The sequence below is a fragment of the Glutamicibacter ardleyensis genome (assembly GCF_014644555.1).
In the GTDB taxonomy this organism is placed as follows: Bacteria; Actinomycetota; Actinomycetes; order Actinomycetales; family Micrococcaceae; genus Glutamicibacter; species Glutamicibacter bergerei.
Map to the genome: position 1 here is coordinate 173015 of NZ_BMKX01000006.1, position 57503 is coordinate 230517.

The 57503-nt window shown below is 57.0% G+C and carries 54 protein-coding genes (2 of these 54 running past the window's edge); 19 read left to right on the forward strand and 35 right to left on the reverse strand.

Annotated elements, in window-relative coordinates; translation table 11 throughout:
- The 3 genes from IEX04_RS12545 to IEX04_RS12555 form a co-directional block, all read right to left on the reverse strand.
- Positions 1 to 315: the 5' portion of a DUF948 domain-containing protein gene (locus tag IEX04_RS12545; RefSeq protein WP_188686059.1), read on the reverse strand. It extends 57 nt beyond the left edge of the window; 315 of the gene's 372 nt are visible here — the first part of the coding sequence; it begins with the start codon at positions 313 to 315; the stop codon falls past the left edge of the window.
- 124 nt (positions 316 to 439) lie between these two features.
- Entirely contained in the window at positions 440 to 1063 is a 624-nt protein-coding gene (gene rpsD, locus IEX04_RS12550; RefSeq protein WP_096257772.1) for a 30S ribosomal protein S4, read from the reverse strand.
- A 190-nt stretch (positions 1064 to 1253) separates the two neighbouring features.
- Positions 1254 to 2627: a replication-associated recombination protein A gene (locus IEX04_RS12555; protein ID WP_229677132.1), complete on the reverse strand. Its 1374-nt coding sequence runs from the start codon at positions 2625 to 2627 to the stop codon at positions 1254 to 1256.
- Between the two features lie 90 nt (positions 2628 to 2717).
- Here IEX04_RS12555 and dtd point away from each other — a divergent pair, with 90 nt between their 5' ends.
- Entirely contained in the window at positions 2718 to 3155 is a 438-nt protein-coding gene (dtd, locus tag IEX04_RS12560) for a D-aminoacyl-tRNA deacylase (RefSeq protein ID WP_188686060.1), read from the forward strand.
- On the opposite strand, the gene IEX04_RS12565 is transcribed toward dtd, so the two are convergent.
- The 4 genes from IEX04_RS12565 to hisS all read right to left on the reverse strand — a co-directional run bounded on the left by IEX04_RS12565 (position 3152) and on the right by hisS (position 7933).
- On the reverse strand, positions 3152 to 3481 hold the full coding sequence (locus IEX04_RS12565; RefSeq protein ID WP_188686062.1) for a PadR family transcriptional regulator: 330 nt from the start codon (positions 3479 to 3481) through the stop codon (positions 3152 to 3154). The two genes, dtd and IEX04_RS12565, sit on opposite strands and share 4 nt — an antisense overlap.
- A complete protein-coding gene (locus IEX04_RS12570; RefSeq protein WP_188686064.1) occupies positions 3474 to 4592 on the reverse strand; it encodes a hypothetical protein in 1119 nt (372 codons plus the stop codon). Before IEX04_RS12570 ends, IEX04_RS12565 begins: the two co-directional genes overlap by 8 nt.
- Before the next feature lie 149 nt (positions 4593 to 4741).
- On the reverse strand, positions 4742 to 6535 hold the full coding sequence (gene aspS, locus IEX04_RS12575; RefSeq protein WP_096257776.1) for an aspartate--tRNA ligase: 1794 nt from the start codon (positions 6533 to 6535) through the stop codon (positions 4742 to 4744).
- 72 nt (positions 6536 to 6607) lie between these two features.
- Positions 6608 to 7933: a histidine--tRNA ligase gene (gene hisS / locus IEX04_RS12580; RefSeq protein WP_188686066.1), complete on the reverse strand. Its 1326-nt coding sequence runs from the start codon at positions 7931 to 7933 to the stop codon at positions 6608 to 6610.
- Positions 7934 to 8076: 143 nt separating this feature from the next.
- Between hisS and IEX04_RS12585 the strand changes: the two genes are divergently transcribed.
- Both IEX04_RS12585 and IEX04_RS12590 read left to right on the forward strand, forming a co-directional pair.
- Positions 8077 to 9435, forward strand: a complete 1359-nt coding sequence (locus tag IEX04_RS12585; protein WP_096257779.1) for a DUF349 domain-containing protein — start codon at positions 8077 to 8079, stop codon at positions 9433 to 9435.
- A gap of 58 nt (positions 9436 to 9493) precedes the next feature.
- Entirely contained in the window at positions 9494 to 10099 is a 606-nt protein-coding gene (locus tag IEX04_RS12590; protein WP_096257783.1) for a hypothetical protein, read from the forward strand.
- A gap of 18 nt (positions 10100 to 10117) precedes the next feature.
- Here the strand turns inward: IEX04_RS12590 and IEX04_RS12595 are convergent, their stop codons facing one another.
- From IEX04_RS12595 to pdxT, 9 genes are all read right to left on the reverse strand, one after another.
- Positions 10118 to 12385 carry a RelA/SpoT family protein gene (locus IEX04_RS12595; protein ID WP_096257785.1) on the reverse strand — a complete coding sequence of 756 codons (2268 nt, stop codon included), beginning with the start codon at positions 12383 to 12385 and terminating at the stop codon, positions 10118 to 10120.
- Positions 12386 to 12594: 209 nt separating this feature from the next.
- Complete coding sequence (gene secF / locus IEX04_RS12600; RefSeq protein WP_096257786.1) at positions 12595 to 13569, reverse strand: protein translocase subunit SecF; 975 nt, start codon at positions 13567 to 13569, stop codon at positions 12595 to 12597.
- The gene (gene secD, locus IEX04_RS12605) at positions 13562 to 15259 is read right to left on the reverse strand and encodes a protein translocase subunit SecD (protein WP_096257787.1); all 1698 of its coding nucleotides are present in this window, start codon (positions 15257 to 15259) and stop codon (positions 13562 to 13564) included. Before secD ends, secF begins: the two co-directional genes overlap by 8 nt.
- Positions 15260 to 15316: 57 nt before the next feature.
- A complete protein-coding gene (yajC, locus tag IEX04_RS12610) occupies positions 15317 to 15724 on the reverse strand; it encodes a preprotein translocase subunit YajC (RefSeq protein ID WP_096257788.1) in 408 nt (135 codons plus the stop codon).
- 140 nt (positions 15725 to 15864) lie between these two features.
- Positions 15865 to 16914 (reverse strand): Holliday junction branch migration DNA helicase RuvB, encoded by a 1050-nt coding sequence (gene ruvB, locus IEX04_RS12615; protein WP_096257789.1) that lies wholly within the window; start codon positions 16912 to 16914, stop codon positions 15865 to 15867.
- A 9-nt stretch (positions 16915 to 16923) separates the two neighbouring features.
- Positions 16924 to 17541 (reverse strand): Holliday junction branch migration protein RuvA, encoded by a 618-nt coding sequence (gene ruvA, locus IEX04_RS12620; RefSeq protein WP_188686068.1) that lies wholly within the window; start codon positions 17539 to 17541, stop codon positions 16924 to 16926.
- A 61-nt stretch (positions 17542 to 17602) separates the two neighbouring features.
- The gene (ruvC, locus tag IEX04_RS12625; protein ID WP_188686069.1) at positions 17603 to 18205 is read right to left on the reverse strand and encodes a crossover junction endodeoxyribonuclease RuvC; all 603 of its coding nucleotides are present in this window, start codon (positions 18203 to 18205) and stop codon (positions 17603 to 17605) included.
- A 3-nt stretch (positions 18206 to 18208) separates the two neighbouring features.
- Positions 18209 to 18967 (reverse strand): YebC/PmpR family DNA-binding transcriptional regulator, encoded by a 759-nt coding sequence (locus tag IEX04_RS12630; RefSeq protein WP_096257792.1) that lies wholly within the window; start codon positions 18965 to 18967, stop codon positions 18209 to 18211.
- A 3-nt stretch (positions 18968 to 18970) separates the two neighbouring features.
- On the reverse strand, positions 18971 to 19582 hold the full coding sequence (gene pdxT, locus IEX04_RS12635; protein WP_188686070.1) for a pyridoxal 5'-phosphate synthase glutaminase subunit PdxT: 612 nt from the start codon (positions 19580 to 19582) through the stop codon (positions 18971 to 18973).
- 133 nt (positions 19583 to 19715) lie between these two features.
- On the opposite strand from pdxT, the gene IEX04_RS12640 reads away from it, so the two are divergent.
- Positions 19716 to 20549: an aldo/keto reductase gene (locus IEX04_RS12640; protein ID WP_188686071.1), complete on the forward strand. Its 834-nt coding sequence runs from the start codon at positions 19716 to 19718 to the stop codon at positions 20547 to 20549.
- A gap of 35 nt (positions 20550 to 20584) precedes the next feature.
- A complete protein-coding gene (locus IEX04_RS12645; RefSeq protein ID WP_188686072.1) occupies positions 20585 to 21232 on the forward strand; it encodes a DUF6226 family protein in 648 nt (215 codons plus the stop codon).
- On the opposite strand, the gene IEX04_RS12650 is transcribed toward IEX04_RS12645, so the two are convergent.
- Positions 21229 to 22377, reverse strand: a complete 1149-nt coding sequence (locus IEX04_RS12650; protein WP_188686073.1) for a CapA family protein — start codon at positions 22375 to 22377, stop codon at positions 21229 to 21231. The genes IEX04_RS12645 and IEX04_RS12650 overlap by 4 nt on opposite strands.
- A gap of 72 nt (positions 22378 to 22449) precedes the next feature.
- Between IEX04_RS12650 and IEX04_RS12655 the strand changes: the two genes are divergently transcribed.
- Both IEX04_RS12655 and IEX04_RS12660 read left to right on the forward strand, forming a co-directional pair.
- Positions 22450 to 24462 (forward strand): M3 family metallopeptidase, encoded by a 2013-nt coding sequence (locus tag IEX04_RS12655; RefSeq protein ID WP_188686075.1) that lies wholly within the window; start codon positions 22450 to 22452, stop codon positions 24460 to 24462.
- Positions 24462 to 25226 (forward strand): GNAT family N-acetyltransferase, encoded by a 765-nt coding sequence (locus tag IEX04_RS12660; protein WP_096257798.1) that lies wholly within the window; start codon positions 24462 to 24464, stop codon positions 25224 to 25226. Before IEX04_RS12655 ends, IEX04_RS12660 begins: the two co-directional genes overlap by 1 nt.
- Positions 25227 to 25302: 76 nt before the next feature.
- On the opposite strand, the gene IEX04_RS12665 is transcribed toward IEX04_RS12660, so the two are convergent.
- The 8 genes from IEX04_RS12665 to IEX04_RS12700 form a co-directional block, all read right to left on the reverse strand.
- On the reverse strand, positions 25303 to 25863 hold the full coding sequence (locus IEX04_RS12665) for a dihydrofolate reductase family protein (RefSeq protein WP_096257799.1): 561 nt from the start codon (positions 25861 to 25863) through the stop codon (positions 25303 to 25305).
- 302 nt (positions 25864 to 26165) lie between these two features.
- Positions 26166 to 27047, reverse strand: a complete 882-nt coding sequence (locus IEX04_RS12670) for a class II glutamine amidotransferase (RefSeq protein WP_188686077.1) — start codon at positions 27045 to 27047, stop codon at positions 26166 to 26168.
- Positions 27048 to 27221: 174 nt separating this feature from the next.
- Entirely contained in the window at positions 27222 to 28130 is a 909-nt protein-coding gene (gene pdxS / locus IEX04_RS12675; RefSeq protein WP_096257802.1) for a pyridoxal 5'-phosphate synthase lyase subunit PdxS, read from the reverse strand.
- Between the two features lie 166 nt (positions 28131 to 28296).
- Positions 28297 to 28893, reverse strand: coding sequence for a hypothetical protein (locus IEX04_RS12680; protein WP_096257803.1), 597 nt, complete (start codon positions 28891 to 28893; stop codon positions 28297 to 28299).
- Positions 28890 to 29291 (reverse strand): LppP/LprE family lipoprotein, encoded by a 402-nt coding sequence (locus IEX04_RS12685; RefSeq protein WP_205738306.1) that lies wholly within the window; start codon positions 29289 to 29291, stop codon positions 28890 to 28892. Before IEX04_RS12685 ends, IEX04_RS12680 begins: the two co-directional genes overlap by 4 nt.
- Positions 29292 to 29735: 444 nt before the next feature.
- On the reverse strand, positions 29736 to 30302 hold the full coding sequence (locus IEX04_RS12690) for an HIT family protein (protein ID WP_188686080.1): 567 nt from the start codon (positions 30300 to 30302) through the stop codon (positions 29736 to 29738).
- Positions 30303 to 30330: 28 nt separating this feature from the next.
- On the reverse strand, positions 30331 to 32343 hold the full coding sequence (gene thrS / locus IEX04_RS12695; RefSeq protein WP_188686082.1) for a threonine--tRNA ligase: 2013 nt from the start codon (positions 32341 to 32343) through the stop codon (positions 30331 to 30333).
- A 120-nt stretch (positions 32344 to 32463) separates the two neighbouring features.
- A complete protein-coding gene (locus IEX04_RS12700; RefSeq protein ID WP_096257807.1) occupies positions 32464 to 33099 on the reverse strand; it encodes a winged helix-turn-helix domain-containing protein in 636 nt (211 codons plus the stop codon).
- Between the two features lie 80 nt (positions 33100 to 33179).
- Here IEX04_RS12700 and IEX04_RS12705 point away from each other — a divergent pair, with 80 nt between their 5' ends.
- Entirely contained in the window at positions 33180 to 34574 is a 1395-nt protein-coding gene (locus IEX04_RS12705; protein WP_188686084.1) for an MFS transporter, read from the forward strand.
- Between the two features lie 205 nt (positions 34575 to 34779).
- On the forward strand, positions 34780 to 35220 hold the full coding sequence (locus IEX04_RS12715) for a VOC family protein (RefSeq protein ID WP_096257809.1): 441 nt from the start codon (positions 34780 to 34782) through the stop codon (positions 35218 to 35220).
- Here the strand turns inward: IEX04_RS12715 and IEX04_RS12720 are convergent, their stop codons facing one another.
- Positions 35221 to 38664: a DNA polymerase III subunit alpha gene (locus IEX04_RS12720; RefSeq protein ID WP_188686085.1), complete on the reverse strand. Its 3444-nt coding sequence runs from the start codon at positions 38662 to 38664 to the stop codon at positions 35221 to 35223.
- A 71-nt stretch (positions 38665 to 38735) separates the two neighbouring features.
- A complete protein-coding gene (locus tag IEX04_RS12725; protein ID WP_188686087.1) occupies positions 38736 to 39050 on the reverse strand; it encodes a DUF6504 family protein in 315 nt (104 codons plus the stop codon).
- Positions 39051 to 39416: 366 nt separating this feature from the next.
- Between IEX04_RS12725 and IEX04_RS12730 the strand changes: the two genes are divergently transcribed.
- The 5 genes from IEX04_RS12730 to IEX04_RS12750 all read left to right on the forward strand — a co-directional run bounded on the left by IEX04_RS12730 (position 39417) and on the right by IEX04_RS12750 (position 43333).
- Positions 39417 to 39635, forward strand: coding sequence for a type II toxin-antitoxin system HicA family toxin (locus tag IEX04_RS12730; RefSeq protein WP_229677133.1), 219 nt, complete (start codon positions 39417 to 39419; stop codon positions 39633 to 39635).
- A gap of 25 nt (positions 39636 to 39660) precedes the next feature.
- A complete protein-coding gene (locus tag IEX04_RS12735; RefSeq protein WP_188686088.1) occupies positions 39661 to 40128 on the forward strand; it encodes a hypothetical protein in 468 nt (155 codons plus the stop codon).
- Positions 40129 to 40973: 845 nt separating this feature from the next.
- Entirely contained in the window at positions 40974 to 42059 is a 1086-nt protein-coding gene (locus tag IEX04_RS12740; protein ID WP_096257813.1) for an S-(hydroxymethyl)mycothiol dehydrogenase, read from the forward strand.
- Entirely contained in the window at positions 42059 to 42688 is a 630-nt protein-coding gene (locus tag IEX04_RS12745; protein ID WP_170947948.1) for an MBL fold metallo-hydrolase, read from the forward strand. Before IEX04_RS12740 ends, IEX04_RS12745 begins: the two co-directional genes overlap by 1 nt.
- A 105-nt stretch (positions 42689 to 42793) precedes the next feature.
- The gene (locus tag IEX04_RS12750; protein ID WP_188686090.1) at positions 42794 to 43333 is read left to right on the forward strand and encodes a hypothetical protein; all 540 of its coding nucleotides are present in this window, start codon (positions 42794 to 42796) and stop codon (positions 43331 to 43333) included.
- Here the strand turns inward: IEX04_RS12750 and IEX04_RS12755 are convergent.
- Positions 43330 to 44058, reverse strand: a complete 729-nt coding sequence (locus IEX04_RS12755) for an SOS response-associated peptidase (protein ID WP_188686092.1) — start codon at positions 44056 to 44058, stop codon at positions 43330 to 43332. The two genes, IEX04_RS12750 and IEX04_RS12755, sit on opposite strands and share 4 nt — an antisense overlap.
- Before the next feature lie 147 nt (positions 44059 to 44205).
- On the opposite strand from IEX04_RS12755, the gene IEX04_RS12760 reads away from it, so the two are divergent.
- On the forward strand, positions 44206 to 44484 hold the full coding sequence (locus IEX04_RS12760; RefSeq protein ID WP_188686094.1) for a mycoredoxin: 279 nt from the start codon (positions 44206 to 44208) through the stop codon (positions 44482 to 44484).
- A gap of 88 nt (positions 44485 to 44572) precedes the next feature.
- On the opposite strand, the gene IEX04_RS12765 is transcribed toward IEX04_RS12760, so the two are convergent.
- Complete coding sequence (locus IEX04_RS12765; RefSeq protein WP_229677134.1) at positions 44573 to 45310, reverse strand: lipoate--protein ligase family protein; 738 nt, start codon at positions 45308 to 45310, stop codon at positions 44573 to 44575.
- 122 nt (positions 45311 to 45432) lie between these two features.
- Here IEX04_RS12765 and IEX04_RS12770 point away from each other — a divergent pair, with 122 nt between their 5' ends.
- The gene (locus IEX04_RS12770) at positions 45433 to 46044 is read left to right on the forward strand and encodes a uridine kinase family protein (RefSeq protein ID WP_188686096.1); all 612 of its coding nucleotides are present in this window, start codon (positions 45433 to 45435) and stop codon (positions 46042 to 46044) included.
- On the opposite strand, the gene IEX04_RS12775 is transcribed toward IEX04_RS12770, so the two are convergent.
- Positions 46041 to 46859, reverse strand: coding sequence for a thioesterase family protein (locus IEX04_RS12775; RefSeq protein ID WP_188686098.1), 819 nt, complete (start codon positions 46857 to 46859; stop codon positions 46041 to 46043). The genes IEX04_RS12770 and IEX04_RS12775 overlap by 4 nt on opposite strands.
- Positions 46860 to 46931: 72 nt before the next feature.
- Positions 46932 to 47513, reverse strand: a complete 582-nt coding sequence (locus IEX04_RS12780) for a helix-turn-helix domain-containing protein (RefSeq protein WP_188686100.1) — start codon at positions 47511 to 47513, stop codon at positions 46932 to 46934.
- 79 nt (positions 47514 to 47592) lie between these two features.
- Between IEX04_RS12780 and IEX04_RS12785 the strand changes: the two genes are divergently transcribed.
- The 3 genes from IEX04_RS12785 to IEX04_RS12795 all read left to right on the forward strand — a co-directional run bounded on the left by IEX04_RS12785 (position 47593) and on the right by IEX04_RS12795 (position 50310).
- Positions 47593 to 48522, forward strand: coding sequence for an NAD(P)/FAD-dependent oxidoreductase (locus tag IEX04_RS12785; RefSeq protein ID WP_188686102.1), 930 nt, complete (start codon positions 47593 to 47595; stop codon positions 48520 to 48522).
- Between the two features lie 46 nt (positions 48523 to 48568).
- Entirely contained in the window at positions 48569 to 49570 is a 1002-nt protein-coding gene (locus IEX04_RS12790; RefSeq protein ID WP_188686103.1) for a MerR family transcriptional regulator, read from the forward strand.
- A gap of 536 nt (positions 49571 to 50106) precedes the next feature.
- Positions 50107 to 50310, forward strand: coding sequence for a cold-shock protein (locus tag IEX04_RS12795; RefSeq protein WP_096254701.1), 204 nt, complete (start codon positions 50107 to 50109; stop codon positions 50308 to 50310).
- 78 nt (positions 50311 to 50388) lie between these two features.
- Here IEX04_RS12795 and IEX04_RS12800 read toward each other — a convergent pair whose 3' ends face one another.
- The 4 genes from IEX04_RS12800 to IEX04_RS12815 form a co-directional block, all read right to left on the reverse strand.
- Positions 50389 to 51618, reverse strand: coding sequence for an FAD-dependent oxidoreductase (locus IEX04_RS12800; RefSeq protein ID WP_188686105.1), 1230 nt, complete (start codon positions 51616 to 51618; stop codon positions 50389 to 50391).
- 51 nt (positions 51619 to 51669) lie between these two features.
- Positions 51670 to 52941: an MFS transporter gene (locus tag IEX04_RS12805; protein ID WP_188686107.1), complete on the reverse strand. Its 1272-nt coding sequence runs from the start codon at positions 52939 to 52941 to the stop codon at positions 51670 to 51672.
- Between the two features lie 286 nt (positions 52942 to 53227).
- Positions 53228 to 55669 carry a hypothetical protein gene (locus IEX04_RS12810; protein ID WP_229677135.1) on the reverse strand — a complete coding sequence of 814 codons (2442 nt, stop codon included), beginning with the start codon at positions 55667 to 55669 and terminating at the stop codon, positions 53228 to 53230.
- A gap of 23 nt (positions 55670 to 55692) precedes the next feature.
- On the reverse strand, positions 55693 to 57503 hold the 3' end of the coding sequence (locus tag IEX04_RS12815; RefSeq protein ID WP_188686111.1) for a helix-turn-helix domain-containing protein. 2233 nt of this gene lie beyond the right edge of the window; 1811 of the gene's 4044 nt are visible here — the last part of the coding sequence; its start codon lies off the right edge, out of view; its stop codon occupies positions 55693 to 55695.

Genomic DNA, 57503 nt, shown 5'->3' on the forward strand with positions numbered 1-57503 from the left:
CGAGGTGAAAGCTGCGACCTTGATCAGTGGCTTGCCCACCGTGGCTGCCACCAAGGAGGACAGCGCGGAGACGTTGGCGCTCGCATCGGAGACGTTTGAGGTGATCGCGTCGACCTTCTTGAGCTGGTCATTGGTCGTGGCCACCGTGTTAACAACCTCGCCGATCAGCGGAGTGGTCCCGTCGGAGAGGTCCTTGATCGAGTTGCGAAGCTCATCAAACACCTTGCCCAACTTGATAATTGGTACGGCCAACAGTGCCACCAAGATGGCAAAGACGCCGGCCGCGATGAGCCCTGCAATATCCGAACCCGACATGTGCTTCCTCTTCTGCTTTGGGTGCTTGCTGCCAGTCCACCTTATCGAACCGGAGGCGATTAAAGGTAGTTAAGCCAGTGGCCCGCAACCGAGTCGGTTGCGGGCCACCAAACACACACTAAGTTTAGCGTGCGTAGTACTCGACCACGAGGTTCTCTTCGCAGGTCACTGGGATCTCTGCACGCTCAGGAGCGCGCAGGTAGGTAGCCTGCAAGGCTTCCAGCTTCACGTCCAGGTAAGCAGGAGCTGCTGGAAGCACGGTAGCGTGCTCTCCGGCTGCTGCCATCTGGAAAGGAACCATCTTCTCGCTCTTTTCGTGCACGTGGATCAGCTGACCCGGCTGCACCTTGAACGATGGGCGGTCCACGCGCTGGCCGTTAACTAGGATGTGGCGGTGCACAACTAGCTGACGAGCCTGCTGGATGGTGCGGGCGAAGCCTGCACGCAGAACCAGAGCGTCTAGACGGGACTCGAGCAGTGCCAACAGGTTGTCACCGGTCTGGCCGCCGAGGCGCTTTGCTTCCTTAAAAGCGTTAAGCATCTGAACTTCGCGGATGCCGTACTGGGCACGAAGACGCTGCTTTTCGCGCAGACGTACCGCGTAATCGCTGTCCTGCTTCTTGCGGGCGCGACCATGCTGGCCGGGACCGTAGGGACGACGCTCCATGTACTTTTCAGCTTTTGGAGTCAGGGCAAGGCCGAGTGCGCGCGAGAGGCGCACGGTACGGCGGGCACGGGCGTTAGCCATAAGTGTGTCCTTTTCGTTTTAGCGACGGGATCTACTGGCCTCCGGGACGGAGAGTGTTGGGGCGTCGCGCCCCTGAACCACTGCAACCTTGTTACCCCTGCGATTACTCGCGGGCGCAACTTAGCTTGCCAGCCAAAGATCAAGTCTACACGAATGCAGGGGCCAGCCAGGCCCGTTGTAACGTAGCTCGCTATCGTTTCTTCTTGTCTTTACGGCGAATGATCTCCCGTAGCTTTGCCAGTCGATCACTCAACGTGCGTTCGGTGCCGTTGGCCGTGGGACGGTAGTAGTTGGTGCCGAGCAGATCGTCGGGCAGATACTGCTGGCTGGCGATCGAATGCGGGGCATCGTGCGAATAAATGTAGCCGACCCCGTGGCCCAACTGCTTAGCTCCCGGATAGTGGGCGTCGCGCAGGTGGTCTGGGACCAGCGAGCCCTTGCCTGCGTTCACGTCGGCGATGGCCTCGTTGATCGCGGTGTAGGCGGCGTTTGATTTCGGCGCGGTGGCCAGGTGCACGGTGGCGTGCCCAAGGATCAGCCGCGCCTCGGGCATGCCGATCAGCGCTACCGATTGGGCGGCGGCTACGGCCAGCGGCAGTGCGCTGGAGTCGGCCATGCCGATGTCCTCGCTGGCACTGATCATCAGCCGGCGGGCGATAAACCGCGGGTCCTCCCCCGCGGAGAGCATGCGCGCCAAATAGTGCAGGGCGGCATCTACGTCGGAGCCGCGAATGGATTTGATGAACGCGGAGATGATGTCGTAGTGCTGGTCCCCGTCCTTGTCATAACGTTGCACCGCTTGATCCATGGCGAGCTGGACGTGTTCGTCTTGGATTTCGATCGGCGGTTCCGGCTTTGTCCCGGACGCGTTCCAGGCCACCGCCCCGGCGGCTTCCAGCACCGTCAAGGAACGCCGGGCGTCGCCTTGGGCCAGCCGAACGATCGCGTCTCGCTGCGTTTCGGGAAGGATTACCTGCGCGTCAAAACCTCGCTCGTCCGCCACCGCACGGTCAAGGAGCTGCGCGAGATCCGCATCGGTCAGCGGTCGCAGAGTCAGCAGTAAGGAGCGCGAGAGTAGCGGAGAAATCACCGAAAAGGAGGGGTTTTCGGTGGTGGCAGCGACCAGCACCACCACCCGATTTTCGACCCCGGGAAGCAATGCGTCCTGCTGGGCCTTGTTAAAGCGGTGAATCTCATCGAGGAAAAGCACCGTGGTCACCCCGCGTAGATCGCGGTCATCCTTGGCCTGCTCGATCACTCGGCGGACATCTTTCACCCCGGCGGTAATTGCCGAAAGCTCCACAAATTTACGGTCCGTGGCACGCGCAATCACGTGGGCGATGGTGGTCTTGCCGATACCTGGCGGGCCGTACAAGATCACACTGGCAGGCCCGGCCAAACCGGTTTCGGGATGTTCGGCGAGTTGCCGCAACGGCGAGCCGGGGCCCAGCAGGTGGCCTTGGCCGACCAGTTCATCTAGCGTCTTGGGGCGCATACGTACCGCAAGGGGTGGGCGCGGCCGCTTGATCGAACCGTCATCCAGGGCATCCAGCAAATCGTTCACAGACCCAGCCTACCGATATTCTGATAGTTGCGCGGTGCAGCTCAACACTTCACCGCCACCACCCACCACCTTTTGAAAGGACCCTGCCCTATGCGCGCCGTCATCCAGGTTGCCAGCAACGCCCACGTCGAGGTCGAAGGGGAAGTTGTCGGCAAATTAGATGCCCCGGGGCTGGTTATTCTTTTGGGCGTGACGCACGACGATGACCAGGACACCGCGCGCAAGGTTGCGGAGAAAATCTGGCAGTTGCGCATTTTAGAAGATGAAACCTCGGCGGCCGGAACTGATTCACCGTTGCTGGTGATCAGCCAATTCACGCTCTACGGTTCGGTGCGCAAGGGGCGGCGGCCCTCATGGTCAAATGCGGCACCCGGCCCGATCAGCGAGCCGCTCTACGAGTACTTCGTGCGCTACCTGCGTGAGTTGGGAGCCACGGTTGCGACCGGAAAATTTGGCGCGATGATGAACGTGTCGCTGACAAACACCGGCCCGTTCACCGTGATCGTTGATTCGGCGGAGCTGGCTTAGCGTCCGGTAGTTCTCACCAGCTGCGCGAGCATATCGAAGTTTGCGCGATGGCTTTCTAGCTCGGCATAGCCGGAATCCGAGAGTTCGTAGACCTTCCGCCCCGGCCCGCCTTGCCCTTCTTCCCATCGGGTTTCCACGAGTCCCGATGCTTCCAACTTCGCTAATGCGGGATAGAGCGTTGCGCCCTTGATCGGCCCAAAACCGCGGTCCTGCAGGGATTTGGACAGGGCGTAACCGTGGGCGTGCCCCGTAGATAATTCAGCCAACAAAAGCATCGGTAGCATGGCTCGTTGCCAGCTGCCGGGAAATGGTGAATCCTTACTCATCGCGGCCTTCTTCCAGACCGCGGGCGTGGGCGCGCCTTTCGGCAAGTTTCGATTGCACGTATTCCGCGCGATTTGCGGAGCGTAACTCGTAGAGCGTAATTACTGCATAAATCAGAATGCAAACTCCGAAGAAAATATCCCAGCCACTGCGGTCCGGGGCAAGCACCTCCGGCAGGAGGCTTGTGCCGTATAAAACTACTAATGCCAGTGGCAGCAAGCGGCGCATCAACCAGCGTCGCTTCAGCGCATTTGCGGTGTTGACTCCGAGTCCTATGGTGAATTCGCCCGGCGTACCGAATTCTTCGACAATTGTTGCCTCACCGCCTTCCACGCTCATATTCGACCAGTGCTCGCGGGCAGGCTCCAATGCAGATGCCGCTTCTTTACCCCGCATTCCGTAGCGTCCGCGCAACAAACGTGTGGATTCGGCAAACCAGGTCTCTGGATCGGTGAAAGCTGAGGCGCAGTTACGCGGTGCTGCAGGTTCTTTATTGAATGGTAGCCAAAAGACACCGACGGCCAGTGCGATCCCGAGGATCGGCGCTAGCCAGTTGGGCAGTTGCATGGCTTCTTCACCGCCGAGTACTGCGATGATCGCAGCCGCTGCGATGGAAACCACTATTCCTGCCAAACCCAGCGTCCATGATCGGGCGAACCTGCCTTTCAACCGGTAGAGCCACCACAGGTGCCCGGATAATGCGATTCCTGTGCCTGCGCTCAAGGCGGCTAGCTGCCAATAGTGCCACGAATTCGAAGCCCATCCATCACGGAATCCGACCCAAGTTCCAAAACCGGCGCACAGTAGGCCAACCACAAGGCCAAAACCAGCCAGTAGCAACACACTGCTGTTGATCGACATCTCCGAATCCGCGAGCTGTTGCGGCGTCAATCGCGCGTAGGACCGGACTTCGCCGTATTCGCTTGGATCGCCAAAGAGATCTTCTGCACCTTGGCCGCTATCTCGGATGGCAGCCAACGCATTTTCCAGTTCTTGATCGCTCTGCGAATCAGTCAGGTCATTCAGCCACATGGCCAGGCCGAAGTCCTGCGCCCATGCGCGGTCGCTTTCCGGGTATCGCTCGATGATGCCGTCCGGTTCTGCCGAGGCCAAACGGTCTCCTTGGATCGAAATATCTAGGTTGAAAAATAACCTAGTATTAAAATCATCATTAATCCATCTCTTGACCGACTTTGATGCAAAAAAGAAGCCGGATGGAACGCGAAAGTGCGTTCCATCCGGCTTCTTGAAGCGACCGAAGGCTACTTAGCTTCGGCCTTGACGGTCTCTTCGACCTTCTTCTCTGGCTTGAAGTCGATGCCGGCTTCCTTGCGCTGTGCCGGGGTGATCGGCGCAGGAGCAGCGGTCAGCGGATCAAAACCGCCGCCGGTCTTCGGGAAGGCGATGACGTCGCGGATCGACTCGGAACCGGTAAGCAACTGCAGTACGCGGTCCCAGCCCAGGGCAATGCCGCCGTGTGGAGGGGCGCCGAACTTGAAGCCCTCCAGCAGGAAGCCGAACTGGGTCTGCGCCTGCTCGTCGGACACGCCCATCAGCTTGAAGACACGTTCCTGTACGTCACGCTGGTGGATACGGATCGAACCGCCACCGATTTCATTACCGTTGCAGACGATGTCATACGCGTAGGACAGGGCCGAACCCGGATCGGTGTCGAAGGTGTCCATGAACTCGGGCTTCGGGCTGGTGAACGCGTGGTGCACGGCGGTCCATGCGCCGGCACCCACTGCCACGTCGCCGGAGGCTACGGCGGCGGAAGCTGGCTCGAACATTGGTGCGTCAACGATCCAGACGAAAGCCCAGTCGCCGTCCTTGATCAGACCGGTGCGGTGACCGATTTCCACGCGGACCGCGCCAAGCAGTGCACGCGATTCGGTTTTGTCTCCCGCGGAGAAGAAGATGCAGTCGCCGGGCTTCGCGCCGGTCGCCTCGGCCAAGCCGGCCTTCTCCTCGTCGGACAGGTTCTTCGCCACTGGACCAGCCAGCTCGCCATCTTCCTTGAGTAGGACGTAGGCAAGACCCTTGGCACCGCGCTGCTTAGCAAATTCCTGCCAAGCATCTAGGGTGCGTCGTGGCTGGGATGCGCCACCTGGCATGACCACGGAACCGACATACGCGGACTGGAACACCTTGAAGGAAGTGTTCGAGAAGTATTCGGTCATTTCGGTCAATTCCAGACCGAAGCGCAGATCTGGCTTGTCGCTGCCGTACTTGGCCATCGCCTCGGAGTACGCCATGCGGCGGATCGGGGTGGGGACCTGCACGTCGATCAACGACCAGATTTCCTTGACCAGCTTCTCACCGAGCTCGATGATGTCGTCTTCCTCAACGAACGAGGCTTCGATATCCAGCTGGGTGAATTCTGGCTGGCGGTCCGCGCGGAAGTCCTCATCGCGGTAGCAACGAGCGATCTGGTAGTACTTTTCAAAGCCACCGACCTGCAACAGCTGCTTGAACAGCTGTGGGGACTGTGGCAAGGCGTACCAGGAGCCCGGGGAAAGGCGTGCCGGCACGACGAAGTCGCGGGCGCCTTCCGGGGTGGAACGGGTCAGCGTTGGGGTTTCGATTTCGACGAAGCCCTCATCGTGCAGCAGGTTACGCGCGGCACGGTTGACCTCGGAGCGCAAACGCAGGTTGCGGGTCGGGGTCGGACGGCGCAGGTCAAGGTAGCGGTGACGCAGACGCGCCTCCTCGCCGACCTCAACGTGCTCATCGATCTGGAAAGGAAGCGGGGCTGCGGTGTTCAGCACGATCACCTCATCGGCGATCACCTCGATCTCGCCGGTCGGCAGGTTCGGGTTTTCGTTGCCCGCCGGGCGACGCTCAACGGTGCCCTTAATCTGCAACACGAATTCATTGCGCAGCGGGTGGAAGTCCTCTTCATCACGTACGACTACCTGGGCGAACCCAGAGGCATCGCGCAGATCGAGGAACGCCACGCCACCGTGGTCGCGGCGACGCGCAACCCAACCGGTGAGGGTGACCTGCTGTGAAATGTGCTCGGCGCGAAGTTCGCCCAGCTGATGAGTGCGTAGCACTACGATCCTTTCGGTCGGTTGAGACTAGAAATCTCTTCAGTTCTTCTCGTTGACGAGTTTAGTGCACCGCAACTAGTTGACGGTGTTGTACAGATCTTCTGCCGGTGGGGTCCAGCTGCTTGGATCGGCGGTGATTTGCTCACCGGTGCGGATATCTTTCACCTCGTGGGTGCCGTCTTCCTGGGTGAACCAAACGAACGGAATCCCGCGTCGGTCTGCGAACTTGATCTGCTTACCGAACTTTTCGGCGCTCGAGGCGACCTCGCAGGCGATCCCCCGGCCACGCAGCGAAGCTGCAACGTCTTGGGCTTGGTGCCAGGAATCGTCATCAGCCAAGGTGACATATACCACCGACGGCACGGTGCGCGCGGCGCTCACCAGCTCTTCGGCAAGGATCCGCGAGACCAAACGAGTGACTCCAATGGACAGGCCCACGCCCGGATAATTTTTCTTCCCCTTGGAAGCCAACGATTCGTAGCGTCCGCCGGAGCAGATCGAACCCAAGGATTCGTGACCCACCAGCACGGTCTCGTACACGGTGCCGGTGTAATAATCGAGGCCGCGGGCGATGGACAGGTCCGCCATCACCTTGCCCGGGGCGCGCTTGGAGGCGGCGTCGATGACCTGGAAGAGTTCATCGAGCCCGGTGTCTAAGAGTTCGTGTTCTACGCCGAGCGCGCGCACCTGCTCCACGAAGCTGGTATCCAGGGTGCGGATGGCAGCCAGGGCCAGCGCGGCGTCGGCCTGTTCACGGGTGGCGCCGACCTCGTCGATGAGGATCGTAGCGACCGCCTCGTTGCCGATCTTTTCCAGCTTGTCGATGGCGCGCAACACCGCGTCCGGATCTTCTAGGCCCAGACCACGGTAGAAGCCTTCGGCCAGCTTGCGGTTGTTCACGCGCAAACGGAAGTCGCCGATCGGCAGTGCGGACAGCGCATCGGCAATGGTTAGTGCCAGCTCCACGTCGTAGCTAAAGGCGAGGGTGCCCTCGCCAACGACGTCGATATCTGCTTGGGTGAATTCGCGGAAGCGGCCGTCTTGCGGACGCTCGCCGCGCCACACCTTCTGCATCTGGTAGCGGCGGAAGGGGAAAGCCAAGTGTCCGGCATTTTCTACCACGTAGCGGGCGAAAGGCACCGTCAGATCAAAGTGCAGGGCTAGTGCGTTGGGATCGTGCTTATCTTCATTTTCAGCCGCCAGCCGGGAGAGGCCGTAAACTTCCTTGTCGATCTCGCCCTTGCGCAGTAGCTGCCCGCGGGTTTCTACCGCGCGCGTTTCAATGTTGGCAAAACCATGCAGTTCAAAGGTGCGACGCAAGGTGTCCAACACATGTTGTTCGACGACCCGCTCGGCGGGAAGCCATTCGGGGAAACCTGATAATGAGGCCTTGCGTGCCATGAAACTCCTTCATACAAAATGGTTGCCTATCCATCTTACGACGCAACAGCTAGCAATACTGTGCACGTCGGCTTACTAAGAAGTGCAGCTCACAGGTAGAGTTAGCCAAAGCAAGCGAACAGTAAAGCGAAAGAGTTTCAGCGGTGACCACCAGTCAGAAATCCGACGACAGCCCGAACATCCCCTTGCCACAGGCGCATAAGCCAGTGGCAAAGCAGGTTGTGGCTCAGCCCGTCGACCACAGTACCCCCCTTGAAGAAGCGGCAAAATTTGCCCGCGTCACCGACGATGGGCATGTATTTGTCATCATTGACGGCGCCGAGCACCCGGTCGGACAGTACCCGGATGCCACAAAGGATGAGGCTTTGGCCTACTTTGTGCGCAAGTACGACGATGTCCTGTCCCAGTTGATGCTGCTCGAACAGCGCGTGAGTGCCAAGGCACCAAGCGGCGATATGCCGAAGACCTTGGATACCTTGGCCGCCACCGTGGCCGAACGTCATCTGGTCGGCGATATTCCTAAGCTCGAAGCACGGATCGCCGCTGCACGTACCGCGGTGAGTGCTCTGGCTGGCGAACAGCGTCAGGTCACCGAGGCCGCCCGCGCCGAACAGCTCAAGGTCCGCGAAGCCTTAGTGGAGCAAGCCGAAGCATTGGCTGAGAAGCGCCCCGAGCAGATCCAGTGGAAGACCGCTTCCACCGCAATGAACGAACTGTTCGAAACGTGGAAGGGAACTCAGCGTTCGGCCGTACGCTTGCCGCGTGCCACCGAAGATGCGCTCTGGAAACGTTTCCGTGCCGCGCGCACCACCTTTGACCGGCACCGCCGGGCATACTTCTCACAGCTCGATGCCACCAACGCGCAGGCGAAGTCTGCCAAGGAGGAGCTGATCAGCCGCGCCGAGGCGTTGCAAAGCTCCACCGACTGGGCAGGCACCGCCGCCGAGTACCGCAAACTGATGGACGAGTGGAAAAAATCCCGCCGTGCTTCGCGTAAGGATGACGACGCACTGTGGAGCCGCTTCCGTGCCTCGCAGGATGTATTCTTCCAGGCTCGCGCCGCGGAAAATGCGAAGGTCGACGCCGAATACGGTGAAAACCTGATCGTCAAGGAGGCGCTGCTTGAAGAGGCTCGTGCCCTGGTACCGGTGAAGGATCTTTCCATCACCAAGCAGAAACTCGATTCAATTCGTAGCCGTTGGGAAGTAGCTGGCAAGGTGCCACGCGCGGACCTCCAGCGAGTGGAATCGGCATTGCGTCAGGTTGAAGAGGCCGTCAAGGGTGCCGAAGAAGAGCAGTGGCGCCGGTCAAATCCGGAGACCAAGGCTCGGTCGAACTCGATGCTTTCGCAGTTGCAGGACACCATTGCAGCTTTGGAAGACGATCTTGAAGCAGCGAAAAAGCAGGGTAATGCCAAGCGGATCGCGAAGGCTCAGGAGGCCCTGGAGGCTCGCCAGATGTGGTTGAACACCCTGGAGAAGTCTGCGGCGGATCTCGACTAGAATCCACAGATCGCACAAACACCCCCTACGCGGCGGCGCTTGCTGGTTCAGTAGCTTTATGGAAAAAGTTACCGGACAGCGCGTCGCCGCGTTGCGTATCCCCGAAGACCTGTTTATCGTCGGCGAACCTTTTACCCGCAATGAGCTCGGCGCCATGGCTACCCATGGGTTGCTGCGCGAATCCATTGGCGGGTGTTTTGTGGAGAGCAGGTTTCGTTATGACTCGACCGCGCGGGCGCAAATAGCCGCGTTTCTTGCCGGTCGGCACTTTGGCAGAACTGATATTTTCTGCCAGCAGACCGCAGCGTGGATTCACGGCTTACTGCCACATGTGAACACCGTCTGTATTTCATCGGACCTCTATCACCGGCCTTACCGGCCGGGCAACGGGCTGAACTTTGAATTTGTGCAGCTGCCGATTGACGATGAGGATGTGGTCAATCGCAAGCGGGTCAGGCTGAGCAGTTCATTGCGCACGGTATGCGATGTGGCCTGTTATGACCCGTTGCCGATCGCCACCTCGGTGTTTAATCAAGTGCAACGCCTCGGTGATCCGTTTTTGAATCTGGATGCCGTGGGCGAAAGCCTGGCCCAACTGGAGGCTAGTGCCCCGGTGGCGCGCGCACTACGGTTGGTGCAGTCCTATGAGGCGCGTGCTGCCTAAACCGGCAGGGTTTAGCGTTTAGCGCCGGCTTCCTGCGGTGGTGCGGTAGACGTCGTAGACCCCGTCGATGCGGCGGACCTGGTTGAGCACATGGCTCAGGAACTTTGGATCGCCCATTTCGAAGGAGAACCGTGAGATCGCCACTCGTTCGCGGCTGGTTTGCACGCTGGCCGAGAGAATGTTCAGGTGGCTTTCGGACAAGATCCGGGTGACATCGGAAAGCAGTGACTTGCGGTCCAACGCCTCCACTTGGATTTCCACCAGGAACACCCCGTGGTGCTTTTCCGCCCAAGATACCTGAACCAGCCGCTCAGGTTGTTGGGCAAGCTGTGCGAGGTTGAGGCAGTCGGTGCGGTGCACCGATACTCCGGCGCCGCGGGTGACGAAGCCCTGGATCTCATCCGGTGGGACCGGAGTACAGCAACGAGCGAGCTTGACCAGCACGTCGCCGACACCCTGAACGATGACGCCGGCGTCGTTGCCCGTGGTGGGCTTGGACAGGCTCGTACTGACGACGGCTTCTTCATCAACCTGTTCGCCCGCCGGAGGGCCGGTGAGCGAGACCAGATGTTCGATAACGTTCTGTGCACTGGTGTGCCCATCACCCACCGACTGGTAGAGCGCTGAAATATCCACGTGGTGCAGGTTGGTGGCCACGGTGGTCAGCAACTCATGGGTCATCAATCGCTGCAGTGGCAGCTGATTGCGGCGCAGCTCCTTGGTGAGCAGCTCCTTGCCCTTTTCAATCGCTTCCTCGCGGCGTTCCTTAGAGAAGTACGCGCGAATTTTAGCCTTGGCCCGCGGGGATTTGACGAAGTTCTGCCAGTCCTGCGAAGGGCCGGCGTCTTCGGCCTTGGAGGTGAAGACCTCCACCACGTCGCCCTGCTTCAACTCGGTATGCAGCGGAACGAGCTTGCCATTCACCCGGGAGCCGATGGTGCGGTGGCCGACGTCGGTGTGGATGGAGTAGGCGAAGTCGATCGGTGTAGCACCCACCGGCAGCGACATGATGTCACCTTTGGGGGTGAACACGTAAACTTCGGCGGAGTTGATGGTGTAGCGCAGCCCGTCGAGGAATTCCTCGGAGTCGGTGGTGTCTTCCTGCCACTCCATTAAGGAGCGTAGCCACTCCATGTTCTTCTCCGGCGAGAGCATCGCATCTGACCGGTCGCCGTGCTTGTACTGGAAGTGTGCTGCCACCCCGTTTTCGGCATGCAGGTGCATCTCATGGGTGCGGATCTGAATTTCCACCGGCTTGCCCTCTGGGCCCATCACGGTGGTGTGCAAAGACTGATAAAGGTTTAGCTTAGGCAGGGCGATGTAGTCTTTGAAACGTCCGGGCAGCGGATTCCATTCGGAGTGCACTACACCCAGTGCGCCATAACAATCCTTCACCGAGTCCACGGTGATCCGCACGCCCATCAGGTCGTGAATGTCGTCGAAGTCTTTACCGCGCACGATCATCTTCTGGTAGATCGAGTAGTAGTGCTTCGGTCGGCCGGAGACTTGGGCATGGACGTTGAGTTCGTTAAGTTTATTGTTCAGCTGTTCGCGGATGCCGGCGAGGTATTTTTCGCGTTCCGGGGTGCGGTCCCCCACCATGCGAACAATCTCTTGGTACACCAGTGGGTGCAGGGCTGCGAAGGAAAGGTCTTCCAGTTCCCATTTAACCGCGTTCATACCCAGCCGGTGCGCCAGCGGAGCGAAGATCTCTAAGGTCTCCTTCGCCTTGCGCGAGCTGGACTCCGGGGAGACATAGCGCCAGGTGCGCGCGTTGTGTAGACGGTCAGCCAATTTGATGAGCAGCACGCGGATATCGCGGGACATCGCGACGACCATTTTGCGCACGGTTTCCGCCGGGGCGGCATCCCCGTAGGTGACCTTGTCGAGTTTGGTCACCCCATCGACGAGCATCGCGATCTCTTCGGAAAATTCCTTGGTGACCGATTCCAGCGAGTAGTCGGTGTCTTCCACGGTGTCATGCAACAACGCGGCAGCCAGGATCGAACCTGTCATACCCATTTCTGCAAGGATCGTCGCCACGGCCACCGGGTGGGTGATGTAGGGGTCGCCACTTTTGCGTTTTTGACCCTCGTGGTACTTTTCTGCCACCTCGTAGGCGTGGATCAGCAGATCCAGATCAGCCTTGGGGTGTTTGGATTTGACCGTGCGCAGCAGCGGTTCCAAAGTTGGCGAGGTGCTGGGGGTGCTTCCTCGGCCCGCAAAGCGTACTAGACGTGAGATAGAGCGTCGCTTCGAATTGTTCGGGGTCGGCGTGTTAGCCATGCCTCGCTCCTTCCCACCGTTGCCGGTCCTAACGGTGCTAGGTGCCAAGCTAGCGATGCCGGCGCCGTGCAATGTTTTAGTTCATTCGTTATAGCACATTCGCGCAATGACAACTAATTACCCGTTCGACACTACTATAAAAAAGTGCCCCGGATCGGTTGATCCGGGGCACTTCGCTCGTGGCTTGATGCCAAGAAGGTTTTTAGTGCTTAGGCGTCCAGCGCTTCCATCTTCTTATTGTGCTTTTGCACGTCCTCATCGCCGTGACGCAGCTGGTAATACAGCGGCGCTTGAACGAAGAGGGTCGATAGTGCCGAGACGATAATACCGACGAACAACGCCAGCGACAGGTCCTTGAGCGTACCGGCACCGAGCAGGTAGGAACCGATGAACAAGATCGAAGCCACTGGCAGCACTGCAACCACCGAGGTGTTGATCGAACGCACCAACGTCTGGTTCACCGCGAGGTTCACCTGCTGCTGGAAAGTTCGCTTGGTCTGTTGATCAAAGTTCTTGGTGTTCTCTCGAACCTTGTCGAAGACCACCACGGTGTCGTACAGACAGTAACTGAGAATCGTTAGGAAGCCGATAATCGCACTGGGCGTGATCTCAAAACCGGAGAGTGAATAAATTCCGGCGGTAATGATGATCACCACCAGTAGACCAATGATGGCTGCGGCGGACATCTTCCAGGTGCGGAAGTACGCTGCCATCAGCAGACCCACCAGCACGATGAAGACCAAGAGGCCTAACAGCGCCTGGCGCGAAACGTCCTGCCCCCAGGTTGGACCAATGAAGTTACTGGTCACCTCGCTAGCTTCCACCTCGTAGGCTTGGGCCAGTTCCCCGGCAACGCTGATCGTCTGATCATCGCTGAGTCGATCGGTCTGCACGCGCATGGTGCCCGGAGCGATATTCGTGACTGTGGCTTCGGCGCCGTCTGCGGCGTTCTTGACTACGTCTTCGCCGACGCTGACCTGGGTGTTCTGGACACCAGAGACCATAAATTCCGAACCGCCACGGAAATCGATTCCGAGGTTGAACCCACCCTTAGCCACTGGGACCAGGATCGCGGCGATCATCAGGATCCCTGCGATCAGGAACCACAAGCGGTGCTTTTGCGTGAACGGGTAGGAGCGCTTCCCGGTGTAGAGCTGATTGCCCCACTCTGCGAGCTTATTCATTGTTCTCCTCCCGGTTTGCTTCGGCGCGACGACGTTCGGCGATGGTCAGCCGCTTGGCAGCCTCACCGCTCGCCTTAGAGTTCTTCTTGCCGCGGTTCTCCTGCGCATTTTCATTAAAGCTGCGCACCTTGCCGGCACCGCGGTATAGCGGCACCGCGCCAAGCAGCGATGGATCCAGACCGGAGAGGCGGTGTCCGTCGGCGAAGAACTTCGTGCGTGCCAGCAGCATCAAGGTTGGGTGGGTCAGACCGTACACGACGATGAGGTCGATGATTGCGGTCAAGCCCAGCGTGAAGGCGAACCCTCGCACGTTGCCCACTGCTACCAGATAGAGCACGATAGCGGCCAGCACGTTCACTGCCTTCGAAGCAAGAATGGTGCGCTTAGCGCGCGACCAACCTACATCGACGGCGCTGGCCAATGACCGGCCATCGCGCAACTCATCGCGGACACGTTCGAAGTACACGATGAAGGAGTCAGCGATCAAACCGATGGCCACGATCAGACCTGCCACACCTGCCAGGGATAGGCGATAATTCATCGCCCAGCCAAGTAAGACGATCGCGAGGTAGGTCAGTACACCGGATGCTAGCAATGAAGCAATCGTGACGAGACCCAGCGCGCGGTACTGGAAGAGCGAATAGATGAACACCAAGATCAGGCCGATGACGCCGGCAATGAGACCGGCTTCAAGCTGGTCACCACCCAAGGTCGCCGAAACCTGCTGTTCAGACTGAATCTCAAAGCTGATCGGCAGTGCGCCGTATTTGAGCTGTTGGGCCAGCGCCTGAGCGGATTCCTCGGTGAAGCCACCAGAAATCTGTGGGCGACCATCGGAGATCACCGCATTGGTGGTTGGAGCTGAGATGACGGTTCCGTCAAGCACGATGGCGAACTGGTTCTGCGAACCCTGCAACGCGATGAGGCGCTGAGTCGTTTCCGCAAAGGTTGCGGCGCCCTGCTTGTTGAACTCGATCACCACGACCCACTCGCCGGTAACCGCACCCTGCACACCGCGTGCCAAGTTGGCATAGGCATCAGAAATTTGGTCACCTGGAATTTCCTGCGGGCCGAGGATGTACTTCACTCCTTGGCGAGGGTCGCAGGAGATCATCGCGGTCTTTGGATCGTGATCGGTGGTTTCACGCTTCTCGAGCTCGATGGGGCAGTCGTAGGCCTCGAACTCTTTATAAAGCTTTTTGGTGATCCAGCTGGTATCCGAAGGATTCTCCGGCTTAGCCGTTGGCGCTGGAATGTCCTTGTCAGCTGTGCGCTGTTCCTTTGGAGTTGCCTCGTAGGAACCGGTAATGAGCACCGGACGGAATTCCATATTCGCCGAGGCTTGGATCAGCTGGCGAGTTTCAGCGTCCGGGGTACCGGGCATCGACACGACGACGTTACGTCCAGACTGGGTGGTGATTTCGGTTTCCGAAACACCGGAACCGGCTACACGCTGGCGAATGATCTCCACCGCTTGATCAAGCTGTTCCTGGCTGATCGTCTCATTGCCTTTAACCCGAGGCGCCAGGATCATCTGGGTGCCGCCTTCGAGGTCGAGCGCCAGCTTTGGGGCCGCGCCGGTCTTGCCCGTCGACACACCAGCAACCAGAACACCGGTTGCAATGATGACGACGACCAGTAACCACAGCAACGCCTTGCGTGCCTGTTTTACAGGTCCAATTGATGACATCTATTGTGCTTTCTTGAACTGGTGGCGTGCTAGACAGCCACCACGATGGTGCCTGCCTTAGGCGTTGCGGTCGTCCTTGCCCTGGTCGTTCAAACGACGAAGGCTCTCTTCTGGGGATTCGGCGACGGCAGGAGTGTCAGCGGCTTCTTCGGCGGGAGCCTCGGTTACTGCTGGGTCCAAGAAGGTGGAGATAGCCTGGCGGTGCAAGGTGAGCACAACGCCGTTGGCGACCTCGACAAGCACACGATCCTGCTCATCGATGGAAATGATGGTACCGAAGATGCCCGAGTTGGTCATCACCTTGGCGCCTGGAACCGACTTGGTCTTCAGTGCTTCTTGCTGCTTGGAAACCTTCTTGCGGCCACGGATCATCATGATGATCAGCACTGCGAAGAGTGCGACCATCAGAATCATGGATGGATTGAAGCCGCCACCGGCTCCCTGTGCAAGGACGAGGGAATTCACTTGTAATACCTGCTAACGATTCGTTTAAAGAGCGAAGACGCCCGGGCACGCCAAAGTCAGGGCGTGTGTCGGGCGTCTCTAGTCTAATGGCTAGAAGCAAAGCACCAAGCCATTTACGCGGGCAGAGTAGAGGTATTCATCTAATCCTCATCGGATTCATAGCTTTGGGTTCCGGCAAAGATCGCATCCTTAGGCACCGCGAGGCCCAAATGCTCCCAAGCAGCTGGCATCGCGATACGTCCGCGCGGGGTGCGTCCCATGAGCCCTTCACGAACTAAGAAGGGCTCGGCGACGGTCTCTACGGTTTCGCTTTCTTCGCCCACCGCGATGGCCAGCGTCGACAGTCCTACCGGTCCCCCACCAAACTTAAGGCACAGTGCTTCGAGTACCGAGCGGTCCAGACGGTCTAGCCCCTTGGGGTCAACCTCGTACATCTCAAGTGCTGCAGCGGCAGCGCCGTGATCGATCTCTTCAAGTTTGTTCACCAGCGCCCAGTCCCGCACGCGACGAAGCAAGCGGTTCGCGATACGTGGGGTGCCACGCGAGCGTCCGGCGATTTCACTGAAGGCGGAGGAAGTCACGCGTAAATCAAGCATCATCGCCGAACGGCGAAGTACCAGTTCGAGTTCTTCAACTGCATAAAATTCTAGATGTCCGGTGAACCCAAAGCGGTCGCGTAGCGGCCCCGGAAGCAGCCCGGCACGAGTGGTCGCCCCCACCAAAGTAAATGGCGGAAGTTCCAACGGGATGGCGGTGGCCCCGGCGCCCTTACCGACAATAATGTCGACGCGGAAATCTTCCATGGCCATGTAGAGCATTTCTTCCGCTGGCCGGGACATCCGGTGAATCTCGTCCAAGAAGAGCACTTCCCCCTCGGTGAGCGAGGAGAGAATGGCGGCCAAGTCTCCCGCGTGCTGGATGGCAGGGCCCGAGGAGATGCGTAGCGGGGCGTTCATTTCCGCGGCGATAATCATCGAGAGTGTCGTTTTTCCCAATCCGGGAGGTCCCGAGAGCAGTACGTGGTCGGCGGTGCGCTCGCGGATCTTCGCTGCCTCAAGCATGAGTGAGAGCTGTTGGCGCACACGGCCCTGACCGACGAAGTCGTCCAGGTTGCGTGGACGCAGGGCTGCTTCAATCACCCGCTCTTCGGGTTCACTGCCGGCGTTGGTCAGCTGCGAGGAATCGTTCACAGGGTTATCCTATCGGGCACGTGTGCCGGTGGACATGCTACGTAGCGCCGCACGCAGAATTTCGGAGACGTTGCCGGTTTCGACAACTTCAGGGTTCGCCTTGCCCAGTGCCTTCAGCGTTGATTGCGCGTCCTTTTCGGTCCAGCCTAGACCGGTTAGCGCCTCGATGACCTGTGGCTCCCAGACCGAGCCGGTGCCCGGACGTGCTGTAGCGGTGTCTACGCCGGTGGGGATCAGCTTGCCGTTGAGCTCCAGCACGATCCGGCTGGCACCCTTAGGGCCGATGCCGGAGACCTTGGTGAAGGCGGTGGTGTCTTTGGTGTTCGCCGCAATGCGGACCTCTTCGGGGGTGTGTACCGCCAAGATCGCCAGACCCGTGCGGGGGCCAACACCCGAGACGCCGATAACTACTTCGAACACCTCACGTTCGTCGGGGGTAGCAAAGCCAAACAGCGTCATCGAATCTTCGCGCACCACCATCGAGGTATGCACGGTAGCTTCACGGCCTACGTGCAAGGTGGATAGCGTGCCGGGGGTAGCTTGGATAAGCATGCCGAAGCCGTTGACGTTGATAACCGCGGTGTTTAGGGTTACTGCCTGGACCGTGCCGGTCAGTGAGCTGATCATGCCACTCCTCAAAAGTATGTTCGAACAATTCTAGCTTATCGAAGATAGTTACGAATGGCGATTAACGACGAGCCGCACGATGTTTTGAGGAAGCTTCGGCGGCAATCCATGCCTGTTGCGCGGCGGTCAGCTGTTGGGAACCGGTGCGTGCGGCGGATTCTGAGGCCGAAGCGTTGGAGCCAACGGCCGCACCACGCCACCCGTGGGCGATGGCCAGGGCCACCGCATCGGCGGCATCTGCGGGTTTAGGTGGCTCATCGAGCCGGCAAATCTTGGCGACCATCTTGCCGATGGCTGCCTTGGTAGCCTGTCCACTGCCGGTCACCGCGGCTTTGACCTCGGTGGGGGTATGTAGCGCCACCGGAATATTGCGCCGGGCGGCTGCAAGAATAATGACGCCGGTGACCTGGGCGGTACCGATGACGGTAGAAACGTTGGCCGAGGCGAAAACCCGCTCTAGGGCGAGTACGTCGGGCTGATGTTTATCAAGCCAGGCATCGATTGCGTCGGCGATGGTGAGCAGCCGCGCGTCTAGCGGGGTGCCCGGCGGGGTGCCGGCGACGGTGACATCAATCAGCTCAACCTTGCGGTTGGCTGCGACGTCGACCACGGACAAACCACAGCGGGTCAGTCCGGGGTCGACGCCTACGACACGTAGGGCCAAGTCCTACTGCTCATCGTCGAGGGCCGCACGGACCTCGTCGGACAGATCGGCGTTGGTGTAAATGCCCTGCACATCGTCGAGTTCTTCCAGCGCGTCGTACAAGTGCAAGAACTTACGTGCACCCTCAACGTCCAAATCAACCTTCATCGACGGAATGAATTCCATTTCATCGGTTTCGTAGGCGATTTCCGCTTCATCCAGCGCGGCAGCTACAGCACGCAGATCCGACGGATCGCAGACAATAGCGAAGGTTTCGCCTTCGTCGACGATTTCATCGGCGCCGGCATCGAGCACAACCATCAACAGGTCATCCTCGGTCAGCTCGCCCTTGGGCAGACGTACAACACCCTGGCGGGCGAAGAGGTAGGACACGGAGCCCGGATCGGCGACGGTGCCACCGTTGCGGGTGATGCCCACGCGGACCTCGGAAGCTGCGCGGTTCTTGTTATCGGTCAGGCACTCGATGAGCAGTGCCGAACCCTGCGGGCCGCGGGCCTCATAGATAATCTCGGTGTAGTCAACAACTTCGCCGTCAAGTCCGGCGCCGCGCTTAACCGCACGATCGATGTTGTTGATGGGCACGGAGTTCTTCTTCGCCTTGCTGACGGCGAGTTCCAGTGCCGGATTACCGGCCAGGTCGGCGCCGCCGGCGCGAGCGGCAACTTCGATGCCCTTGATGTATTTAGCGAAGGCCTTGGCGCGCTTGGCGTCAATGGCTGCCTTCTTATGCTTGGTGGTTGCCCATTTGGAGTGGCCTGACATGCTTTAAGCGTCTCCTCGCGTGAGATTAACAAAAAATTCGTGGATGGCCCTGCTTCCGGTAACTTCCGGATGAAAGCTAGTGGCCAACAAATTTCCCTGACGTACTGCAACGATTCTACCTTGTGCACGGCTATCGGGCGCAGGCACCGTACTGAGCACAGCCACGTCGGGGCCTACTTGAACTGCTTCGGGAGCTCGAATGAACACCGCGGTGAGGTCGTGGTCGGCAAATTTGAGCGTGTGCTCGAAGGAATCGACCTGTCTCCCGAAGGCATTGCGGCGTACCAACATATCGATTCCGCCCAGCGTTTGCTGTTGCTCCCCGGTACTGGTGACCGCAGGGTTTTCTAGCCGGTCCGCCAACATGATCATTCCGGCACAGGACCCATAAGTGGGCATGCCAGCCGTGATGCGCTCCTTGATTGGTTGCGCCAGACCGTAGTTGCGGGTGAGCCGGTCGATCACAGAAGACTCCCCACCGGGAATGACCAGCGCATCCACGGCTTTCAGCTCATCGAGCGTGCGCACCATGCGAGCCTTGACTCCCAAGCCGTCGAGCGCGGCAAGGTGCTCACGGAAGTCGCCCTGTAATGCGAGCACACCAAATTCGCTCATGTTGAGCCTTCACAGTTTGTGGGTAGTTGGCGCAGGAAGCGCCGAAATAACGTTAATGCCGGCAGGCCACACTGCACCGTTTTATTTCTCGGTGTGTCGCCAGAAGTTTGCCGGACTTGATAGGTTCAGGCCTATGAGTGCAGATATTTCGTCCTTTAAATTGCCCGGTGATTTCTTGATGCCCGCGATCGGCTTAGGAACCTGGCCGATGCGCGAGTCCGAAGCCAGTGACGCGGTCACCTCGGCCCTCAACATTGGTTACCGCCGGATCGACACGGCAGAAAACTATCAAAACGAGCAAGCGGTGGGTCTGGGACTTCGAAATAGTGGGGTGCCGCGCGACGAAGTTTTTGTGACCACAAAGTTCAACAAGCAGTGGCATTCGGCCACCGGGGTGCGCCAAGCGTTGCAAAATTCCCTGAATCGTTTAGGCCTGGACTACCTGGACCTATTCCTTATTCACTGGCCCAACCCGGAGCAGGGCACCTTTGTTCAAGCCTTCACCGAGATGCAAAAGCTTGTGGACGAAGGGGTGATTCGCGCAGCGGGCGTCTCAAACTTTAAGCCCGCACAATTACAGGTTTTGCTTGATGCGGGACTCACCCCGGCGGTTAATCAGATTCAGCTGGACCCCGAGCGACGCAGTGCACCGTGGCAGGCGTTTAACACCGAACACGGGGTGCTCACCGAAGCCTATTCACCATTGGGGCGGGGGAAATCTGAATTTTTACAGCATCCGGCACTGGTGCAGATTGCCGCGGCGCACGCTAAGACGCCTGCGCAGGTGACCTTGCGTTGGCATGTACAGTCCGGGCGGGCGGCCGCGCCGAAATCGGCAAACCCCCTGCGGCAGGCCGAGAACCTAGATATCTTCGACTTCGAGATCAGTACGGCGCAGATGGCGCAAATCGAGGCGCTGGATACCGGCGCCGGACCATTTACCGACTCGGACGAGTTCGGGCACTAGCCGGCGGTTATCCCGGCGGATGGAAGGAACATCGCATGCAGTTAGAAGGTTACCGGCGCCCCGTCATCGCCGGGCAAGATTACTTTGATGACCAAGCTGCACTCATCTCCTATGGTCAGCGGTGGCCCGGGGAGCCTGCGGAGGAAAGCTATTCGGTGACTATCCACCCGCAGCGTTTTGCACCATTGCATGTCGTGTCGCAGGCGCTAGTGGATTGGTTGCTTGCACGCTTTGAGGTGCGCTGTTTTCAAGACTCGGGCTTAGCCGCCGAGCTGGGTTATGCAATGCAGCCGGTGGTTGAGTCGGTACGGCTAATTCCGGTTGATCGTGCCTGTGCGCCATTGGGTTTAGTGTTCACTGATTTTCCCGGGGTGCTCTTATCGGTTGGTGCGCTATACCAGTGGCACTTTCCGATCTGCGGTTGTGATGCTTGCGACGATTCTGTCGACGAACTTTTGGACGATTTAGAGGAACAGATCACAACGGTCGTGAACGGGCATTTCACCGAAATACTTGATGAATCCGGAGCCGGCCTGCTGACGCACCGTTTTGATTCGGACGGAATAGCAGGTCGCGAAATCTCCGATGGCGTGGAGGAGATTTCACCGGAGCGTTTGGTCAGGGCGCGAGCCATGCTTCCGGCCGATGGTGCGTGGGCGCCGTGGCCATTGCGCGGGGCCTAGTCCAGTTCCCAAGGTTTCAGCCCATCGTCGAAGGCACCATAGGCGTTGACGGTTTTGCTGGTGCGTGCCAGCGAGGCTTTGGCATCGGCCGCAGGCAGGCAGGCATCGGCGGTGAATACCTGACACCACCTGACCGGTGAGGAGCTCAACTGATGTGGAACCCAGACCAGCTCCCCCACCTTCCACTGATCTTTTCCGGTGCGGGTGAAGGTGGCCTTGATACTGATTCCCTCACGGTTCAGGATCGTCGGTGTGGCGTGCTTGGCTACCGAGTTACCCAGACCGTAGACGATCCAGGTGCCTTCATGCTTTTCAATGGGCAGTACCGAGTGGGTGTGATGCATGTAGATGAAATCGAAGGCGCCGGATTCGGCCAGGGTTTGGCCGAGCTTGCGCTGTGCGTCGCTGGGACGGGTACTATATTCGGTGCCGTCGTGGATGGCCGCGACCACTATTTCCGCACCGGATTTCCGTGCGACCTTGGCGCGGGTGATCAGTTTTTTCGCGTCCACCCCGGTATCTACCCGCCAGTCGGTATCGGCGCGCATACCGTTGAGCGAATAGGTGCTGGCGATGATCCCGAGTTTGATACCCTCGGCCTGAAGCAGCGGTGGGGCTTGTGCTTCGGTCTGCGTGCGGTAGGACCCGGTGGCAAAGAGTTTGTATTTTTCTAGCGTGTCCAGCGTGCGCTTGACCCCGGCGGTGCCAATATCCACGGTGTGGTTGGTGGCGGTGGTGCAACCGTCGTAGCCGATGCTTGCCAGGTCCGCGACGATCTGGGCCGGCACGCTGAAGGTTGGGTATCCGGAGTAGGGTGGGACGCCGATCGGTGTTTCCAAATTGCACAAGGCCACGTCGGCGTCCTGCACATAGGGTTTAAGCCCATTCAACAACGGCTGGAATTCGTAGCCCGTGGAAGTTTTCGCTTCGGCGAGCAGTTGTGGGTGCAACAGCACATCGCCGGTGGCCATTAAGGAGAGTTCCTTTGGCGTCGGCGTTTCGCTCGGTGTAGGGCTAGGACTTAGTGAGTCCTGCTGGGTCTGCACTGGGTTGGGCGTAACTTCCGCCGTAGCCTCCTGCGGGGCCGCAGAACATCCTGCGAGCAGTATTAATGCGAGGACCGCGGGCAGCGCACGTGACTTCATGGGTTCCACCCTATCGGCTGATACCTCGTGTTAATGCAAGCAAAATCACGTGTCCTGTGGTTATCTGGCACTATGCCAAACCCGCTTCTGAAACCCAGCGAACTGCCCTACCAGTGGCCAGATTTCGCCCACATCACCGCCGATGATTACCTGCAGGCAGCCCGTACGGGCGCGCAGGAGCATCTTGCGCAGATCGCCACCATCGTGGCCGATGCAACGCCGGCGACTTTTGCGAACACCTTTCTCGCGCTCGAACGCAGTGGTCAACTGTTGCGCCGCACGCTGATGGCCTATTTCAGCGTGCTGTCCGCACACGGCACCGATCAATTGCGTGAGATCCAGTCCGAGCTCAGCGGTATCCTGACCGCGCAGAGTGACGAGATTCGGCTAAATCCGGAGCTTTATGCACGGCTGCGCGAGGTGGATCTGAGTAAGTTAGCAGGCGAAGACGCCCGGCTAGCTAGCGAGACACTAAAAACTTTTGAGCTTGCCGGCGCCCGCTTGGATGCAGGCGCTAAAAAGAAGCTGAAGGCGCTGAACGCACAGCTTTCCGAGCTGTCCACGCAGTTCTCCACCAAAGCCTTAGAAAATCAGAATGCACACGCGGTGCTTTTTACTGACGAAGCTCAGCTCGAAGGCCTAGACGAGGCACGCATTGCTTCGGCACGGGCGGCCGCTGAAACCGCCGGGCACAACACCGGCTACCTGCTTCCGCTGGTCTCCCCTACCGGGCAACCGGTACTCGCCTCCTTGACGCGTTCCGCGTCGCGGCGCAAGGTTTTTGAAGCTTCGTTGAGTCGTGGGTCCAGCGAGAATTCCACACTACCGTTAGCCGCGCAGATGGCGGCACTGCGTGCGGATCGGGCGGCATTGCTTGGATTTGCGAACCACGCCGAAACTGTTTTAGCCGACGCGACAGCTCCTTCAACCGAAGCGGTAGCCACCCGGTTGAAGGAACTGACCGAAGCCGCGGTTCGTAACGCACATGCTGAGGCGGACACACTGCGCGAGTTGGCCGGCGGTGAGCTAAATGCTTGGGATTGGTCTTACTACTCCAACCAGGTGTTGCGCGAGCGTTTTGCTGTGGACTCCGCAGCACTGCGCCCCTACTTTGAGCTGGATTCGGTGCTGCACGACGGTGTTTTTGCCACCGCACAGACCCTTTATGGCCTCAGCTTCACCGAACGTTTTGACCTTCCGACGTACCACCCAGCGGTGCGTGTGTGGGAAGTTTTTGACGCGGATGGCTCGGCCATGGGTCTATACAGTGGCGATTTTTTGGCGCGCGAAACGAAAAAGGGCGGCGCTTGGATGACGTCCATGCGCGATTCAGCCGCTGATCTAGATGAACGTCCCATCGTGACAAATACGCTAAATATCGCGGCTCCGGGTGAGGGGCAACCGATCTTACTGACCTTAGATGAGACGAACACGTTGTTCCACGAGTTTGGCCATGCGTTGCACGGGCTACTGTCCAACGGAGAATATGCGACCCTCTCGGGAACGTCGGTACCACGAGACTTTGTCGAGTTCCCTTCGCAGGTCAACGAAATGTGGGTATTGCACCCGGATGTGGTTGGCGGTTATGCCAAACACTATGAAACCGGGCAGACGCTCCCCGAGGAAACCATCGAGAAGATCCGTGCGGCGGAGCTGTGGGGTCAGGGCTTTGCGACCACCGAATATTTGGCGGCCAGTGTGCTGGATTGGGCCTGGCATACCATCGAGCCGGGAACCAGCATCGAGGACCCGGAATCATTTGAACGTGAGACCTTAACCAACTTTGGCTTCACCCCCGGGCTGATCCCTCCACGGTACCGAACCGCGTACTTCCAGCATATTTTCGCCAATGGCTACTCTGCCGGCTACTACTCCTACATCTGGAGTGAGGTGCTAGATGCCGACACTGTGCAGTGGTTCGAGGAAAATGGCGGCTTAATGCGAGAAAATGGAATGCGGTTCCGTCAGGAACTGCTCTCGCGCGGAAATACGCGCGATCCACTAGAGTCTTACGAAATGTTCCGCGGACGCAGCGCACGGGTTGAACCGTTGCTGCGCCGTCGAGGATTGGTGAACGCAGAATAATGACGACAATTGCCTCCGCGCAAGAAGCTCTTAGCCATTGGCAGCAGGCCCTCGCGGTAGCTACAGGTGGCAAGATCTTTACCACCCACGGATGCTCCTGGGCTTGGCAGCCGGTACGTAAGCGCCTGATCCTGCTCTTTCCGGAGCATGCAGATTCCGCGGGCCTACGCCCGGCGTTTGCCGAGGGTATGCGCTTGGGCGCGCGCCGTGTGGAAGCCTGGGTGAATTCGGGATCCGATGCCGCAGGACTCAAAGACGCAGGTTTTACCGACAATGCGCAGATCGCCTGGCATGCAGGACGACTTGCGATCCCGATGGAACGTTGGGAGGGAAAGATCCGTCTGGGCAACAATGTTCCAGAAGCCACCGGAGCGGATGCCGCCGAACTGAAGGTGACAAATCTGTGGCGTGATCCTTCTTCGCAGCTTTCCAGCGGTCACCCGGCATTGCGCCGGGTAGAGCATGCACTGGCACGCACCGAGGAAGGCGACATCGTCGGTCGTGGTTTTGTGCAGCAGGGCCTGAATGGCCAGGCGATGGTGCACTCGCTGGCGGTGGGTAAAGGTCACCGCCGTCAGGGTGTCGGCACCGCGTTGCTGCACGGGCTGTCCCGGTCACTGATTAATCCACTGGATCCACCGGATGAGGATGCAACCCAGGAACTGCTCGCGGCGTCCCCGCCGAGCAGTGCGGACTTCTTCAGCGCCAATGGGCTGCGGTTGCTCGGACGCGGGCGGCATATGATTCTGCGTTCCTGGAGCTAGGCTTCACCCAACGATGGTGGCGGGACCCCGATGCATGTCGGCGGCTCCCGCCACCAATGTTTAACCACTATTAACGCTAGTGCGCGGTCAAAACCTGGTAGACCAGACGGGCAAAGGGCCCCGCTTGGCGTGCTTCGATAAGTTCCAGTCTCTCGCTGCCTAGGGTGCGCGGCAATAGTGGCGCTCCGCTGGCCAAGGCGGCCGGGGCGATGGTCAACGCGAGCCTGTCTAGTGCATTGATGTCGAGGAATTGGCCAAGCAGCTCCCCACCTCCGAGCACCCAGATATTCTTGTCTCCGGCGACTTCACGGATCGTTGGCAGATGATCGCGCAGCGCACCGGAAACGAAGCGTACGTCGGCGCCTTCCGGTACCGGCAGGTTGCGATGGGTGAAGACAAAGGTGGTGATGTTCGGGTAGAACTGTTGCCACTTTTCCGGTTCGTCGATGAGGTTTTCATGCTCCAGCATCCACTGGTAGGTGTTTGCTCCTTCAACGTGTACCCCGATGTTCTTCGGCAGCAGTTCCGGGTCCGGTTTTTCGGCGCCTGGTACGTCAAAAAGCCATTGCAGGCTATGGTTCTCATCGGCCAGAAAGCCATTTAGCGTCACTGCCGCGTCGAAGATGATTTCACTCATGGCTCAAGTTTGCCATCGAGGCGGCGACAAGTTCCACCGGTTGATGCGCGTAGTCTCAAATTTGCTGGGCTTCCGATTGCCCGTGATTTATGAGCCTCAAAGCCGCGGAGCGATCGTCAAGTATTACTTGGATGCTGGCTCTCCGGCCAGATGTTCGAGAATCATGCGCGCAGGACCTCGCCATGGCAGCGCGCGCATCATCTTCCACAAACCAACCGCAGGCGGCGATGGTGCATCTGAGCGCGCGGAATGCTTCCTCCCAGAATTCTCATTAGTCGCTTTCTCGTAGCCAAATTCCCCTTTCACAACCCCAAATTTACCGGTTCAATATGTGGTGGCCGGCCTTGTTCAAAGACACTAATGGTTCCGGGCGGGATCTCGACCCATGTATGCCTGCTCCAGTGCAGGGAAAGCGGCTCGGAGACGACTAACTGGGCATCGGTTGGCAGGGAGAGTTTTTCACCCTCAATACCGTGCAAGATGGTTGATCCCGCCGCGTGATACAAACTCGGCGCCAGCTCGTTTGATCTTTGAGGGCTGACCCATCGCAGCACCACCAGATGCTTGCCGTCCGAGGCGCACACGGTCGCTCGAAAGGAAGCCTGAATCTGCTGCTCGTGCCGGGCACGTTCGACCCGGGCGACCATGCGGGAAAGCGCCGTCACCGGATCGTGTTCAAGCCCGTAGGTCAAGGCCAGATAGAAGCAGAGCTCGGTATCCGAGTTGCCGAGAATACCCGGGTAGAGCTGTGGGTCCACATCGAAGGTCAGCTCGCGTTTGATTTCACGAAAGTTGGGTATCGACCCGTTGTGCTGAAACATCCAGCCGTGATCCACAAAAGGATGACAGTTCTGTTCCGCGATCGTGCCGCCCGGCGCGGCACGCACATGGGCAAGGAAGCAGCCTGATTCAAGTTGTTGCGCCAGGTGCTTGAGGTTTTGGCTATCCCAGGCTGTTCCAAGTTGCCGGTATTGCCCCAAGGTGCCGGCTCGTCCTGCCCACGCCATGCCAAAGCCATCTCCATTGGTTGGAAATGCGTGGTGCGCGAATTGCGCGGCAAGCGGGTCATTTGGCAGAAACAGTTCTCTGGCGTGCAGGCTTTGATCGATCAGCGAATGATTTGGTCGCACCAGAATATCTGCGATCTCTACCGGTGAGCCTAGATAGGCAAGCCAACGACACATGGTTCCTCATTCCCCACGGCAAAGGCACCGGTAATCCCCCACGGTAGACCTGCTGCGTATGAGCAAACAACTAGCTTGCCTCTGGGGAAGGACGCGAAGGCAAAAGGCTCACGCCGTAACCCATAAAAATGTCCCCAGTGCCAGACTTCGGCACCGGGGACATTGCAAAAATATTTACCAGCCGCGCTCGGAGAGGCGGTGCGGTTCTGGCAACTCGTTGACGTTGATGCCAACCATTGCTTCACCCAAACCGCGGGAGATCTTAGCCAATTCATCCGGGTTGTCGAAGAAGGTGGTGGCCTTCACGATGGCTTCGGCACGCTGAACCGGGTTGCCGGACTTGAAGATGCCCGAGCCGACGAATACGCCGTCGGCGCCCAGCTGCATCATCATCGCGGCATCTGCCGGGGTGGCAATGCCACCGGCGGTGAACAGCACGACCGGAAGCTTACCGGTCGCAGCGATCTCCTTGACCAGCTCGTATGGAGCCTGAAGTTCCTTGGCAGCCACGTACAGCTCGTCCTTTGGAAGCGCAGCCAACTTGGCGATTTCGGCACGGATCTTACGCATGTGTCCGGTCGCGTTGGAAACGTCACCGGTTCCTGCTTCACCCTTGGAACGGATCATCGCTGCACCTTCGTTGATGCGGCGTAGCGCCTCACCTAGGTTGGTGGCACCGCAAACGAATGGCACGGTGAATGGCCACTTATCGATGTGGTTCTCGTAGTCTGCTGGGGAAAGTACCTCGGACTCGTCGATGTAGTCCACACCAAGTGACTGCAGGATCTGCGCCTCGACGAAGTGACCGATGCGAGCCTTGGCCATCACTGGGATGGAGACTTCGGCGATGATGCTATCAATCATGTCCGGATCGCTCATGCGCGAGACGCCGCCCTGGGCACGAATATCGGCTGGTACGCGCTCGAGAGCCATGACGGCTACGGCGCCGGCATCTTCAGCGATGCGGGCTTGTTCCGGAGTGACAACGTCCATGATGACGCCGCCCTTGAGCATTTCGGCCATACCGCGCTTAACGCGCTCGGAGCCGACGACGTTGTCCTGACGCTGATCTGCAGAAGACATGTTGGGTATTATTCCTTTCAAACACTGGCAAGCACAGTGGTGCTCTGCCAGTAATCGTAGGAGCGCTTTACTTTATTACCTCCGGTGTTGCGTCACAATCGACCGATAGTGGATTTATCCCTCAGTCAAGGGTTAGTGCGTAACATAGTCAATCTCAATGAATTCACTAGTCATCCGACTTTTTAGCTGGGAACTTAAGGTTCTGCGTTAAAGCGTCCGCCACTTGATATTTTGCCGGCTGGCCGTAACCTTCGGGGTTATCAGCCTCGATGCGCTTCACCTCAGCGGACATGAACTGCACCAATGGCACGTCATTACTGATGTCTTCGGCCACCGAACGCAGCTGCTCGGCATATGCCAACAGCCGTGGGGTGAAGCGCTTGGTATAGGAAGGATCCGGATCGTTGGCACGACCATGGGTAAACTCGAAGATTTCCGCCACCAGCTCGATGGCGGGCTTGACCGACTCCATCACCTGTAGCAGCGCCCTGTCCTCGGCCTGCGGCCTTCCCACCAGGCCCAATTGATAGTGGGATTCTGTGGCTTCGGCCGCGGCAAGACGTTCCAGCGGGCTAAGGCTACCCAGCCAACCGCGCAGGAACACATCACAGTTCTCATCGTGCTCGTAGCTCAGCTCTTCGAGCATCTGATTGATCATGCCAATCGAATATCGTGCCGCACCCTCAATAGCGAAACGGATTTCGTGCTCGGTTCCGCTGATAATCCAGTCGCGGATTTCGTCCAGGGTTCCGATCGGATTCACTGTGCGTAGCCCGGTGGGAATGCGCCATGATGCTTGACGGACTGAGTATTCAAGTCCCAAGAGTAAGTGGAGACCGCTCGGCCTGAGGCTCCCGCGTTGGAATCCCCATCTTTGGCATAGGTATAAGTCACCTTCAGTTGCGCATCGTCAACGCGTACAACCTGTGGGAAGAAACCGAACGTGGTCCGTGTGGCGACACCGAGGTACTTCCCCTTGTGGAAGAGGGCAATGATGTAGGGCGATGAGCCGGTGGCGCCCTCAATGGGAAAGGTAACCCACGATAATGCGGCACATTCATCATAAGTAGACGGATCTGCGTATTCAGCGTCCCATTTCCAATCCATGATCTCTCCGGTGGAAATCTTTGGTGCCGGCAGCTTGGTCGCAAGTTGAGTCAATGCACCAGACGTTAACTTTGGTCCACAGGATGGCTGGGCAGGTTTGCTAGATTTTGTCACGGTGGGAGTTGGCTTGGTGGGTGCCACGCTTTTTGTTTCCTCAGGAGTTGGCGTGGCGCTGGGGCTGACCGCCACCGAGGAGCTTGCCGCTACCTCAGAGTGAGTGGGTTGCGCTTGCGAAGTCCCGGGTGCTGAGCACGCACCAAGCAGTAACGTCAAAGCAGCAGACAAGGAAAGGGCCTTGAAGCCATAACCAACGCTTCCTGTCACGGTTCCTCCGTAGAATCGTGTAAGTATTAGATATTTAGCCTTAGTCTAGCCATGTCACATAAGAATTTGAGCCAGAAAATCACTATATGAGATTTAGAGATAGTTCGGGTTAAAGCAGTCAGGGTGGTAGAACAACTAAATGTTCCTACCACCCTGACATAAGCATTGATGAATCTATCTCGGATTCTCGCTATCCCACGCCTCGGCGATCGATTGACGCACCTCTGAGAGGGTCTGCGGGATCGCCTTAGTCTGCGCGATGATGGGGAAGAAGTTTCCATCCCCGTTCCAGCGCGGCACAATGTGCTGATGAAGGTGCGCGGCAATACCCGCTCCCCCGGCTTCGCCCTGGTTCATGCCCAAGTTGAAGCCGGAGGCGTTAGATACCTTGCGCAGTACCCGCATCGATTGCTGCGCGAGCGCAGCCATCTCTGCGGTTTCCTCCACCGTAATATCCGTGTAGTTCGGCACGTGCCGGTACGGGCAAACAAGCAGGTGGCCTGGGTTGTATGGGAACAAGTTCAGGATCACGTAGCAAGTTTTACCGCGATGTACCAGCAGAGCCTCTTCATCGGTGCGGTTAGGCCCGGCGCAGAAGGGGCAACTTGCCTCGTCCGTCACCTGCGTCTGACCGCCCTTGATGTAGGCCATCCGGTAAGGGGTCCACAAACGTTGGAACGAATCGGGCACACCGGCGAGTTCAAAGTCGTCGGTGACGTTTTCGTCCTGCGAATATTGCATGTTGGTGGACTCCTATTTTCCGGCGGACCTAGTTGTTGTTGTTGCGGCTCTTGATAGCTTCAACGATGCGGGCTACCGCGTCGTCAACCGGAACCTGATTTTCCTGGCTACCATCGCGGAAGCGGAAGGAGACCGCATTTGCGTCGGCATCTTCACCACCGGCGATGAGGGTGAACGGGATCTTATCCTTGGACGCGTTGCGGATCTTCTTCGGGAAACGGTCCGAGGAGTCATCTAGTTCTACGCGTACGCCCTGTGCCTTGAGCTTCGCGACGACCTCGGCGAGGTAATCGTTGAAGGCCTCGGCCACTGGAATTGCACGAACCTGAACTGGGGACAACCACGCTGGGAAAGCGCCGGCATAGTGCTCAGTAAGCACGCCCAAGAAGCGTTCGATGGAACCGAATTTGGCCGCGTGAATCATCACCGGCTCCTGACGGGTTCCGTCGGCTGCCTGGTACTCCAGACCGAAGCGGGCAGGCTGGTTGAAGTCGTACTGCACGGTGCCCATCTGCCAGGTACGGCCGATAGCATCCTTGGCCTGAACGGAGATCTTCGGGCCATAGAAGGCTGCGCCACCCGGATCGGCGACAAGCTCAACACCGGATTCAGTAGCTACGCGCTCGAGTACCGCGGTGGCCTCGTCCCACTGTTCGTTCGAACCGATGAACTTGTCAGACTCATCGCGAGTAGACAGCTCCAAGTAGAAGTCATCCATACCGAAGTCCTTGAGCAGGGAAAGCATGAAGTTCAGCAGGTGCTCAACTTCGGCTGGTGCCTGTTCCTTGGTGACGTAGGAGTGTGAGTCATCCTGGGCGAACCCGCGTACACGAGTCAGACCGTGAACCACGCCGGACTTCTCATAGCGGTATACGTGACCGAATTCGAAGAGGCGCAATGGCAGTTCGCGGTAAGAGCGCCCACGACCGCGGAAGATCAGGTTGTGCATCGGGCAGTTCATTGCCTTCAGCCGGTATTCCTGGCCCTGCTTGGTGATGTTGCCGTCTTCGTCGCGCTCTTCATCGATGTGTAGCGCCGGGAACATGGTGTCCGCGTAGTACGGCAGGTGACCTGAAGTGTGGAAGAGCCCGTCCTTGGAGATGTGCGGGGTACCTACATACTGGAAGCCCTCTTCGACGTGACGGTCGCGCACGTAGTCTTCCATCTCACGCTTGATGATGCCGCCCTTAGGGTGGAACACAGGCAGACCGGAGCCCAACTCGTCCGGGAAGGAGAAGAGGTCAAGTTCGGCACCGAGCTTGCGGTGGTCGCGACGCTCAGCCTCGGCCAAACGCTCCTGGTAGGCCTTGAGGTCTTCTTTGGTTGGCCATGCGGTGCCGTAGATACGCTGCAGCTGCTTGTTCTTCTCACTGCCCAACCAGTAGGCGGCGGCCGAACGGGTCAACGCGAAGGCGTTCTTGATCAGCTTGGTGTTTGGCAGGTGCGGGCCGCGGCACAGGTCCTTCCAGACGGTGTCGCCACTCTTGCGATCAACGTTGTCATAGATGGTGGTTTCGCCGGCGGCGACCTCAACATTGACTCCCTCGCCTGAGGTGTCATCGGAGTCAGCCTTGGCTAGTAGCTCACATTTGTATGGCTCGTCGGCCATTTCGGCCTTGGCCTCATCTGGGGTTACTTCGCGACGGGCAAAGAGCTGATTCTGGTTGATGATTTTCTGCATCATCTTTTCCAGCTGCTTGAGGTCTTCCGGAGTGAACGGTTCTTCAACATCGAAGTCGAAGTAGAAACCGTCGGTGATGTATGGGCCGATTCCAAGCTTAGAATCCGGGCGTAACTGTTGCACAGCCTGAGCCATCACGTGGGCTGTTGAGTGGCGCAGCACCTCCAGACCTTCCGGATCGCTGATGGTTACACGGGTGACGGTGGTGCCTTCTTCAAGTTCACGGGCCAAGTCGCGAAGTACGCCGTCGACGTGCATAACAACCACGTCTTTATCCTTGGCGTAAAACTGCAAACCGGTGGTTCCCGCGTCGACCTGGACCTGCTCGCCGTCGATGGTGAGAGTGCGCTGCTCGCTCATAAGATCGGGTTCTGCCTTTCAATCTGTGATGGCTTCATAGCTTGTGGCATACCTTGGCCACAGCCAGCCAGAGTCCAGTTTAGTTCAGCGAGGCGTGCAAGTCGTTGTCTACTACTGGTTTTACGAAGATTCATCGCCCGGGTGTGGCAAATTCAACAGCTCTTCGGCTGAGAGTAATCCGGCGTAATGCCACAGCTTCCGCTCGGAGGCCGGTTGTGAAGATTCGATTTTTCCGTTCTTTTGATCCTCCCTGAATTCCGGGACGACCTGCGCGAAACGGCGTAGTAACTCCGCTTGCTCATCATCGGTGAGCAGTAAATTACTGGTGCTCAGCGAAGCTAAGTTATTAGGGTCTTCACCCTTCGCGTACCAGTACTGAGCATGCGCAAGCATCGCCGAGAGTCGCAGTTGCTCCTCGTGGACGGCCTGAGCCAGATAGGCATTAATGGCACTGGGCGATTCATCCCCAGCACGCTCACTGGGTTCTCCAGTAGTGAATCCGCCGGCCGTAGGTTTCCAGACCCGGTCACGTTTGTCGCGGGCCAATTCGGGAGCTTCTTCAATCAACTCTGCCTTGGCAAGCTCACGCAGGTGGAAACTCACCTTATTAGGTGCAATCCCCAGCAACTCCCCCAGATCAGCTGCACGACCCGTTCCCATGGCCCCGAGTGCATCAAAAATCTGCCTACGCAACGGATTAGCTATAGCTTTGAGCATCGGCGAGGTGAATGTGACTTGTGGCTTCGCTTGGGTCATAAGCTCAGCATAACAATCCCACAGTTTTAATTGCGCAAATTCTATTGCGCAATTTTAGTTGCGGGTTTACAGTTGTTCTCATGAACACCACCCAGCCCAAAGGCTCGCCAGCCTCCGGCACCAATTCAGTCACGCAGTTGCCGGCGCTTCACGCCCAACGCAACTACCGGATTTGGTGGCTGGCAGATTCCTCGGCGTTGCTCGCCGGCGGTATCTACGGGTTCGTCCTCCCCCTCATTTTGCTGGCAACGACCAATTCTCCAGTCCTGGCCGGGACCTTGGCAGCCTTAGGATTAGCCGCCCGAGCTGGTGTCACCTTGGCAGGTGGCGCCATGGCCGATCGATCCGACAGAGCTCGAATGATGCTCATCGGCGGGCTTTGCGGAGCACTCTTCACCGCAGCTTTAGCACTGGGTAGCAATACGGGTTCACTTTCCGCCACAGTTCTTTGCGTCGCACATATCTTGATGGAACTGCGCGGAGGATATTTTGGCTCCACAACAAATGCTGCCCTGAAAGACATCGTTCATCCGAAGCAGTTGGGGCGAGCGCTCGCTGCGAACCAAGGCCGTGATTCCGTGCTGATGCTCGGCTCCGCTCCCTTGGGCGGATTATTACTTGGCTTGGGTGGCGGGGTTGCCCTGCTGGTGGTAAGCATCTTGAATCTTGTTGCCTCATTTACCGGTTTTGCATTACGCAAACCCTTGCGTGCGGCCGAAGAAACCACCCAGAAACGCCGCGAGGATCCTTCCAGTGCAGGCCAGACGGTGGACCATGGAATTCTTGCCGGCATGCGTTGGTGTTTTTCGCGACCACGACTACGCGCACTGCTGCTCTTGATCATGGCCGTCAACATTGGAGTTAGCGGATTGATGACAACCTTGATTTACGGATTGCAGCAGCGCGGAGAAGATGCCTGGGTCATTGGATTGGTTTCAACATTCATGGGCGCAGGAATGCTGATCGGTTCACTGGTGGCAACGTCACTGATCGATAAATTCCGCACCGGCCTACTGGCCTGCATTTGCCTGAGCGTGCTGGGCGGCGCAATGATTCTCATCGGTTTGAACACGCACCTGCTCTGGATGGGTGTCATGCTTTTGATCAGTTTCCTTAGCGTCCCTGCGCTTAACGCGGCTATCGGCGGCTACTTCATGGCTATCGTCCCGCAGGAAATGGCTGGCCGGGCCAACTCACTGATCACGTTTATGGCGTTGGCGGCCATGCCATTGGCACCATTAGCCACCGGCTTCGGGCTGGAATGGTTCGGCATGGGCCCGACGCTGATGTTCTTTGGATCATTGGTCGTATTGGCCATGCTGTCAGCTTGGCTATCACCGCAGGTTCGCGGCATTCCGCATCCCGATCATTGGCTTGAAGAACCCGCCAAGAGTGAAATTTCCGATTCAAAAACCTCCCGAGACTCAGAGTCCAGCGCGTTAGTTGACCAAGTTAATAAGGAGAACCAGAAATGAAATCGACACCAGAACAGAGCCGCCCGTCGCTAAACAAACCTTTGCTATTACGCCAAGTTTTCAGCAGTAAAGCTCGCTATTTCCGTTCCACTTTCAATAGCGCTGAAGGCAGTCGCAGAACCATCGAAACCCAACGCTCTACGCTGAACAACGGGCAATGGATTTACCTGTAGCTTTCCCGCTCAGGGACTTCTACGCTAGAGCCATGAGTAAGCCAGCCCCACCAGCATTGAACGCAATCACCCTCGGCGTGCGTGATGTCGGCGTTTCGCTCAAGTTCTATACCGAGGGCATCGGATTCGAGCTGGTGCAACCGGCACATCCCGAGATCGCTTTTGTCCGCGCTGGACACGGGCTGATGCTCGCACTCTGGGATGTAGCCCAGATGCCCAGTGAATATGGCGAAGTTGGCCATTCGAGGCTCGATCCCCCGATCTCGCTCGGACACAATGTGCGAAGCGATGAGGAAGTTGAAATCTACTACCGGCGAGCGCTGGATGCCGGTGCTAGTTCGGTCAATGAACCGACGAGGCAGTCCTGGGGCGGGATGAGTGCGTGTGTGGCTGATCCTGACGGGTTTCGTTGGGATTTTGTGCATAACCCGACGTTTGTGATTGAAGCCGATGGTCGAGTCTCCTCGGTGTAGCTAGGCTCCACGCTGATCTAGTCCTTCGGCGTTCATGCGCTTGGCGAGGTCTGCGACGCTGACTGCTTGGCCAAGTTTGGGTCTATAGGTGGGTTGTGGTCGGTTTGTGTCGTCCAGGTATCCGGCGGTCGGCAGCGTCTCTGGTTGGTGCAGGTCCCAAGCATGTAGCGCTTGTAACGAGATACCGCGTGGTCCGGTGCGTCGGGTTACCCCGTGAATGAGCAACATGCGGGTGGAGAACAGTAGCGGCCCGGTGCGTTGCTGGGTGTCGTCAAAGAAGGTGGCGTCGATGCAGCCGCTGCCGTCATCTAGTGAAATGAACACGACACGTTTACCTCCGCGCATGGGCGGGGTTTGTGTAGCAATACGTACCCCCGCGACAAGGACCTCGGTGCCGTTGCGTAGGTGGAGCAGTTCGGCCGCTTGGGTGATGGGTAGATGTGCCAGCCGTTGACGGTATGAGGTGATCAGGTGTTCGCTAACGTCTAGGTGCAGTAGGTCTAGTTCTGTGCGTACTACTTCTTCGGTGCTTAGCTGTGCTCCGGTGACCTTGATCGGTTCGATCTCTCCTAGGGGTAGGGCGAGTTGTCCAGGACCGGGGCGGTATTTGGCTGGCAAGTGGGTATGCGCCATAGATTGGGTATGGGCGATGGTGTCTGCTCTAGAGGTTCCGGTCAGCAGTGAGTCGAAGACTCCTAGGGCCGCGAGGTTTTGGTAGCTGCGTCTGGACAGGCCAGCGCGTTGGCGGACATCCGCGAGGGATTCATAGGGCTGTCCGGCGACTAGACGGTTAACTTCGCGTTCGCTCAGCTGGTGAATGTCGCGGAAAGCGAGGCGGATGCCGTATTGGCCGGGGCGAATAGTTCCGGCGGCGCGTGGAATCACCGGCGCTGGGCGTACAGCTGATTCGAATACGCGTTCTACTCGGTAGTGACCCGTGGAGCGGTTGATGTCTAAGCCAAGGATAGGAATGTTCATGCGCCTGGCTTCGGAGACCAGTAAGCGCTTGGGATACATTCCCGGGTCATGCTCCCAGATGCCTGCAAGGAATGCTTCCGGGTGATGGGCTTTGAGCCAGGCCGAATGATAGGTGGGTACGGCAAAGGCTGCCCCGTGGGCTTTGCAGAAGCCGAAGGAGCCGAAGCCGGAGAGCACTTCCCAGACCCTGTCGATAGTTTCTTGGCTATAACCGCGAGCGGTCGCGCTGGTACGGAAGAAGCTGGCAAGGGCTGCTTCTTTCTCTGGGTTTCCTAGGTGGCGGCGGTATACGTCTGCCATGCCAAGGCTGCAGCCTGTCATCACGTTGAGCATGCGTAGTACCTGCTCGTGGAAGACGGTAACCCCGTGGGTTTCGGCGAGCGCAGGTTTCAGGTCTGGGTGCAGATATTGTTCGGGGGCGAAGCCGTGGCGGTGCTCTAGGTAGGGCTTGACCATATTGGATTGCATGGGTCCTGGGCGGAAGAGTGAGATGTCAATAATAAGGTCGTTAAATTCGCGTGGTGCGAGTTTGCCGACCAGTTCGCGTTGTCCTGGAGATTCGATTTGGAAGCAGCCCAGGGTGTGGGTGGAGCGGATCAGCTCATAGGTGATCGCATCGTCTAGCGGCACCTTGGAAAAATCGATATGTCCGTCTTCTTCGATGTATTTCGTGTTCTGGTGTCCGCCGGCTCGTGCAACGCCTTGAGCGGTAGGGTGCAGGCGCTTGATTTCCTCTAGCGTGTAGGCGATCGCCGATTGCATGCGTACCCCCAGCACGTCGAGCTTGATGAGCCCCATGACATCCATGTCGTGTTTGTCGTACTGGCTCATCTGCAATCCCATGCCGGAAGGCTGAACCGGAGTGCGGTCCAGCAGGCTCGCGTCGGAGAGGATCACCCCACACGGGTGCATAGAAATGTGCCGGGGCAACCGGTCTAGGCGCTCGGTAGCGTCAATGAGTACGTCTAACTGCCCGTCTTGGGTAATGCGTTTGGCTAAGGGTGCGAGTTCTGGTTTCTGCTCTAAAGCTTCGCGGAAGGATGAGGCGGAGAAACGCCAGAGTTGTTTGGCAATCTCATCTACCTGTTCCTGTTCAATTCCGAGCGCTGCTCCGGCGTCACGGACTGCCCCACGTGCACGATAAGCATTTTGCATGCTCATCAGGCTCACTCGTTCTAAGCCGTAGGTGTCGAAGATCTTGTGGTAAATCTCGTGACGGCGTGCTGATTCCACGTCAATGTCAATGTCGGGCAAGGTGGTTCGCGTATCGGAGAGGAAGCGTTCGAAGACCAGGTCGTGTTGTAGCGGGTTGACCTGGCTGATGCCTAGCAGGAAGTTCACCAGCGAGGAGGCCCCTGAGCCACGGGCGGCGACGCGCACCCCCATATCGGTAATCAGCTTCACGGTTTGTGCGACGGTCAGGAAGTAACCGGCGAAGCCCAGCCTGTCGATGACACCAAGTTCTAGTGCGAGCTGTTTTTCAACGGCACTGTGATTGGCATCTGGTAGCAGTCGTGGAACGGCGGAGAAGACTCTTTCGGTCAGCTCTTGCTGGGCTGGGCGGTATAGGCCAATAACCTTAGCTTCGGGGATAACCGGTTGTTTCCAGCCCAAGTCGGCGTGTGCGTCCAAGGCCGCCCAATTGGCGAGCTGTTCGGTGTTGTGTAGGAGTTTGCGTGACCAAGAGCGTGAGGTCACTCGGGAGAGGTCTTGGGCTAGTTGGTGCATTTGAGCCGAAGGTTTGAGCCAGCCTTGCCCCGTAGGCTGCAGCTCGTCTAATGCCTTCAAACTGTGTAGCACCCGCGCAGAATCCAAGATGTCCGCGGTGACTGCCCCATCGGGATCGGCGTAACGTACTGCGTTGCTCAGCACCGGAGTAATGTTCAGCTCCGCGGCAAAGCGCAGTAATTTGCTGGCGAAGCCTAGGCTGTAACGTTTACCCGGCTCGGAAAGGTGGGTAGTGATTTCAGCGCGTAGGGCAGATCCTGCAAGCTTTTTCCAGCCTGCCAGCAAGTTTCTAGCGTGGCTATATTTGTGCCGTTCGATGGCTCGCGAGACATCGGATTCGGCACCGACTAATAGCATGAGCTGGCCACCGGCAAGTCGCGTTGCTAACTCTGTTCGACTCAGTCCGATGATTCCGCGCGGATTTTGGTGGGCAGCAGATACCGCGCGGCACAGGGCCGCATACCCGTGACCTTGTGCATTTCCGCGAGCTAACAGGATGATGCGACCGTTAGGTTTTCCCGCATCATCAAGTACCGCTAGGTTGACTCCGAGGATTGGCCGGATCCCTTCGGCCAGGCATGCTCCGACATGCTTCACCGCGCCGAACAACCCATCACGGTCGGTGAGCGCTAACGCATCTGCTCCTTGCGCACGAGCAGTCGCCGCTAGCTGTGAGGGGCTAGAGACCCCATAGTGTGCACTATAGGAGGAGGTGACGTTTAGGTGGGTAAAGCTCATGGTCGGGGTCCTTCGAAACTACGTGGAATACTATTAGAACAAAGTTTCGAAAGTTAAGCATTTAGTACTACTCAGGCGCCAATGGGCATCTCTTGATTAACGCGAATCAGGCGCCAGCGAGTCGATTGCGGATCAAAACTAACATCTACGCTCCGCATCGGCCCACGGCTCGTGGCGGGTGTGATTTCAAGCCGCCAGATTTCATAATCCACCAGTCCGGCGCCAATTCCACGAGGAATGCGCAGGTTTTCATCCCACCACTTGCGGCGCTCGAACCAGCGCTGAGGCTCGGCAACCAGCCGGTAGTCGCACCCATCCCAAGAAATCCGCAATGGCACCCCACTCGGAGAACAGGAAACCTGAACCGATTCGGTAAACATGCCCATGTGTAGCTCCTTCGTCCCGCTAAAACCATTATATTCGAATACGTATTCGAACAACAGTTACGCTAGTCAGGCCGACGGACAGTTTAGGTAGACGGCGATGATGGCACAGACTAACGCCATTTGACGCACTGCCGGTCAACCTCGAACCAAAATTTCGCAAATTCGGCAAGCGGGGCGTAATACGTAAAAGGCATGAGAGTCAACAGGTGATACCCAATGTGTCGGCTTGGATCCCGCTAAAAATCTGCAGTACGCATTTGCGCCTGCGACTACAGAAATAAGCAGTACTCACACGCAAACTTTATCTAGTACTCAAAACTGTTTAGGGGTATATACTGATTGCGTTTAGGGCTATAAACTAGTATTATGATGAAACAGGCAGACCTGGTAAAAAGGGTTCGCAAGATGGCCAAAGAAGTCGACCTGTCGTTTGAGTTGAAGCGCGAAGGTGGCAACCACACCATCTACGAGCTAGGCGGCAAAAAAATCGTCGTTCCCCGCCACCGCGAGATAAATGAACTCACGGCAAAGGGTATCCTCAAGACCGCTGAAGAAGCCGTAGCTAGCCACACCAAAAAAAATTAGAAGAAGAAACCCCAGAGGTCACCAAATGAAAATTACCGCCATTGCAACCCAGTCCGAGGGTTGGTGGGCCATCGAGGTCCCAGAGGTTGGATTCATGACCCAAGCCAAACGCCTTACCGAAATCGAAAATATGGCCCGCTCACTGGTCGTAGACGTACTCGAAATCAAGCCCGAAACCGTGGAAGTCGAAGTCAAAGTCGTCCTAGACGATGAAATCGCCAACACCGTCAAAGAGGCAGTGTCTCAAATGCGCGAAGCCCAGAAGCAACTAGCAGCCGCCTCCAAAGCCAGCTTCGATGCTGTAAACGAGTTGCGCAATCGCACCGGGTTATCAGTCCGCGAAGTCGCAAAACTCCTACAGATCAGCGCAGGACGTGTCACCCAGATCTCCCAGAAGGACGCCCCAGCCACCGCTCCAGTGGAGGGCGAAGGAAACTTCCATGTACTTACTGTTGCTGAGTCGAAGCGAGCAGACTTCGTCCTTGCGAACTAACCAGCTATAGGAACGGCATAAAGGGAGACGACCTTTCCTTACGCTGTTCTATGCCGCCTACAGTGTCAATGAGGACACCATCAACCTGCCGATCGATGGATAGACACCAACCCCTCAGCTACTTCCTCCGCGAATTTACAGCGTCCATAAGGGATGTAACCGGGTTCGCTGTGTGGTTTAACGCTCCATTTCATCAACCTCCGAAACAGCATGAAGCATCCCGGACCATGAACCAACCGCCGCCATGCATCGCGCATCACAAAATTTGAGTTTTAGATGAACGCGAAAACACAGCCTTAGCAGGCCTCGCCATCTTCGGACTAATAGTGGCAATCATCGGCGGATGCCTCGGGTACCCACGGGTCGGCTCTGATTCAATTCTGTAACTTCGCTGTGTTTTAGTAGCACTCAGGCAGAGATAACAATGACGTTCATCGAATTCAATGCAGATTGGGTTTAACACAGAAAACCGTCCATCCTCATAAAGGGGTGGGCGAACTCAGGACCTAGACGGGCCCTGGCATGGCCCGAAAAATAAGAGGTGAGCGGCCAAGTGCTGCTATACCGCCGCAGAACCACGACGTCTCCTCTGCGTCCCTAATTTTATAAGAGGTCAGGGATTAGCGTGCGTAGAGTCAAATCTCTTAAAAGCCCTGGGCGTCGGTGCCCTCCTCTTTAGCAGAACATCTAAACCGTCAGGTTCGACCTCAAGAAGAGCTACCAAGCACACCCCCAAATTGGCTCTGCGCGAAAATTCTTACGTCACGGTGTCTCTAATACTCGATTAGCTTGGAACACACCGATAGCATCGAGACATACGTACAAATAAACTCAGGAGTAGATCAATGCCGCATAAGGTCAAAGCCGTTATTTCCCGTGCCAAAGACGCACCGGTAGAGGTCGTGAACATTATCGTCCCGGATCCAGGTCCGGGAGAAGTCATCGTCGATGTACTGACCGCTGGCGTTTGCCACACCGATCTTCACTACAAGCTCGGCGGCATCGGCAACGACTACCCATACCTGTTGGGCCACGAGTCCACCGCGGTAGTCAGCCAGATCGGCGAGAACGTAACCAACGTAGCCGTCGGCGACCGAGTGATCCTGAACTGGCGTGCAGTGTGTGGCCAGTGCCGCGCCTGTGCGAAGGGCCAGGCCCAGTACTGCTTCAATACCGCTAACGCCACCCAGAAGATGACTCTGGAAGACGGCACCGAGCTCTCCCCCGCGCTGGGCATTGGTTCCTTCGCGGAGAAGACCCTCGTGGCCGCCGGACAGTGCACCAAGGTGGACGAGGAAGCAGATGCCGCGGCAGTAGGCCTACTCGGCTGTGGTGTCATGGCAGGCATCGGCGCGGCAATCAACACCGGTGAAGTCAAGCGTGGCGAATCCGTAGCAGTTATCGGCTGCGGCGGTGTGGGTGTGGCAGCAATCGCCGGCGCCAAGCTGGCCGGCGCAACCACCATCATTGCAGTGGATCTGAACCCGGAAAAGCTGGAAACCGCCAAGCAGCTGGGCGCTACCCACACCATTGATTCTTCGAAGGGCGATCCGGTGGAAGCCATCAAGGAGCTGACCGGTGGCTTCGGCGCGGACGTCGTCATTGACGCGGTAGGCCGCCCGGAAACCTACAAACAGGCCTTCTACGCACGCGACCTTGCAGGTCGCGTAGTTCTAGTAGGTGTGCCAACTCCAGAAATGAAGCTGGAACTGCCGTTGCTGGATGTTTTCGGACATGGCGGTTCGCTGAAGTCTTCGTGGTACGGCGATTGCCTGCCAAGCCGCGACTTCCCAATGCTCGTTGAGCAGTACAAGCAGGGAAACCTGGACTTGGATGCGTTTGTCACCGAGCGCATCAAACTGGACGAAATTGAAGCAGCCTTCGACAAGATGCATGAAGGCACCGTACTGCGATCAGTAGTGGAGCTCTAATGACTGTGAAGATTGAAAACGTCGTCACCTCGGGGACTTTCTCCCTAGACGGTGGCACTTGGGATGTTGATAATAACGTCTGGGTCATCGGTGATGATTCCGAGGTTATGGTTATCGACCCGGCCCACGATGTGGCAAAGATCCTTGAGGTCGTCGGTGACCGCGAAGTGATGGCAGTGCTGCTCACCCACGGGCATGATGACCACATTCGCGCGGCTGCAGAGTTCTCTGACGAGGTCGAAGCACCGTTGTACCTGAACCCTGACGATTTAATGCTCTGGGACGCCATCTACCCCGAGCGCAAGGTCGATGCAGAAATTCAGGAAGGCGACACCTTCACCATCGGTGACACTACCCTGACCGCAATCCACACCCCAGGGCACTCTCCAGGTTCGACCTGCTTCTATGCTCCGGACCTCGGCGTGCTGTTCAGTGGCGATACGCTGTTCAATGGTGGCCCAGGTGCCACCGGGCGCAGCTACTCGAGCTTCGAGACGATCGTCGAGTCGATTCGTACCAAGTTACTGGTCTTGCCAGAAGCGACAGTGGTGCACACCGGTCACGGCGATGCGACCACTATTGGTGCCGAGGCACCTAATTTAGATGAATGGATCAAGCGCGGGCACTAACCCCGCTGTTGCTCTTCTAACTGCCGGTTAACTCTTTGAGAGTTGACCGGCAGTTTTTTCCTCCTTCTCACCCTCATCTGATAAATACGTGGCAAGATAGTTCCCATGTCAGAACGTATTAGCCAGCCTTCGCGAAGAATACCGCGCAGTGCTTTTAGCTTCGGAATTTTATTATTGCTCGCAGGCATCATGCTGGTGTGGTGGGATAGCAGGCAAATGGTCACGCTTTACACTGGCTCTTACGTCTCACTACGTGAGGACACGTTCTATTTCGGACCCAGCCTCGCCATGATCCTGGGCCAACTGATGATCGGGCTCGGAATCGCAGCGTGCGGTGTAGCCGCCGGTTTCAGCTACTCCAACCGAGCACAAATTCGGCAGATTTCCCCTGCGTTGATCATCGGGCTCGGCATGCTGTTATTGCTTCTCGGAGTTGGCCTGCTGTGGTGGGATAGTTACCAGGTCAAGGAGTTCGGCTGGTTTGCTTACGCACCGTTGAGCAATGCTGAGCTTCGAGGAGAATTATCGGCGAGCGCAGTCCCAATTTTTGGAAAGATCGCTTTGGGACTTGGTTTTCTTGGGTTGGGTGTTGCTGGCGGCCTAGCTTGGGGCCGGCGTGACCGAACCGGCGAGCGCCTGGCTTAGAAGAGCGCGTTAGTGTGCTCTTCGATGAGTTCAGCTGAATTATTTCGCACGTTACCCACGGCCGAGTCGACCTCATACATGGTCCAGGTGGACGCCACGTCATAGGCTTGAGCGCGGACTTCTTCGATCAGTCCTTCGCCATCCTCTTCATCCGGGTTCAGCCAGCGGGACATCATTGCCTTATCCAACGGGATCGGTAGTCTGTCGTGCAGTCCGGCAAGTTCACCTAAAACACCGGGTTCTTCGGCGGAGGGCGACTCCATGGTGAGGATCGAGGTCGATAAGATCCAGTCGCCGTTCTCGTCTTTCCACCATTCGTAGAGCCCGGCGAAGAACATGAGCTTGCCGTCTTCACGGTGAACGAAAAACGGCCGTTTTTTGCTGCCTTCCTTCTTCCACTCGTAGTATCCCTGCATGGGCACGGCGGCCCTGCGCTTTTTGACGGCCGCACGAAAAGTTGGTTTGCTGGCAGCGGTTTCACTGCGTGCGTTGAAGGCGCGTACACCCACCGAGAGTTCTTTAGCCCATCCAGGCACTAGGCCCCACCGCGCTACGTGGATTTCGCGGTGCAGCTGATCATCGATGAGCCTTTCGAGCACAATCGGCACATCGGTGGTGGGCGCAATATTCCATGAGTGGCGCAGTTGCAGATTGTCATCCGCTTCGGCTTCAGCCTCCGCGACCAAATCACCGATGGCCTTGGCCATCACATAACGTCCACACATGTTTTGTCTCCCTGTCGGCCTTGCCATTGGGCACCAGTGTAGTCCGCGTGACAAATGTTGGCGCGCTGCTTTGTTAAACGGGAAAAATCACTTGGTTCGAACCGGGAAAAACGGAACAAACAGCAAGCTCACATGGTTACATGAAGTATGAGCAACGAATTAAATCTTGAAAAGTATGTTCCTGCTGCTGGCGGGGTCACCATGTTCACCACTAGCTGGTGCGGTTACTGCCGTAACCTCAAGCGTCTGATGGATCAGAAGGGCGTGGCGTACACCGAGGTGAATATCGAAGAGGTTGAGGGCACCGCTGAGATCGTGGAGTCCGTCAATGGCGGAAACCAGACCGTGCCGACGCTGATTTTCCCGGATGGCACCGCGGCTACTAACCCGCGAATCGAAGAAGTTGTTCAGCGCGTAGGCGCCTAATCTTCTCACCGACGACTGCTGGTAACTTTTGAAGCCTGGTACCGACCCATCGGGACCAGGCTTCTTTGCGTAGATCCTAGCGCAGCCGCTAGGCCTCCAGCAGCTGCGTGTGCTCGCGGTAGACCGCGAGCAATGCCTGAACGAAACCCTCCACGGTAACCCCGGAGACCAGATCATCCGCGGCGCCGACGGTAGCTGGATCCATAGGGATTTCCATCGCACGGTAGACCGCGTCAAGTACCGAACGCAGCGGGTCGGAGTCTTCGATGACAAACACGCTGCTGAACAGCCACGCACCAGAGATCACCCGTTGGGCGGTACCGATAAGTTTTACCGCAGAGACTGCCTTCGAATCCGCTGCCGGAACCCCGTGTACCGAGTAGTCCCCCGGGCAGTACTCGCCATCAATCGGTCCCACATGGGCATCAACGTGCAGCTTTCGAAAAGCTCGGGCGTAAAGATCTGCGAATACTTTAAAGCGTTGCTGCTGCCCGATAATCGCTTCGGAGTGCGGTTCGATATGATCCACGATCAACGTACCGCGATGGTAAGCGGCCGCACGCCCTCCTGCCTTGCGTACCAGCGGCGCGAATCCGGCAGACTGGGCCGCTTGGGCGGCACGTTCAAAGCCAGGCAGGCGGATATCGCGCTGGCCAAAAGCCAGCGTTGGATCGGGTCGATAAAAACGTAACAATGGACCCCTGGTCCCGGCCTGAACTTCTCGCAGTAACTGCACACCACGTTCCAAGTCAGCTTCGGGATCCCCGCTGGCTTCCTCAAACTGGTAGGACAGCGGCTCGCTCGATTCGGGATTCCAAAGGGTCATGTTCAGAGTCTAATTCAGTTCGCTCGTGCACACCGGCCCACCGCGCCTTGGCTCGGCCTATGGCAGCCATGAGGTGAGGGATAGGATTCGAGTTAGCCGAGGTTCTGCGTGATAATAATCTGGTGCCTCTTTCTTCCACCCCCGTGATCCTCGTCGGCGGGCCTTCCGGCTCGGGCAAGTCCTACCTTGCCAACCGGTTCGGCAACCCGCATCTCCCACTCGATGAGTTTTATCGACAGATCAGTGAAGATGGGCACCCCGAACAGTTCCCACGCACCGGGTACGGAGAGATCGACTGGGATCATCCGGACACTTGGAATATGCCGGCAGCACTGAACGCGGTTGACGAGCTCTTAACCCAGGGCCACACAATGGTGCCGAACTATTCGATCGCTACCTCTAGCTATACCGGTCACCGCGAAGTACGCGGAACCGGTGGTCCCATTATTGCCGAGGGCATTTTCCTCTCCGAGCTGCTGGAACCATTGCAGGCAAAAGGCATCAATGTTCAGGCCTACTATGTGGATGAGCCGGCACTTTTGACCTCGATCCGGCGTTTTATCCGCGATGTCTCCCAACGACGCAAACCGGTCCTGTTTTTGCTCAAGCGCGGCTATGCATTATTCCGCGCCCACGGAGCCGATCGTGAGACCTACCGCGCCAAGGGGTTCATCATCATGCCTAAGGCACAGTTGAAGAAGCTCCTAGCGCAGCTAGCGGAAACGGCTCATTAGAGCTGGCGTACGGTCAGAATCTGCTCGGCACGCCCGAAGGGTCCTGCAACGTCGTGCAGCACGGTGGAGGTCAACCCAATGCCGTCGGTTCCATAGCTTTGCTGGACTTCCAGTCCCAGCCACTGGCCTTGGGGCGCCCGGTACATGTGGATTTGTAGATCCAAGTTCGGGAACATCCAGTTTCCGTCTCCAGGCTCGGCACGTGGCACCACACCATTGGCGGTATCTGCCAGTCCGATCAAACTGGCCAAACGCGAAGCGTGTACACCGTCGACCAAAGCATATGGGGTGCGCAGCCAGGCGATTCCCTTGCCGGGGCGACGGCCGCGTACGGCACGCATTTCAATGGAGCGAATGTAGCCACCGGGCCACTGCGCAGAAATATTCTGCACTTCGCTTTCCTCAGGCCCAGGTACCGTGGCGTCTTCGATTCCCGCGACCGCGGTGGAGTCAGCGGTGATGACTCGCCATGCTCGGGCCACGATACTGGTGCGCCCCTTAGCAGTCATCTCCGCTTCGATCAGTTCTATGGTGCGCCCCGGACGGATCATTCGGGTCGTGATTTCGAATTCACCTGCGTGAATCAGGCCATGAATTTCAAAGCTTAACCGGGCGATACGCATATCGTCTCGTGGCTGGAAGTTCTCTAAAGCGTGGGTCAGGATCCCCGAGGCTGGAGCCATATGCTGCTCGTGCGCGTTCCAAGCGCCTTGGGTATGCCACGACGAACGATATCGGCCCTCCCCCAATGCTTCGAAATAGAAATCACCGGTGGCAAGAATCTTGTCCAGTTCATCTTCGAGCTGGTGTGTCATGAATTGATCTCCCGATCTACAAGCTTATGGGTTCTAGATCACAGCCTAACGAAACTTGAGCAGGGAAGTGTCCTAGCCGGCATGGCCGTCGTCGTGGTGCGCACGGGTACCGGCACTGTCCATCATGCTCAATACCTCGGCGATGCCTCCGATGGCGTGAATAACATGTGGTGTCATGGTGTCGAATTGCGCCGCCTGACCGGCCTTCACATGGAATACCCGGTCTCCCAAGGTGAGCTGAATTTCGCCCGAGAGCACGGTGAACCATTCCTTACCCGGATGTACCCGGGCCTCGTTCGGTGCAGTATGTTGCTGTGGATCAAAACGGATCTTCGTGACGACCACCCCGTTGACCGCGTCGTCATCGGAAAGTTTCCAGAGGGTCATGCCTGGAACTGTGATGGGTTCCGGGCCGATAATTACGCCTTTTCCATCGGCTGGGGCCACTAGCTCATCCAAGGTAGTGCCCAGCGATTTAGCAATAGGCACTAATTGATCTAGGGATATTCGTCGGTTTCCGGTTTCGATCCTGCTCAGCGTAGATACGCTGAGGTTTGCCCTCTTGGCCAGAGATTCCAAAGACCACCCATTGCCCTGACGCAATGCGCGTATGCGTTGTCGAATTACTGAGTCTAAATCCAATTCTTGCGTCATACGCAAAAAGATACACGATTTATGCAAGAAGTCGATAGTTTGGAGCATGAACAACTATTCACCCCACAAGGAGAGCACTATGGAAAATTTTGACGCAATCATCATCGGCGGAGGCAGTGCCGGACTGGCTGCCTCCATAGCACTAGGTCGTTCACGGCGAAAAGTACTCGTGGTCGATGAGGGAAATCCCCGCAATGCCGTCTCAGCACATGCTCACAATGTTCTTGGACACGAGGGAATCAGTCCGCAGGACTTGATCGCGTTGGGCCGCGCTGAGGCCGTTAGCTACGGCGTCGAATTTGTTTCTGCGCACATTCAGTCGGTGCGTGGCTCACTTGAAGAGGGGTTCGAAATTTCCACTAACTCTTCACAATGGACCGCCCGCCGCATCGTTCTAGCAACCGGAGCCCGCGATGTCTTGCCTGAAATCCCAGGACTTCAACAAGCCTGGGGTGTCTCTGCACTGCATTGCCCGTACTGCCACGGCTGGGAAGTACGCGATCAACAAATCGCAATCCTCGGAGTCAGCGAAATGAGCACTCATCAGGCTCTGCTTTTCAGCCATCTCAGCGACAAAGTCACTTTCATCAACCACGCCCCGCAAAAACTCAGTGCGGAGAATCGTGCACTGCTTAGCGCCCTCGAAATCGAGGTGCTTGATTCACCAGTGACCACACTTGAGGTCAGTGATAGTGGACAGGTTCGGTCGCTCAGCTTGGAAGACGGCTCTACCTTAGACGTTCAAGCCGTAGTTGTAGCGAGCCAAGTTACGGCAAACGCCTCACTTTATTTGGAGCTGGGTGGGGAACTTGACGAAAATCCGATGGGCACGTTCATCTCGGTAGAACAAATGGGAGCCACAAAAATCCCTGGCGTTTATGCTGCAGGAAATATTGCAAACGTCGGCGCGATGATTGGTGCATCGGCTGCAGCAGGAACCATGGCCGGAGCTTTCATCAATGCCGAACTCGCTATGGAGACGGTCAAGAAAAAAATGGAACAAAACTAGTCTCGCCCTTGAACTCTCCCCTAGGGGCAGACCATACGATAACAATATGGAGTACAGCATTGGGGAATTTGCCACGTTGATGAACGTGACGGTGAAGGCGCTTCACCACTATGAAAAGATCGGGCTGCTCAAGCCGGCACGAGTCGATCAGCTGACTGGATACCGGAAATACGATTCGAGCCAGTTCGAAATTATGATGCAGGTTCGCGAGTATCAAGGACTCGGCCTCACTTTGGCAGGAATTAAACGTGTCATCGTCGATGACGTCGACGATGACACGTTTGAATCTATCCTTAGAAGCAAGCAAGGCTCACTGCACGAGCGCATCATGAAGGATCTCGAAACCTACAGCGTGTTGGCGGCAAGGCTGGGCGCCGAGGATGATCTTTCACAATTTGCCGCGATGCAATCAACAAGGATCATCATGGACTGTATATATCCGATGCCTCCTAGGGTCAGCGGCTGCTTACGGCCATCCCCGCCGCATATTAGAGGACAAGAGAAAACGAGTGGACCGAAACGCACCCTACTTAGCATTTCGATCAGACTTGCGTCGCGAACCGTTGGCAATCTCAAACACACGACCCAAGAGCTGGCGGAAAGACTTCTGCCACAGAACGCTAGCGAAACGCTGAAGCAGCAGATCTGGTACTGGATTGAGACCACCGACGATCCGAGCGAGGGACCCTTCCGAATGCATGCTGGATTAGAGGAAAGTGTTCATTTCACGGGCCGCACAGATCTCATCAAAATTAATTTTATGGATTCTGGGATGGCTTTTACTGGCCATGGATTCTCGGCACTTGGTGTCGGACAGTGGAAGAAAATGACCCAACATGTTCATCATGAGATGTTCAATCAGGCAGTGCTGCCCGTCGGTCCTTTCTTTGTTCAACTCAACGAAAAATCCGGATATTCCGGGGGTTCTTTGGCCTATCAGGGCGGAATGATCGACGAATCGTTCGTCGACTATGAAGCCAATATTGAGGACGAAGACTACGCCGATGGAGCTACTAATCCATTCGCTCACTGGTATACCAACATGTAGTCAGCTACGTCCGAATTTTACTGGTGGCCTCGCTTCTAGAGGCCGCCAGTATGCACCGAGGCAAAAATGATGGTACGCTTAATTTGTTACCTCGACGTTTGCAGGTGTGAGTCATCCGCCAGCAAGTGTTAGCAGTTAGATTTGTAGTAAGACAAGCAAATCCTCTGTGCAGCAAATCGGTTCAACGATTCTTCGGAATTAGCGAACTCCTATCGAAACGAATTTTCATCTTCTCTTCTTCACCGCTTACAGCTCGTCCAGACGCTTCTCAGCGTTTCCACGATGCGGCTTCCACATTCTACTCCACTGACTCTGGCATTTCCACAGTCATGTCTATGGACCGCAAGGACATTTAGCGTGCGTAGCGACCTCCGTTTTGGCCGGTATCGGCAAAATCAGCATTCGATAGCTGATACCGACGGCATGGAATTCGCCCAAGATAGTACTGTTCGAGGTAACCACTAATTTTCCGTTTCGGATTTCGACTCGGCAACAAGGTCACGTAGTGGCCAATGAATAAATAAGGAAATAAAAACATGGCTACTGGCACTGTTAAATGGTTCAACGCTGAAAAGGGCTTCGGCTTCATCGCTCCTTCTGATGGATCGGCAGATGTGTTCGCACACTACTCCGCAATCCAGAGCTTCGGTTTCCGTAGCCTCGAAGAGGGCCAGAACGTAGAATACACCTTGGAAGCCGGTCCAAAGGGCCCACAGGCAACCAACATCCAGGCTCGCTAAGCTTTAGCAACTGCCAAACTTCTGGTGCAGTACCGTCCATTTCGGATGGTACTGCACCATTGGTGTTTCTAGGGGTCTTTATCGTTCCGTTGAACTTCGCTTTGCAGCTTCTGGCGGTCGTTCACGCAGGATACCCACGCCTAGAAGCCGGGCCGGAATCGCAGCTAACTTGGGAAACGCACGTAAGATTTTCGCAATAGGTACCGGCAAGAGAACATCATTGCTCGTTTTCATCAACCGTTGTAACCCTAAATGCATAATCCGCTGAGCGCTCTGAACCAATATGATTGGGAGGATGCGTCGGTTCTGGACAGCAGCCACGTCTCGATCTGAAATTAGTCCAGCTTTGAGCGGTTCGGCAAGTATTCGGGCCGCCGCGACTGCATCCTGAACCGCTAGGTTCACGCCCACTCCCCCTACCGGGCTCATGGCATGTGCCGAATCGCCGATGCATAGCAGGCCGCGACGCCACCACCGTATCGCGCGGTTAAGTTTCACATCCAGCAATTTAGCGTCCTCGAAGGTCAGTGCCGATACTCCATCTTTGAGTTCGGGCGCAGCTTCAATAATTGCCCGGTGCCAAGATTCAATACCCTCAGCACGAAGCTCTGTGTCTTTCCCCTTCGGTAAAAGCATGGCGGTTTGAACGTACCCATGCCTTGGAATAAGCACAAATGATCGGTTCCTGGCGAAAGCCGGAGACAGAACATTCTTTATATTCAGTTCACCGGAGATCTTGAACCACCAGACATCTAGGGGCACCGCAAACTCTTTAATGGCTATCCCAGCGGCATTCCGGATGTTTGACCATCTGCCATCTGCGGCTATGGTCAAAAGCGCACGCATCTCGCCGATTCCTTCGGCACCCGAATAGCGCACACCCACGACGCGATCCTCCACAGTAAGCAGCTCGGTTACTTCGCAATTCATCCGAAGGTCAAAATTCTCTTCGTCCTCTCCGGCGCGAGCCAATAGATCGAGGAAGTCCCACTGTGGAGCCATCGCGATGAACGGATAGGGATGGTTGACCAGCGACAGATCCAGTATCGTGGTGCGGATCCCATCTCGTGCTGGCACTTCTGCCTGCGTCACTTTGCTGTAATTGATCTTGTTAAACTCTTCCATCAGTCCGAGTTCGTCAAGTAGCTGCAACGTCGAAGGGTGAATGGTATCTCCACGGAAGTCACGAAGAAAATCCTTATGTTTCTCGAATACGGCCACCGAGACTCCACTACGTGCCAGCAAAAGTCCCGCCACCATACCGGCCGGGCCTCCGCCAACGACGATGCACCGAGTTCCAGGTTCCATGAGAGCTATCCCTTCAGCGATTGTCTCTGAATTTCAGCTTGGCACTAATTATTATTCATGGATAGTCTCGGACGTTGAGCTTTTGATATTTAGCATGATCATGATGACAGCGAGAGCCAATAGGACTAGCGCTAATCCTTGGAACCCGATCGTGGCAAGAATCGGTCCCGCGCAGAGCCCGCCTAAGACGCCAGCTAAGCTCATGCAAAGGTCTGAAGTTCCTTGCAACTGTGGGCGCTCGTTGATTCCCACCGCACCGGAAATCATGGTTGACCCCGCTACCGTTGAGGCGGACCAGCCCAGGCCCAAAGAAAGCAAAGCTATGGTAGTAACCACATGATCCGCGGAGTTGGTCCATACCAAAATGCTGGCGGTGATGAGGAGCGCCTGTCCTGCCAGAATGATCACACGTGAGCCGCATTTATCGGTCAGCCATCCAAAGACCGGTGACAGCGCGTACATTCCTGCCACGTGCATGGATATGGTGAAACCAATTAAGGTGAGCGTTGCTCCATGATGCTGCATATGGATCGGGGTCATCGACATCATCGACACCATATACATGTGCGACAAGGCGACGGTGAGGACTGCACGACGGGATGGCACAGAGCTACGCAATATGTGCCATCCACCACGGCGAGGCTGGCCGGAACCGGGTCGACCCAAAGCCTGACGCTGCGCTATCCGCAGCGGGTCGGGCCGTAGCCCAATCCAGTAAACCAATGCGCCGGCTAGCTGAGCACACATGGCGATAAGGAAACCGCCGGTATAGGGCGGCAAGTCGATGTATTTGGCGATAACTTCACCGGGTTCAAAGAGATTCGGACCAATGACTGCACCTATGGTCGTTGACCAGACGACTACCGAAAGATCACGTCCGCGAGTTGCCTTTGTGGAAAGATCCGTGGCGGCGAAACGCGATTGGAGGTTCATTGCGGCCCCCGTACCAAGGACCAACATACCCAGCATTAATAGCGGCCAGAAGTTGAGGAATGCGGCGGCAATAATGACAACAACGCCGCTTGCCGCCAGCAGGGCACCGCTCGAGAGAGATATTCGTCGGCCGTGTTTCTGGGCCATCAATGCCAGCGGAATCGCCATAAGCGCCGCGCCCAGCGTATTCATCGTGGCGGCCATACCTGCAAGTGAGTCCAAGCCCGAGATGCTGACAATCAGCAAGGATCCCAGGGTCAGAGTAGCTCCGCCGCCTAGTCCTCCAAGGATCTGGCCGGCTACAAGTACCGAAATCGATTTTCGTCGAATCCGTTGCACTTGCTGCTCATCTAATGTGCCGAGATCATTGGATGCTGATTCGATCTGCACATTCACCCCCGTGTTCGCTCATCGTGGATCCGTTATTGTCCAAGTATCCACGATATGCAGGTGGCCGGTGCGAGTTTCTTCGGGTATGACAATGGCCCTGATGAGATTCCAAGATACTTGTCACCCCAATTCACGCGGATACTGCCCGACAAGAATCCTCCGAATTTTCCTAACCTGTTGTCATCTTTTTTGGAATGACGGCGAACCATCCCGGGAATCATGCCTCCGTTGCATGTGTAGCATGATTCCCGGTCAGGGATCGGCTTCCCAGATGCAGGTACTAGTATCATCGACGTCGATTTTTTGTCTTCTTGGGCTTCTTTCCCCGCCGTGTTTCAGGGGGTGTGTAAGTGCCTTCCCTCATTTGAGCATTGGTCATGAGACCGCTAATTGCGAGTTGCTGCTCCAGCTGCGCATCAAATGAGTTGGGCAAATTGTTATATTCGCTCCAAATAATGCGCCCAGAAGTGTCAACCAGAAGAGCAAACGAACGATCCAAGCGCAGCTGATATTTTTTCAGCTGCGCATACTTCTGAAGCTTTTCAGCGTAGTCCGCCATACCGCCGTCAACCGGCCCTGAGCCGACAAATATTCCGAGGTACCCCCACGGAGTCACAAACGTCATTATCGACTTGTGGAAACGCCTATCCACAGTGGTTCGCCGAACGACTCGGTTAAGGTACTCCGAAAAAACTTCAGCTGACTCATTTGAAACCCCAGCAAAATCGGCGCCAGTTCTCAACCAGCCATGGCTCTTGCTTTCCTCAAGATAGCCGATGACCGAAGCCACCGTTGTTTCATGCTTGCGGATCGGCTGTGGAGCCGCGATAGCCGTCTGCCCTTCTTCGAAGTACATCCAGGCATCCAGTGGATCAGTATGGGTCAGTACCTGCGTTAGAACATTACTGTCTTTGAATATATCTCGTTCCGCCTGCCGCGGTCGTGTACTGGTTGGGTACTTTTCGTAAAGCGGGAAAGGATCAGGCTCAAAGTAAAGGCCACCATCCATAAACCACATGACAAGATCTAGCTCATCACTCGCTCTGAGCAGGCGCGAGGTAGATGGATCTGTGCGTCGTCGAAGGAAAGCAAGGAAGTCCGAAGGACTCTGCATGATTGCTGCAATGACCATCAGGTCGTGAAGTGAAATGAGCCAAGGAACGGACGGCCCCGTCAGAACTTCGGCTTTGACCAACTCATCCGTGGCGATAGCGAGCGGCCCCCAGTCGTCTAAGCACACAACCACTGTGTGGACTTCTTGAACTGACGGCAAATCGATCCAACGCCCTTTCGGCGTCCAAAGACCCTTTTGCTCGGCGATGAGTGACTCCAAGCGGGCTGCCTGGGATGATGCCTCACCGATCGTCTTCCGCAAGTCTGTTTCAACTCGCTGGACATTGCCTGCACGGGCCTTATCCGTAATCGAGCCGGCCTTTACTTCCACGCAGATTGCGACGTCATCAATAATGAACAGGGCATCCGCCTCTGTTTCCAGGGTGCCTTCTAGGGGGTCATGAGATCCCTTGGAGAGGTCCCATGTCAATGCTTCCGGTTTGGGAGCCCTATATTCCAACGAAGAGTACGTGGGCTTGTCAACGCCCAACAATTGGGCCAGGAGCCTCCCCGCTTTTTCCTCGGTCCAGCTATCACGATGGCGTTGGTATCGCATCCAAGGTTTCTGATGGGCCTTCAATCTGGATTCAAGGATTGGCCGCACATAGTCATGAGGAAGGGGATCCCCGAAGGCGAAGTACCTGTCGTTACGATGCAGCAGTCCCTTTCCGGAAAGCAGGTTTTCTCCGTTGACGAACTTTTCGCAGGCCTCGAACGCGGTTACCCCTGTTGATTCGAAACAGAATGCAGACAGCACCGCCTTGACCGTTGCTTCTGGGAGGCCAGGTTGCTCCACCAAGTCGCTGACGGTGAAGGAAAGTCCGTTTCCCGGCTCGATGAATATCCCAGCGGCCAGTTGGCGACCCTCCGTAATTTGCTTTTCGGAGAGTGCTTGACCGCTGATCGTGATCGCTCGTAGTTCTTCGAATCGCTCAAACTTGGAGGCTAAAGACTCGCTTCGTTGGGTTTGGAATGCAGCCCACACTTGGGCTACGTCATCTGGCGTGAAACCCACGTTGGTCTGCACAAGATCGTGAATTGGTTTCGGGGCGAATATTTGTTGAGCAACATCCCTGGAAACTGAGAGGTAGTTCCTTCCTCGCACGGAAACTTCGAACGTGCGAAGGAGCCCTGTTAGTTGTGCTGCTTTGCCCAGATGCTCATTGCTCGAGGAGGCAAAAGCGACCACCTGTGCCAACTTCGCGATCTGTTCAGCTGCAGCAATGACGTTCTCTATGGATGGACCCGTTCTCCCTTCTCCCTGGACAGTTTCGATTCTCTGGAAATCGATGGATGTGCCGATGAGCGCTACGATTTCGACAACGACCGGCAGGCTCGTGTTCAAGCTCTCCTTGAATTCGCCGAGATCCCCTGGTGCAGTCATTTGGCGCACGACTTCCAAGACATCCCACAAGTCCACACCTGCCGCGAGTTCTGCTTGAATAGCTCGTACACAGTGATCGAGGATTGCAGGGACCTGCTGTTCTAGATCTTCCCAAGACTCCGTAGGTACGAGCCCTTCTGCGGTCGCTTCCATATTGGACAGAAAGACAGCTACGCCCTCATCGTTGTTCAACACCACCCGAAGCGTCGGCCGCTTGTTTTTTGCCATCATTCTGCTCCCTTGCTCATATCTTGCTACCAGCGGCGCGTTTCCAAATGGGACTGATAATCTCGTGTCCGCTCCTCGACAATTCGAGTCGAGGCCCATTGAGCGACGTTTTCGTAGAAGGATCGAACAGGTGATCCATCCGGATGGCGCTTGGCTATCGCGATCGCTCCATCTCGGAGCGCTGTCTCTCTAGGATTGTCCTCCCCGACCGTCCGGGAACCCGATCCGTAGAGCGCCGGAGCATGAAGACCATGGATCAACCGCCGTTTACTCTCGGGAGCCAGATCTTGTGCGATCTTGATCGCCTCTTCGACGAATGCCGTGTTCTCGAGGACAAACTGCCAAGACGCATGCTGCAGCAGGTCTTCAGCGAGCCGAATTCGGTGATCTTCCTTTGTGCGAATCAGACCAAGAAGAACACTAAATACCTCTACATCGAAGTGACCCGAAACTTGTTGGAAGAGTTTTACGCCCTGCAGGGATCGTTGCCGACTGTCGCCGACCAAAAGCCAATCAACTAGCTCGTTCAGCGCGTTCGGAAAGTAGCCCGACGAGCGGAATTCCATAGGCTTTCCCCATCTGTGAGGCAGCGCCTGATACGTTTGATCCCTATCGACGGATGCATCCACTCGACTTTGCAGGAGGTGAAGCACTGACGCGGGATCGTCGCTGATCTGCGTGTTCAATAGTCGGGCGAAATCATAGCCGTCTAGCGACGGCGTCTGCACGAAACGTTCAAGCAACATGCGCCGGTCGATTCCACGCAATTCCGACCAACTCACGATTCTTCCATCGGTAAGAAGTTCGGCCACCTCTTCGGCAAGCTTGGAGTCGCGGTCGACTGGTGCACCCATGATGATCTCCAGCACCAAATCATGGTCCTCCGGCTGCCACCAACGTGCGGATCCTAGAAGCCGTGCCGTGATTGTTTCGTCGTCCCGGGCCGCTAATTCCAGAACGATGCGCTTGCGGTCACCCCCGATTACCTCTCCACGTGGGTTCGCAACTGCGGCTGTAACGAGTTGCACTCCAACCGCACCAAGACTCATGAGAGTTGAAGCAGCATCACTAGCCAACTGATCTTCACGGGAAAACAGCGACATCATCGCTACTCTCTGCGTGGCCATCACCGCATCGTCACCCAGTGAAAGGGTAGATAGTGCAGCGCGTGCAACCCCCGGACGCGCGTCAAATAGGCGGCTCAGCAAATTGTCCGGCGAAAGAAAATTTCCGGAAGCCGACTGTTCATCTCGCATGAGTTCGTGAAAATGATCGAGGACTTCCCGATCGGTCTTGGCCATCGACCAAGAATTGAATACTTCGTCGATCTTGCGCTCAGACGAATCCAAGGAGCGGTGGTATTTCGACGTCGTTGGGTTATCGACTTCGTCTTCATCTTCGTCATCGAGTGCCCAACCGGAACGCAACAATCTCGTGACCAGGTAGTCCGCGTCTTCGACTAGTCGCAGACGCGCTGCGCGTGCCTGTTCGCGACGTTCGCCAGAGCCGTAGTTTGCTGGCCAGCTCAAGGCGCGAAACGCCGAAAGGCGAACGCTCGCCGGCACTGTCGGATCTGCAAGTACGGCTCCGATGAGGTCGAAAATAAGCGTCATCTCGGCAGTCATCGTGGCGTCGTTACCTGATGTCCTGACAGCTTCCTCTATGACATCCAGCGCAGCGAGTGCCGTGCGAGGTTCAGAGCGTAGTTGTTCTCCAGCGAGTGCCACCGTTTGAAGTCGCAGCGGTTCGACGGTCTCCATATTGATGTCCCGGCGTGTCCATTCGAGCGACATACCTCTAAATCGAGTGGTGGTGACTTCGTAAGAAAGTGCAGGTT

What these genes read in the sequence shown, in the direction of transcription:
- rpsD (WP_096257772.1), bottom strand. Translation starts at nt 1,063, where the DNA reads ATGGCTAACGCCCGTGCCCGCCGTACCGTGCGCCTCTCGCGCGCACTC.
- dtd (WP_188686060.1), top strand. Translation starts at nt 2,718, where the DNA reads ATGCGCGCCGTCATCCAGGTTGCCAGCAACGCCCACGTCGAGGTCGAA.
- IEX04_RS12565 (WP_188686062.1), bottom strand. Translation starts at nt 3,481, where the DNA reads ATGAGTAAGGATTCACCATTTCCCGGCAGCTGGCAACGAGCCATGCTA.
- hisS (WP_188686066.1), bottom strand. Translation starts at nt 7,933, where the DNA reads ATGGCACGCAAGGCCTCATTATCAGGTTTCCCCGAATGGCTTCCCGCC.
- IEX04_RS12590 (WP_096257783.1), top strand. Translation starts at nt 9,494, where the DNA reads ATGGAAAAAGTTACCGGACAGCGCGTCGCCGCGTTGCGTATCCCCGAA.
- IEX04_RS12595 (WP_096257785.1), bottom strand. Translation starts at nt 12,385, where the DNA reads ATGGCTAACACGCCGACCCCGAACAATTCGAAGCGACGCTCTATCTCA.
- secF (WP_096257786.1), bottom strand. Translation starts at nt 13,569, where the DNA reads ATGAATAAGCTCGCAGAGTGGGGCAATCAGCTCTACACCGGGAAGCGC.
- secD (WP_096257787.1), bottom strand. Translation starts at nt 15,259, where the DNA reads ATGTCATCAATTGGACCTGTAAAACAGGCACGCAAGGCGTTGCTGTGG.
- ruvA (WP_188686068.1), bottom strand. Translation starts at nt 17,541, where the DNA reads ATGATCAGCTCACTGACCGGCACGGTCCAGGCAGTAACCCTAAACACC.
- IEX04_RS12630 (WP_096257792.1), bottom strand. Translation starts at nt 18,967, where the DNA reads ATGTCAGGCCACTCCAAATGGGCAACCACCAAGCATAAGAAGGCAGCC.
- pdxT (WP_188686070.1), bottom strand. Translation starts at nt 19,582, where the DNA reads ATGAGCGAATTTGGTGTGCTCGCATTACAGGGCGACTTCCGTGAGCAC.
- IEX04_RS12640 (WP_188686071.1), top strand. Translation starts at nt 19,716, where the DNA reads ATGAGTGCAGATATTTCGTCCTTTAAATTGCCCGGTGATTTCTTGATG.
- IEX04_RS12645 (WP_188686072.1), top strand. Translation starts at nt 20,585, where the DNA reads ATGCAGTTAGAAGGTTACCGGCGCCCCGTCATCGCCGGGCAAGATTAC.
- IEX04_RS12650 (WP_188686073.1), bottom strand. Translation starts at nt 22,377, where the DNA reads ATGAAGTCACGTGCGCTGCCCGCGGTCCTCGCATTAATACTGCTCGCA.
- IEX04_RS12655 (WP_188686075.1), top strand. Translation starts at nt 22,450, where the DNA reads ATGCCAAACCCGCTTCTGAAACCCAGCGAACTGCCCTACCAGTGGCCA.
- IEX04_RS12660 (WP_096257798.1), top strand. Translation starts at nt 24,462, where the DNA reads ATGACGACAATTGCCTCCGCGCAAGAAGCTCTTAGCCATTGGCAGCAG.
- IEX04_RS12665 (WP_096257799.1), bottom strand. Translation starts at nt 25,863, where the DNA reads ATGAGTGAAATCATCTTCGACGCGGCAGTGACGCTAAATGGCTTTCTG.
- IEX04_RS12670 (WP_188686077.1), bottom strand. Translation starts at nt 27,047, where the DNA reads ATGTGTCGTTGGCTTGCCTATCTAGGCTCACCGGTAGAGATCGCAGAT.
- pdxS (WP_096257802.1), bottom strand. Translation starts at nt 28,130, where the DNA reads ATGTCTTCTGCAGATCAGCGTCAGGACAACGTCGTCGGCTCCGAGCGC.
- IEX04_RS12690 (WP_188686080.1), bottom strand. Translation starts at nt 30,302, where the DNA reads ATGCAATATTCGCAGGACGAAAACGTCACCGACGACTTTGAACTCGCC.
- thrS (WP_188686082.1), bottom strand. Translation starts at nt 32,343, where the DNA reads ATGAGCGAGCAGCGCACTCTCACCATCGACGGCGAGCAGGTCCAGGTC.
- IEX04_RS12700 (WP_096257807.1), bottom strand. Translation starts at nt 33,099, where the DNA reads ATGACCCAAGCGAAGCCACAAGTCACATTCACCTCGCCGATGCTCAAA.
- IEX04_RS12705 (WP_188686084.1), top strand. Translation starts at nt 33,180, where the DNA reads ATGAACACCACCCAGCCCAAAGGCTCGCCAGCCTCCGGCACCAATTCA.
- IEX04_RS12715 (WP_096257809.1), top strand. Translation starts at nt 34,780, where the DNA reads ATGAGTAAGCCAGCCCCACCAGCATTGAACGCAATCACCCTCGGCGTG.
- IEX04_RS12720 (WP_188686085.1), bottom strand. Translation starts at nt 38,664, where the DNA reads ATGAGCTTTACCCACCTAAACGTCACCTCCTCCTATAGTGCACACTAT.
- IEX04_RS12725 (WP_188686087.1), bottom strand. Translation starts at nt 39,050, where the DNA reads ATGGGCATGTTTACCGAATCGGTTCAGGTTTCCTGTTCTCCGAGTGGG.
- IEX04_RS12730 (WP_229677133.1), top strand. Translation starts at nt 39,417, where the DNA reads ATGATGAAACAGGCAGACCTGGTAAAAAGGGTTCGCAAGATGGCCAAA.
- IEX04_RS12735 (WP_188686088.1), top strand. Translation starts at nt 39,661, where the DNA reads ATGAAAATTACCGCCATTGCAACCCAGTCCGAGGGTTGGTGGGCCATC.
- IEX04_RS12740 (WP_096257813.1), top strand. Translation starts at nt 40,974, where the DNA reads ATGCCGCATAAGGTCAAAGCCGTTATTTCCCGTGCCAAAGACGCACCG.
- IEX04_RS12745 (WP_170947948.1), top strand. Translation starts at nt 42,059, where the DNA reads ATGACTGTGAAGATTGAAAACGTCGTCACCTCGGGGACTTTCTCCCTA.
- IEX04_RS12750 (WP_188686090.1), top strand. Translation starts at nt 42,794, where the DNA reads ATGTCAGAACGTATTAGCCAGCCTTCGCGAAGAATACCGCGCAGTGCT.
- IEX04_RS12755 (WP_188686092.1), bottom strand. Translation starts at nt 44,058, where the DNA reads ATGTGTGGACGTTATGTGATGGCCAAGGCCATCGGTGATTTGGTCGCG.
- IEX04_RS12760 (WP_188686094.1), top strand. Translation starts at nt 44,206, where the DNA reads ATGAGCAACGAATTAAATCTTGAAAAGTATGTTCCTGCTGCTGGCGGG.
- IEX04_RS12765 (WP_229677134.1), bottom strand. Translation starts at nt 45,310, where the DNA reads ATGACCCTTTGGAATCCCGAATCGAGCGAGCCGCTGTCCTACCAGTTT.
- IEX04_RS12775 (WP_188686098.1), bottom strand. Translation starts at nt 46,859, where the DNA reads ATGACACACCAGCTCGAAGATGAACTGGACAAGATTCTTGCCACCGGT.
- IEX04_RS12780 (WP_188686100.1), bottom strand. Translation starts at nt 47,513, where the DNA reads ATGACGCAAGAATTGGATTTAGACTCAGTAATTCGACAACGCATACGC.
- IEX04_RS12785 (WP_188686102.1), top strand. Translation starts at nt 47,593, where the DNA reads ATGGAAAATTTTGACGCAATCATCATCGGCGGAGGCAGTGCCGGACTG.
- IEX04_RS12790 (WP_188686103.1), top strand. Translation starts at nt 48,569, where the DNA reads ATGGAGTACAGCATTGGGGAATTTGCCACGTTGATGAACGTGACGGTG.
- IEX04_RS12795 (WP_096254701.1), top strand. Translation starts at nt 50,107, where the DNA reads ATGGCTACTGGCACTGTTAAATGGTTCAACGCTGAAAAGGGCTTCGGC.
- IEX04_RS12800 (WP_188686105.1), bottom strand. Translation starts at nt 51,618, where the DNA reads ATGGAACCTGGAACTCGGTGCATCGTCGTTGGCGGAGGCCCGGCCGGT.
- IEX04_RS12810 (WP_229677135.1), bottom strand. Translation starts at nt 55,669, where the DNA reads ATGATGGCAAAAAACAAGCGGCCGACGCTTCGGGTGGTGTTGAACAAC.